Source organism: Microbacterium neimengense (genome assembly GCF_054782995.1).
Genome location: NZ_BAAGRK010000015.1, coordinates 1,008,629 through 1,066,299 on the forward strand (window position 1 = coordinate 1,008,629; position 57,671 = coordinate 1,066,299).

General features: G+C 70.1%; 41 protein-coding genes (2 of these 41 running past the window's edge). 24 read left to right on the forward strand and 17 right to left on the reverse strand.

Annotated features, from left to right (window positions below; translation table 11 throughout):
- Positions 1-640: the 5' portion of a LacI family DNA-binding transcriptional regulator gene (locus ACYVJS_RS15520; protein ID WP_460740750.1), read on the reverse strand. 377 nt of this gene lie to the left of the window's left edge; 640 of the gene's 1,017 nt are visible here — the first part of the coding sequence; its start codon is at positions 638-640; the stop codon falls past the left edge of the window.
- Positions 641-821: 181 nt separating this feature from the next.
- Between ACYVJS_RS15520 and ACYVJS_RS15525 the strand changes: the two genes are divergently transcribed.
- The 5 genes from ACYVJS_RS15525 (at position 822) to ACYVJS_RS15545 (ending at position 9,110) form a co-directional block, all read left to right on the forward strand.
- The gene (locus ACYVJS_RS15525; RefSeq protein ID WP_460740751.1) at positions 822-2,843 is read left to right on the forward strand and encodes a beta-galactosidase; all 2,022 of its coding nucleotides are present in this window, start codon (positions 822-824) and stop codon (positions 2,841-2,843) included.
- 121 nt (positions 2,844-2,964) lie between these two features.
- Complete coding sequence (locus ACYVJS_RS15530; protein ID WP_460740752.1) at positions 2,965-4,182, forward strand: sugar ABC transporter substrate-binding protein; 1,218 nt, start codon at positions 2,965-2,967, stop codon at positions 4,180-4,182.
- Between the two features lie 61 nt (positions 4,183-4,243).
- Positions 4,244-5,848: an ABC transporter permease subunit gene (locus tag ACYVJS_RS15535; protein ID WP_460740753.1), complete on the forward strand. Its 1,605-nt coding sequence runs from the start codon at positions 4,244-4,246 to the stop codon at positions 5,846-5,848.
- Positions 5,848-6,717, forward strand: coding sequence for a sugar ABC transporter permease (locus ACYVJS_RS15540; protein WP_460740755.1), 870 nt, complete (start codon positions 5,848-5,850; stop codon positions 6,715-6,717). Before ACYVJS_RS15535 ends, ACYVJS_RS15540 begins: the two co-directional genes overlap by 1 nt.
- 23 nt (positions 6,718-6,740) lie before the next feature.
- Positions 6,741-9,110, forward strand: a complete 2,370-nt coding sequence (locus ACYVJS_RS15545; protein WP_460740756.1) for a glycosyl hydrolase 53 family protein — start codon at positions 6,741-6,743, stop codon at positions 9,108-9,110.
- Positions 9,111-9,168: 58 nt separating this feature from the next.
- On the opposite strand, the gene rsmI is transcribed toward ACYVJS_RS15545, so the two are convergent.
- On the reverse strand, positions 9,169-9,987 hold the full coding sequence (gene rsmI / locus ACYVJS_RS15550) for a 16S rRNA (cytidine(1402)-2'-O)-methyltransferase (protein ID WP_460740757.1): 819 nt from the start codon (positions 9,985-9,987) through the stop codon (positions 9,169-9,171).
- 23 nt (positions 9,988-10,010) lie between these two features.
- Here rsmI and ACYVJS_RS15555 point away from each other — a divergent pair, with 23 nt between their 5' ends.
- The gene (locus tag ACYVJS_RS15555) at positions 10,011-11,540 is read left to right on the forward strand and encodes a dolichyl-phosphate-mannose--protein mannosyltransferase (protein WP_460740758.1); all 1,530 of its coding nucleotides are present in this window, start codon (positions 10,011-10,013) and stop codon (positions 11,538-11,540) included.
- A 2-nt stretch (positions 11,541-11,542) separates the two neighbouring features.
- Here the strand turns inward: ACYVJS_RS15555 and ACYVJS_RS15560 are convergent, their stop codons facing one another.
- The 3 genes from ACYVJS_RS15560 to ACYVJS_RS15570 all read right to left on the reverse strand — a co-directional run bounded on the left by ACYVJS_RS15560 (position 11,543) and on the right by ACYVJS_RS15570 (position 14,278).
- Entirely contained in the window at positions 11,543-11,797 is a 255-nt protein-coding gene (locus ACYVJS_RS15560) for a three-helix bundle dimerization domain-containing protein (RefSeq protein ID WP_460740759.1), read from the reverse strand.
- 93 nt (positions 11,798-11,890) lie between these two features.
- Positions 11,891-12,409 carry a MarR family winged helix-turn-helix transcriptional regulator gene (locus ACYVJS_RS15565; RefSeq protein WP_274285824.1) on the reverse strand — a complete coding sequence of 173 codons (519 nt, stop codon included), beginning with the start codon at positions 12,407-12,409 and terminating at the stop codon, positions 11,891-11,893.
- A gap of 21 nt (positions 12,410-12,430) precedes the next feature.
- The gene (locus ACYVJS_RS15570; RefSeq protein ID WP_460740760.1) at positions 12,431-14,278 is read right to left on the reverse strand and encodes a thioredoxin domain-containing protein; all 1,848 of its coding nucleotides are present in this window, start codon (positions 14,276-14,278) and stop codon (positions 12,431-12,433) included.
- 114 nt (positions 14,279-14,392) lie between these two features.
- Here ACYVJS_RS15570 and ACYVJS_RS15575 point away from each other — a divergent pair, with 114 nt between their 5' ends.
- From ACYVJS_RS15575 to ACYVJS_RS15630, 12 genes are all read left to right on the forward strand, one after another.
- Positions 14,393-15,532: a serine/threonine-protein kinase gene (locus tag ACYVJS_RS15575; RefSeq protein ID WP_460740761.1), complete on the forward strand. Its 1,140-nt coding sequence runs from the start codon at positions 14,393-14,395 to the stop codon at positions 15,530-15,532.
- 1 nt (position 15,533) lies between these two features.
- On the forward strand, positions 15,534-21,542 hold the full coding sequence (locus ACYVJS_RS15580; RefSeq protein ID WP_460740763.1) for an Ig-like domain-containing protein: 6,009 nt from the start codon (positions 15,534-15,536) through the stop codon (positions 21,540-21,542).
- Between the two features lie 4 nt (positions 21,543-21,546).
- Entirely contained in the window at positions 21,547-22,512 is a 966-nt protein-coding gene (locus ACYVJS_RS15585) for an AAA family ATPase (RefSeq protein WP_460740764.1), read from the forward strand.
- A complete protein-coding gene (locus tag ACYVJS_RS15590; RefSeq protein ID WP_460740765.1) occupies positions 22,509-23,873 on the forward strand; it encodes a DUF58 domain-containing protein in 1,365 nt (454 codons plus the stop codon). Before ACYVJS_RS15585 ends, ACYVJS_RS15590 begins: the two co-directional genes overlap by 4 nt.
- On the forward strand, positions 23,870-26,371 hold the full coding sequence (locus ACYVJS_RS15595; protein WP_460740766.1) for a transglutaminase domain-containing protein: 2,502 nt from the start codon (positions 23,870-23,872) through the stop codon (positions 26,369-26,371). Before ACYVJS_RS15590 ends, ACYVJS_RS15595 begins: the two co-directional genes overlap by 4 nt.
- Positions 26,368-27,207, forward strand: a complete 840-nt coding sequence (locus tag ACYVJS_RS15600) for a PP2C family protein-serine/threonine phosphatase (protein WP_460740767.1) — start codon at positions 26,368-26,370, stop codon at positions 27,205-27,207. The genes ACYVJS_RS15595 and ACYVJS_RS15600 overlap by 4 nt, the downstream gene beginning before the upstream one ends.
- The gene (locus ACYVJS_RS15605) at positions 27,200-28,147 is read left to right on the forward strand and encodes an FHA domain-containing protein (RefSeq protein ID WP_460740768.1); all 948 of its coding nucleotides are present in this window, start codon (positions 27,200-27,202) and stop codon (positions 28,145-28,147) included. Before ACYVJS_RS15600 ends, ACYVJS_RS15605 begins: the two co-directional genes overlap by 8 nt.
- Entirely contained in the window at positions 28,144-29,091 is a 948-nt protein-coding gene (locus ACYVJS_RS15610; protein WP_460740769.1) for a hypothetical protein, read from the forward strand. Before ACYVJS_RS15605 ends, ACYVJS_RS15610 begins: the two co-directional genes overlap by 4 nt.
- 28 nt (positions 29,092-29,119) lie before the next feature.
- Entirely contained in the window at positions 29,120-33,019 is a 3,900-nt protein-coding gene (gene hrpA, locus ACYVJS_RS15615) for an ATP-dependent RNA helicase HrpA (RefSeq protein ID WP_460740770.1), read from the forward strand.
- A gap of 269 nt (positions 33,020-33,288) precedes the next feature.
- Positions 33,289-36,189, forward strand: coding sequence for an immunoglobulin-like domain-containing protein (locus ACYVJS_RS15620; RefSeq protein WP_460740771.1), 2,901 nt, complete (start codon positions 33,289-33,291; stop codon positions 36,187-36,189).
- Positions 36,190-36,288: 99 nt separating this feature from the next.
- Positions 36,289-37,230 (forward strand): quinone oxidoreductase family protein, encoded by a 942-nt coding sequence (locus ACYVJS_RS15625; RefSeq protein ID WP_460740772.1) that lies wholly within the window; start codon positions 36,289-36,291, stop codon positions 37,228-37,230.
- A 70-nt stretch (positions 37,231-37,300) separates the two neighbouring features.
- A complete protein-coding gene (locus tag ACYVJS_RS15630) occupies positions 37,301-38,737 on the forward strand; it encodes an LLM class flavin-dependent oxidoreductase (protein ID WP_460740773.1) in 1,437 nt (478 codons plus the stop codon).
- Positions 38,738-38,797: 60 nt separating this feature from the next.
- On the opposite strand, the gene mmsB is transcribed toward ACYVJS_RS15630, so the two are convergent.
- The 5 genes from mmsB to ACYVJS_RS15655 all read right to left on the reverse strand — a co-directional run bounded on the left by mmsB (position 38,798) and on the right by ACYVJS_RS15655 (position 44,749).
- Positions 38,798-40,015 (reverse strand): multiple monosaccharide ABC transporter permease, encoded by a 1,218-nt coding sequence (gene mmsB / locus ACYVJS_RS15635; protein WP_243227333.1) that lies wholly within the window; start codon positions 40,013-40,015, stop codon positions 38,798-38,800.
- Between the two features lie 23 nt (positions 40,016-40,038).
- Positions 40,039-41,568, reverse strand: coding sequence for a multiple monosaccharide ABC transporter ATP-binding protein (mmsA, locus tag ACYVJS_RS15640; protein ID WP_137417569.1), 1,530 nt, complete (start codon positions 41,566-41,568; stop codon positions 40,039-40,041).
- A 74-nt stretch (positions 41,569-41,642) separates the two neighbouring features.
- The gene (gene chvE / locus ACYVJS_RS15645; RefSeq protein WP_460740774.1) at positions 41,643-42,770 is read right to left on the reverse strand and encodes a multiple monosaccharide ABC transporter substrate-binding protein; all 1,128 of its coding nucleotides are present in this window, start codon (positions 42,768-42,770) and stop codon (positions 41,643-41,645) included.
- A 61-nt stretch (positions 42,771-42,831) separates the two neighbouring features.
- Positions 42,832-43,557 carry an L-ribulose-5-phosphate 4-epimerase gene (locus tag ACYVJS_RS15650; RefSeq protein WP_460740837.1) on the reverse strand — a complete coding sequence of 242 codons (726 nt, stop codon included), beginning with the start codon at positions 43,555-43,557 and terminating at the stop codon, positions 42,832-42,834.
- 175 nt (positions 43,558-43,732) lie between these two features.
- The gene (locus ACYVJS_RS15655; protein ID WP_460740775.1) at positions 43,733-44,749 is read right to left on the reverse strand and encodes a LacI family DNA-binding transcriptional regulator; all 1,017 of its coding nucleotides are present in this window, start codon (positions 44,747-44,749) and stop codon (positions 43,733-43,735) included.
- 153 nt (positions 44,750-44,902) lie between these two features.
- Between ACYVJS_RS15655 and ACYVJS_RS15660 the strand changes: the two genes are divergently transcribed.
- A complete protein-coding gene (locus tag ACYVJS_RS15660; RefSeq protein ID WP_460740776.1) occupies positions 44,903-45,451 on the forward strand; it encodes a hypothetical protein in 549 nt (182 codons plus the stop codon).
- On the opposite strand, the gene ACYVJS_RS15665 is transcribed toward ACYVJS_RS15660, so the two are convergent.
- Positions 45,438-46,766 (reverse strand): M20/M25/M40 family metallo-hydrolase, encoded by a 1,329-nt coding sequence (locus tag ACYVJS_RS15665; protein ID WP_460740777.1) that lies wholly within the window; start codon positions 46,764-46,766, stop codon positions 45,438-45,440. The genes ACYVJS_RS15660 and ACYVJS_RS15665 overlap by 14 nt on opposite strands.
- Before the next feature lie 41 nt (positions 46,767-46,807).
- On the opposite strand from ACYVJS_RS15665, the gene ACYVJS_RS15670 reads away from it, so the two are divergent.
- On the forward strand, positions 46,808-47,806 hold the full coding sequence (locus ACYVJS_RS15670) for a Gfo/Idh/MocA family protein (protein WP_460740778.1): 999 nt from the start codon (positions 46,808-46,810) through the stop codon (positions 47,804-47,806).
- 1 nt (position 47,807) lies between these two features.
- On the forward strand, positions 47,808-48,671 hold the full coding sequence (locus ACYVJS_RS15675; protein ID WP_460740779.1) for an NYN domain-containing protein: 864 nt from the start codon (positions 47,808-47,810) through the stop codon (positions 48,669-48,671).
- A 21-nt stretch (positions 48,672-48,692) separates the two neighbouring features.
- On the opposite strand, the gene ACYVJS_RS15680 is transcribed toward ACYVJS_RS15675, so the two are convergent.
- From ACYVJS_RS15680 to ACYVJS_RS15690, 3 genes are all read right to left on the reverse strand, one after another.
- Positions 48,693-49,082: a DoxX family protein gene (locus ACYVJS_RS15680; protein ID WP_460740780.1), complete on the reverse strand. Its 390-nt coding sequence runs from the start codon at positions 49,080-49,082 to the stop codon at positions 48,693-48,695.
- A gap of 77 nt (positions 49,083-49,159) precedes the next feature.
- Positions 49,160-49,933 (reverse strand): LLM class flavin-dependent oxidoreductase, encoded by a 774-nt coding sequence (locus ACYVJS_RS15685; protein WP_460740781.1) that lies wholly within the window; start codon positions 49,931-49,933, stop codon positions 49,160-49,162.
- A gap of 72 nt (positions 49,934-50,005) precedes the next feature.
- A complete protein-coding gene (locus tag ACYVJS_RS15690; protein WP_460740782.1) occupies positions 50,006-52,546 on the reverse strand; it encodes an ATP-dependent Clp protease ATP-binding subunit in 2,541 nt (846 codons plus the stop codon).
- A gap of 139 nt (positions 52,547-52,685) precedes the next feature.
- Between ACYVJS_RS15690 and ACYVJS_RS15695 the strand changes: the two genes are divergently transcribed.
- Together ACYVJS_RS15695 and ACYVJS_RS15700 are read left to right on the forward strand one after the other, a co-directional pair.
- Positions 52,686-53,408: an EI24 domain-containing protein gene (locus ACYVJS_RS15695; RefSeq protein WP_460740838.1), complete on the forward strand. Its 723-nt coding sequence runs from the start codon at positions 52,686-52,688 to the stop codon at positions 53,406-53,408.
- 79 nt (positions 53,409-53,487) lie between these two features.
- Positions 53,488-53,646, forward strand: coding sequence for a hypothetical protein (locus ACYVJS_RS15700; protein WP_243227324.1), 159 nt, complete (start codon positions 53,488-53,490; stop codon positions 53,644-53,646).
- A gap of 6 nt (positions 53,647-53,652) precedes the next feature.
- On the opposite strand, the gene ACYVJS_RS15705 is transcribed toward ACYVJS_RS15700, so the two are convergent.
- Both ACYVJS_RS15705 and ACYVJS_RS15710 read right to left on the reverse strand, forming a co-directional pair.
- Positions 53,653-54,117, reverse strand: a complete 465-nt coding sequence (locus ACYVJS_RS15705) for a DUF3817 domain-containing protein (protein ID WP_460740783.1) — start codon at positions 54,115-54,117, stop codon at positions 53,653-53,655.
- A 65-nt stretch (positions 54,118-54,182) separates the two neighbouring features.
- Positions 54,183-54,644 (reverse strand): MarR family winged helix-turn-helix transcriptional regulator, encoded by a 462-nt coding sequence (locus ACYVJS_RS15710; RefSeq protein WP_460740784.1) that lies wholly within the window; start codon positions 54,642-54,644, stop codon positions 54,183-54,185.
- A 49-nt stretch (positions 54,645-54,693) separates the two neighbouring features.
- Here ACYVJS_RS15710 and ACYVJS_RS15715 point away from each other — a divergent pair, with 49 nt between their 5' ends.
- Positions 54,694-55,803, forward strand: a complete 1,110-nt coding sequence (locus ACYVJS_RS15715; protein ID WP_460740785.1) for a class I SAM-dependent methyltransferase — start codon at positions 54,694-54,696, stop codon at positions 55,801-55,803.
- A gap of 216 nt (positions 55,804-56,019) precedes the next feature.
- Here ACYVJS_RS15715 and acs read toward each other — a convergent pair whose 3' ends face one another.
- Positions 56,020-57,671, reverse strand: the 3' portion of a protein-coding gene (acs, locus tag ACYVJS_RS15720; protein ID WP_460740786.1) for an acetate--CoA ligase. It continues 343 nt past the right edge of the window; only the last 1,652 of its 1,995 coding nucleotides appear in the window; its start codon lies off the right edge, out of view — the gene reads right to left on this strand; the stop codon is at positions 56,020-56,022.

The window sequence follows — 57,671 nt, forward strand, 5'->3', positions numbered from 1 at the left end:
CCCGGAATCCGACGAGCCGGTAGCGTCCGCCCGGGGTGTCGTCGGGCCCGGCGATCATGGCGATGCGCCGGTGTCCGCGATCGAGGAGGTGCCGGGTCATCACGCGCGCCGAGCCCTCCTCGTCGACCGCGACCGCGGCGAGGTCGCCCTGGTGGCCGAGCGGAAGTCCGCACGAGACGGTGGGAACACCCGCATCCAGGAGGGAGTCGAGCAACGGGTCGGCCTCGTGCGACGAGATGAGCAGCACGCCGTCCACGTGGCCCGCACTGACGAAGTGCGCCACGTTGGCACGCTCCTCCGCGGTGCCGGCCACGAGCAGCACGAGGGTCATCGACCGCTGGGACAGGGCCTCCGCGGCGCCGCGCAGCAGCAGCGAGAAGTTGGGGTCGGCGAACAGCAGATGCTGCGGTTCGGTCAGCAGGAACGCCAGGGAGCCGGCGCGTCCGGTCGCGAGCGAGCGGGCCGCGTGGTTGGCCGTGTACCCGGTGCGCCGGATCGCCTCCTCGACCGCCGTGCGGGCGTCGGGCGACACCCAGTGGCCACCGTTGATCACGCGGGAGACCGTGCCGCGCGAGACGCCGGCGGCGGCGGCGACGTCCCGGATGGTCGGGCGGCGCCGGGCGATGGTCGTCTCTTCCACGCGAGGACTCTATCGCCTGCTCTCCGCGGCGGTGATGCGGCGTGCCGAGAATACTGGGACCGGTCACAGTTTGATAACGAACGGGTCACGGGCTTGATCGTCCCGATCGTCGCTGCGCAGACTGTGACCGGTCCCAGTCCTCCCTGACTGAGACCGACCACCCTCGACCCGACGGAGCGTCATGACCCAGAGCTCACCCTGGCCGCAGCTGGACGGAATCGCGTACGGCGGCGATTACAACCCGGAGCAATGGCCCGTCGAGATCTGGCACGAGGATGTCGCGCTCATGCGCGAAGCGGGGGTCAACCTCGTCAGCGTCGGCATCTTCTCGTGGGGCCTGATCGAGACCGCCGAGGGCGTCTTCGACTTCTCCTGGATGGACGAGCTCCTCGACCTCCTGCACACGAACGGGATCCGTGTCGACCTCGGCACTCCCACTGCCTCCCCTCCGGCATGGTTCTTCGCGAACCACCCGGACGCCCGCGTCGTGACCCGCGACGGCACCACGATGGGCTTCGGCTCGCGCGGGATGGCGTCGCACTCCGCCCCCGCCTACCGCGAGGCCTCGGTGCGCATCGCGACCGAGCTCGCCCGCAGGTACGCCGCACACCCCGCCGTCGTCATGTGGCACGTCCACAACGAGTACGGCGTGCCCGTCGGCGAGGACTATTCGGATCACGCCGTCGCCGCCTGGCGGCTCTGGCTGCGCGAGCGCTACGGCAGCCTCGATACGCTCAACGCCGCGTGGGGAACCGCCTTCTGGGGGCAGCACTACGGCGATTGGGAGCACGTGGGGGCTCCCGCCGCGGCGCCCTCCGTCGTGAACCCCGCGCAGCGGCTCGACTTCGCCCGCTTCACCGACCACCAGCTGCGCGCCTGCTTCATCGCCGAGCGCGACGCCATCCGTCAGTACGCCGACCAACCGATCACGACGAACTTCATGGCGAACCAGAGCCAGACGACGGACCTGTGGGCGTGGGGCCGCGAGGTCGACATCGTCTCGGACGACCACTACCTCTGGGCGCCCGATCGCGAGGGCGAGATCGGCCTCGCGATCGCGGCGGACCTCAGCCGCTCCGTCGGCGGCGGCAAGCCGTGGATCCTCATGGAGCACTCGACGTCCGCCGTGAACTGGCAGCCGCAGAACGTCGCGAAGCGGCCGGGCGAGCTGGCCCGCAACTCCCTCACGCACCTCGGACGCGGTGCGGACGCGATCCTCTTCTTCCAGTGGCGGGCCTCGCGCTCCGGCGCCGAGAAGTTCCACTCCGCGATGCTGCCGCACGCCGGCACCGACTCCCGCGTGTTCCGCGAGGTCACCGCCCTCGGCTCCGACCTCGCCGCCCTCTCCGAGGTACGCGGATCCCGCGTGAGCGGCGACGTCGCCATCCTCTGGGACTTCGAGTCGTTCTGGGCGCAGGATCTCGAATGGCGCCCGTCGGATCTCCTCGATCACGACGAGCGGGTGCGCGCGTACTACACGCAGCTCTGGCGGGACGGCATCACGGTGGACTTCGCCCTGCCCGGCCAGGATCTCTCCTCGTACTCGCTCGTCCTCGCCCCCGCGCAGTACCTGCTCACGACGAAGGATGCGGCGAACCTCACCGCCTACGTCGCCGCCGGCGGGACGCTCGTCGTCTCCTACTTCTCCGCGGTCGTCGACGAGAACGACGCGGTCCACGAGGGCGGGTACCTCGCACCGCTGGCCGAGGCGCTCGGCGTGCGGGTCGAGGAGTTCCTGCCGCTGCGCGAGGGAGACGTCGCTGCGATCGATCTCGACGGCGAACGGCTGACGATCGATCAGTGGGCCGAAGACCTCCGCGTCGACGGCGCCGAGGTGCGGGCGCGCTACGTCGGCGGACCCGCCGACGACGCCCCCGCCGTCACGCGGAACCCGCACGGCGCGGGCGTCGGCTGGTATGTCAGCACGAGGCCGGATGCGGCGGGCCTCGCCGCGATCCTCACGCAGGTGTACGCCGATGCCGGTCTCACCCCCGCCGGTCTGCCGTCAGGCCTGGAGACCGTGACCCGTCACGGCGACGACGCGGACTACGTCGTACTCGTCAACCATTCCGACGCAGCCCTCACCGCCCCGGTCGCCGGTACGGACCTGCTCACGGGGAACGCCTCGGACCACGAGACGGTCGTCGCCGCCGGCGGCGTCGCCGTCGTTCGCACCCCTCCGACCCGCGGGGGTGGTCGCTGACCGGCGACTCCCCCGAACCTCGGCGTCCGTCAACGGACGGACGCTTCCCCATCCGGTCGTGACGATGCGACGTCGACGAAGGCGCGCATCCTCGACCACCGTTCTGAAAGGAACACGTCACATGCGCAAGATCATCGGAATCGGCGTCGCTGCCGCCGCATCCGCGCTGCTGCTGGCCGGCTGCTCCGGCGGCGGAACCGCCGAGCAGACCGCCGACTCGTCGGCCGAGCTCGTCATCTGGACCGACCAGGAACGCGAGGCCGCCATCACGGCGGCAGCGAAGGCGTTCGAGGAGGAGACGGGCGCGAAGGTCACCCTCGTGCAGAAGAACTTCGAGGACCTCCGCAACGACTTCATCTCGCAGGTGCCTACCGGCGAAGGCCCCGACATCACCGTCGGCTCCCACGACTGGCTCGGCGCGCTCGTCGCGGCGGGCGTCGTCGACACGATCGACCTGGGCGACAAGGCGTCCGAGTTCGAGCCGGTCGCGATCGAGGCGATGACCTACGACGGCCAGCTCTACGCGCTTCCCTACTCGCTCGAGACGGTCGCGCTCGTGCAGAACGTCGACCTCGTCGGCGCCGACGCCCCCGCCACCTGGGACGAGATGATCCAGAAGGGGCTGGCCGCGGGCACCGAGCGTCCCTTCGTCATCAACACGGCCGGCGAGACCGGCGACGGCTACACGATGTACGGGTTCCAGACCTCGTTCGGTGCGCCCGTGTTCGTACAGGACTCGAGCGGCTCGTACACGAACGAGGTCGGCATGGGCGGGGCGTCCGGCGAGGCATTCGCCCAGTGGCTGCACGCCAACGGCTCCGCCGGCACCGGCTACCTGTCGACCACGATCGACTACGACATCAACAACGAACTGTTCGCCTCCGGCAAGGCGCCGTACACGGTGCAGGGCCCCTGGGCGATCAGCTCCTTCCCCGACGTCAACGTCGCCGTGAACCCCATCCCCTCCGCGGGCGGCCAGCCCGCCGCGCCCTTCGTGGGCGTGCAGGGCTTCTACCTGAGCTCGCAGAGCAAGAACGCGCTGCTCGCCCAGGAGTTCCTCGTGAACTACCTCGGCACCGAGGACGCGCAGCGCGCGCTCTACGAGGCCGACCCCCGCATCCCGGCCTGGAGCAGCCTCGCCGAGGAGGTCGCGAGCGACCCGATCATCGCGGGCTTTCTCGCATCGTCGCAGAACGGCGTGCCGATGCCCTCGATCCCCGAGATGGGCTCCGTCTGGGACTTCTGGAACGCGGCAGAGTCGCAGATCATCAGCGGCGCCGACCCGTCCGGCACCTGGAACAAGATGATCACCGACCTTCAGGGCACCCTCGCGGGTTGACCGCGACGGGGCGGGCCCTGTGGCCCGCCCCGCTCGTGGCGTCGAACAGGAGACGACACACATGGCGCAGCCGCAGGTTCTCACCCCGCCCTCGAGACCCCCGAGGGAGTCGCACGCCCGCTCGTGGCGCGGCATCGGGTGGGGGTTCATCGTCAAGCTCATCGTGATGGGCCTGATCAACGCCCTCGGGATCATGGCGATCCTCTCGGCCTTCTCGGCCCAGTCGTGGATCCTGCTCGGCGTCACCGCGGCGCTCGTGATCGCCGCGGACATCGTCTACTTCACCAAGCGTGCGCTGCCGCTGAAGTACCTGATGCCGGGACTCGTGTTCCTGCTCGTCTTCCAGGTGTTCGTCTTCGGCTACACGGCCTACATCGCTTTCACCAACTACGGCACCGGTCACGCAGGGTCCCAGGAGCAGGCCGTGGACGCCGCCCTCATCCAGGGTGAGCGGCGCATCGAGGGATCCGAAACCTATCCGCTGTCGGTCGTCGAACGCTTCGGCGAGTACGGCCTGGCCATCAACGACGACGGCGACGTCCGGGTCGGCAGCGCCGAGTCGCCGCTGGCGGATGCCGGGACCGCCCCCGCGGGCCAGGCGCCCGCATCCGTGGACGGGTGGACGGTGATCCCCCGCACCCAGGTCATCACCGACCAGGAGCTTCAGAGCACGATCGAGGCGCTGCGGGTCCCGTTCTCCGACGACCCCAACGACGGCTCGATCCGCACCCGCGACGGCTCCACCGGGGTGCTCTACACCCCGACGATGGTGTGGGACGCGGATGCGGGCACCATCACCGACACGGTGAACGGCACGGTCTACACCGCGGACGACACGATCGGGAGCTTCATCGCCGACGACGGCACGCGGCTTCCCGCGGGCTGGTACGTCAACGTGGGCTTCGACAACTTCCTGAGGGTGTTCACCGACCCCTCGCTCGCCGGCCCACTGCTGTCGGTGACCGGGTGGACGTTCGCCTTCGCGGCCGGCTCGGTCGTCATCAGCTTCGGCCTCGGGCTCGTCTTCGCGCTCGTCTTCAACGACCCGCGCGTGCGAGCCCGCAAGTACCTGCGCACGCTCATCATCCTCCCCTACGCCTTCCCCGCCTTCATGTCCGCTCTGCTGTTCCGCGGCATGTTCAACGCCGAATTCGGCGTCATCAACGACCTGTTCTTCTTCGGCAGCCAGATCAACTGGCTGGGAGATCCCTGGCTGGCCAAAGCGGCGGTGCTGTGGGTGAACGTGTGGCTCAGCTTCCCGTACTGGTTCCTCGTGTGCACCGGCGCGCTCCAGGCGCTGCCCTCCGACACCTTGGAGGCCGCCTCTATCGACGGCGCCGGCCGGTGGCGCCAGTTCCGCTCGATCGTGCTGCCGCTGCTGCTCGTGTCGACCGCGCCGCTGGCGATCTCCTCCTTCGCGTTCAGCTTCAACAACTTCACCGTCATCTACATGTTCAACGCGGGCGGACCCGCGATACCCGGTGCGCCCTACACGCTCGGATCGACCGACATCCTCATCTCGGCCATCTACCGCGTCTCCGGCGTCGCCGGCGGTGCCGCCGACTACGGCCTGGCCAGCGCCCTCTCGATCATCGTCTTCATCGTCGTGGGGATCATCTCCGCCATCGCCTTCCGCCAGACCCGCAAGCTCGAGGAGTTCCAGTGATGTCCACGGCACGCACCCGCATCCGTCGCCGCCGCTGGTGGCTCGAGGTCGGCTGGAAGTACTTCTTCGCCGCGATCGTCGTCTTCTACGCGGTCTTCCCGCTGGTGTACGTGCTGTCCGCGGCGCTCAACCCGCGCGGAACGCTCTCCGGTTCCAACAACCTGTTCAGCGCCTTCGACCTGTCGAACTTCGCGGCTCTGGGTGCGACCAGCTACTGGACGTGGGTCGGCAACACGCTCCTCGTGGGCGGCGTGTCGGCCGTGGGCGCCGTGATCATGGGCGCGTCGGCCGCCTACGCGTTCTCGCGGTTCCGTTTCCGCGGCCGGCGCGTGAGCCTCACGTCGCTGCTGATCGTGCAGATGTTCCCGCAGGCTCTCGCGTTCGTCGCGATCTTCCTGATGCTCCTCGCCATCGGCGAGATCGTGCCGGCGCTGGGGCTGAACTCGAAGCTCGCCCTCATCTGCGTCTATCTCGGCGGCGCGCTGGGCGCGAACACGTTCCTCATGTACGGCTTCTTCAACACCATCCCGATCGAGATCGACGAGTCGGCGAAGATCGACGGCGCGACGCACGCCCAGATCTTCTGGCGCCTCATCATCCCGCTCGTCACCCCGATCCTGGCGGTCGTCGCGCTCCTCGCGTTCATCACCGCGTTCGGCGACTACATCCTCGCGAAGATCGTGCTCACCAGCGAAGACAACTGGACGCTCGCCGTCGGCATGTACCAGTGGGTCTCCAATCAGCTCGCCTCCAGATGGGGTCTGTTCGCCGCCGGCGCCGTCATCGCCGCCATCCCCGTGCTCGCCCTGTTCCTCTCGCTGCAGCGATTCATCGTGGGCGGGCTGACCCAGGGCTCCGTCAAGGGCTGACCCGCCCGCAAGAAAGGACACTCATGCAGCGCCGCATCCGTCGTTCCCTCCTCCGATCCGCCGCCGCGGCGACCGCGCTCGGCGTCGCCGCGGCGGGCGCGCTCGGCGTCGCCGCGGCGGGCGTGCTCGTCGCGACCCCCGCCGTCGCGGCGGACCAACCGGTCGCGGCGGGCATCACCGTGCCCCGAGTCGACGACCTTTCACCCGACTTCATCAACGGCGTCGACGTGTCCTCCGTCATCGCCCTGGAGGAATCGGGCGTCGTCTTCCGCGACACGGCGGGTCAGCCCGCCGACCTGTTCGATGTGCTCGCCGATGCCGACGTCACCGACGTGCGCGTGCGTGTCTGGAACGACCCCTTCGACGCCGCCGGCAACGGCTACGGCGGCGGCACCGTCGACGTCGCGCGCGCGATCGAGATCGGTGAGCGGGCGACCGATGCGGGACTCCGGGTCCTCGTGGACTTCCACTACTCCGACTTCTGGGCGGACCCCGCGAAGCAGAAGGCCCCGAAGGCATGGGCGGCGTTGAACGTCGCCGACAAGGCAGCGGCGACCCGGGCGTTCACCGCCGACGCACTCACGGCCTTCGAAGCGGCCGAGGTGGACGTGCGGATGGTGCAGATCGGCAACGAGACCACGAGCGGTGTCGCCGGCGTCAGCGGGTGGGACGACATGGCGCAGATCTTCTCCGCCGGCTCCGCCGCCGTGCGAGAGGTCCTCCCCGACGCCCTCGTCGCACTGCACTTCACCAATCCGGAGCGGCCCGGCAGCTATGCGAACATCGCGAAGCAGCTCGACGACCGCGACGTCGACTACGACGTCTTCGCCTCGTCCTACTACCCGTTCTGGCACGGCACCCTGCAGAACCTGACGAGCGTGCTGACGCAGGTCGCCGACACCTACGGCAAGGACGTCATCGTCGCGGAGACCAGCTGGGCGTACACGCTGGAGGACGGCGACGGTCACACCAACGTGATCGACCTTCCCGGCGAGGCGACGAACTACCCGGTGAGCGTGCAGGGACAGGCGCTCGCGGTGCGCGACGTCATCCAGGCCGTCTCGGATGTGGGTGCGGCCGGGCTCGGCGTGTACTACTGGGAGCCCGCCTGGCTGCCGGTCGGCCCGCCGGAGGCGGCGGCGCAGAACGCCACCCTCTGGGAAAGAGACGGCTCCGGCTGGGCGGCAAGCTACGCCGGAGAGTACGACCCGAACGACGCGGGTGTCCACTACGGAGGCTCCGCCTGGGACAACCAGGCCCTGTTCGCCCACGACGGCACACCGCTGGAGTCGCTGAACGTGTTCTCGTACGCCCGTACCGGCGCCGTCGCCCCTCGCGAGGTCACCGCCGTCGCCTCCCCCGCGCTGACGGTGGCCGGCGGTGAAGAGATCACGTTGCCCGCCACGGTCACGGTCTCGTACAACGACCTGAGCACCGAGGAACAGCTCGTCACGTGGACGCCCGGCACCGAGTGGGTGTCGGGGCCGGGGACGTACGTGTTCCGCGGCACGACCTCCGCGGGTCTGTCGACGCGGGCAACGGTCACGGTGACCTCGGCGAACCTGCTCGCGAACCCCGGCTTCGAGGACGACGACACGTCTATGTGGCGAGCGGCGGGCACCGGTCTCACGGTGGGCGCGTGGGACGACCCGCGGACCGGATCACGATCCGCGCACTTCTACTCGGCGGATCGCTTCGCCTTCACGCTCGAGCAGTCCGTGGGCCCGGTGCCTGCCGGCACCTACCGCGCCACCGGGGCCCTTCAGGGCGGCGGCCAGCTCAGCGACACGGTGCGTCTCGTGGTCTCGTCGGGAGCGCAGGAGGAGTCCGCTCCGTTCGTGCTCGGCGGATGGCGCAACTGGTCGACCCCGACGACGGACACCCTCACGGTGACCGAGGGGGCGACGATCACCGTGCGGGTCGCCGGAGACCTCGCGCAGGGGTCCTGGGGAACCATCGACGACCTGCAGCTGGAGCGCGTGCTCGACGCGGCCGCGGATCTCACGCCGCTCACGACGTTGATTGCCCGCGCCGAGGCACTGGACCGGCCCCGGTACACACCCGCATCCCTCGCCGCGGTCGACGAGGCCATGGAGATCGCGCGATTCCTCGGCGGCGCGCAGTCCCCCTCCCAGGAGCGCGTCGATGCGGCGACTGCTCTGCTCTCCGCGGCGCTCGACGCCTTGACGTTGCTCGAGACACCGGGGACGAACCCCACGCCAGGCCCCGCCGACCCAGCGACGGCCGCCCCGCAGAGCGACACGACCTCCGCTCCCGGCGCACTCGCCCACACCGGCCGGGAGGCGCCGGTCGCGCTCTTCGTCGCGGCGACACTCGTGTTCGCGGTCGGCCTCGCGCTGCTCACCCGGCATCGGCGCCCGCGGCGACGGTGAGCCGAGGCGCCGGCTCCCACCCCGCGGTGCGGAGTCGGCGTCCGGCCGGGCGGGCGCGTCAGCCGCGAACGGCGAGCGCCGCCTGGTAGAGCTCGCGCGAAGAGTGACCCGTCGCCTCGGCGACCTCACCGGCCGCATCCTTGAGGCGAACTCCGGTGCGGACGATCTCCAGCACCTGCGTGACGGCGTCGGGGAAGGCGACGCGGGCGCGCTCCGCTCCGCCGACGACGATGACGAGCTCGCCGCGCACGCCGTCGGCGGCCCAGGTCACGAGCTCCGAGAGCGGGCCGCGCACGGTCTGCTCGTAGAGCTTGGTCAGCTCTCGCGAGACGGATGCGGGGCGGTCGGCGCCGAACGCGTCGGCCAGATCCGCGAGGGTGTCGGCGAGGCGGGTGGGCGCTTCGAAGAAGACCAGCGTGCGTTCCTCGGCCGCCAACCGGGCGAACATCGCCCGCCGCTCGCCCTGCTTGCGCGGCACGAAGCCCTCGAAGGCGAAGCGGTCGGTGGGAAGACCCGAGACCGCGAGAGCGGTCAGCACGGCGGACGGCCCGGGCAGCGCGATCACCTCGACGCCCTGTGCCACGGCTTCCGCCACGAGCCCGTACCCCGGGTCGCTGACCGTGGGCATGCCGGCGTCGCTGAGCACGAGCACGTCCTCGGTCGCCGCGCGTCGCGCCAGCTCCGCGGCACGCTGCTTCTCGTTGTGGTCGTGCAGGGCGATCAGTTGCGGGCGGTTGGCGACGCCGAGACCCGCGAGCAGCCGCTGCGTCGTTCGAGTGTCCTCGGCCGCGATCACGGTGGCGGCTTCCAGTGCCTCGACGAGCCGGCGGGTGGCGTCCCCGAGGTTTCCGATCGGAGTCGCCGCAAGGATGATCACGGCCCCAGCATAAGGTGGAGGGCGTGACCTCGACCGCCCCGCCGACTGCGCCCGCGCCGCGCCGCTCGGCGTTCGACGCGTTCTCCGACCGCATCCGCGGCTCCCGCGTCCTCGACCGCCGCGTGCAGGTGTGGACACCCGTCCTGCTGACGCTGGTCGCCGGGATCCTGCGCTTCGCGAACCTCGGGACGCCGTCGTCGTTGGTCTTCGACGAGACGTACTACGTGAAGGATGCGTGGTCGCAGTGGCTGCTGGGCTACACGGCCAATTGGCCCGAGGGTACCGACGCCCTTTTCGCCCAGGGCGACGTCCCCGCCCCGCTGGTGACGGGCAGCTTCTCCGTACATCCGCCGCTGGCCAAATGGCTCATCGGGCTGGGGATGTGGCTCTTCGGCCCCGGCGATTCGGTCGGGTGGCGGGTGGCGGTGGCCACGGCGGGGACCCTCACCGTGCTCGTCGTCTACGTGATCGCCCGCACTCTGACCGGTTCGACGGCCGTCGCCGCGATCGCCGGCGGCCTGATGGCCATCGACGGCCTCGCCATCGTGCTCAGCCGCATCGCGCTCCTGGACGGCATCCTCGCGCTGTTCGTGGCGCTGGGCTTCTGGTTCGTCCTTCTCGATCGCCGCACGCACCTGGAGCGTCTGCAGCGGGCACTCCCGGCGCGCGAGGAGGGTGCGGCCGGCCCGGGGTGGGGGCCGGTGTTCTGGAGCCGGCCGTGGCTCGTCGCCGCGGGAGCGGCCGTCGGTGCCGCGACGGCCGTCAAGTGGTCGGGCCTGTACGTCCTCGCAGCCCTCGGGCTGTACGTCCTCGTCACCGACGCGCTCGCCCGGCGCCGACTCGGCATCGTGCAGTGGCCGCTGGATGCGGTGCGCCAGGGCGCGGCGGCGTTCGTGCTGCTGGTGCCGGTCGCGGCGATCGTGTATCTGGCCTCGTGGACAGGCTGGCTGGCCAGCGCGGGCGGATACGGGCGCGCGGCCGCATCCGAGGGTCTCGGCGGAGCGCTCGCGAGCCTCTGGCGCTACCACGAGGCGATCTACGCGTTCCACGTGGGGCTCACGACGCCTCACGGCTACCAGAGCCCCGCCTGGCAGTGGCCGCTGCTCGTGCGCCCGACGTCGATGTACTGGCACCAGAGCGGCGACACCGTCCAAGCCGTCTCCAGCATCCCGAACCCGCTGATCTGGTGGGCGGGGATCGCCGCAGCGCTCTATCTGCTCTACCGGTTCGTCCGCACCCGCGACGCCCAGGCGGCATTCGTGCTCATGGCCCTCGCCGCGACCTACGTGCCGTGGCTGCTCTACCCCGAGCGCACGATCTTCCAGTTCTACACGGTTGTGATGCTGCCGTTCCTCGTGATCGCCATCGCTCTCGCGGCTCGACGCATCGCGGGCTCGGCGGATGCCGATCGCCGTATCGCTGGCCAGCGGGTGGTCACCGTGTTCCTCGTGGCCTGCATCGTGCTGTCCGCGTTCTGGTACCCGGTGTGGACGGCGATGCCGGTGCCCTACGAGTTCTGGCGGCTGCACAACTGGCTGCCGACCTGGATCTGAGGTCAGGCGCCCTGTTCTTCGGAGTACATCTGCAGGATCTCCTCGGCACCGGACTCCACATCGACGGGGACCGCGATCGGCCGCCCGCCCGTGAAGGCGTCGTACTCCCTCGCGACGATCGCCTCGATCTCCGCGAGGCGAAGCAGCGGATAGCGGGCCTGCAGCCGCGCGACCACACCGGCGTACGAAGTGAGCAGCCAGCCATCGACCATATGGGTCGTGTCGCGCTCACCGACGGCGTCGGATGAAAGGGTCATGGTCCCCATGCTGTCACCGGCGGGCGTATCACGGGCCGTCCGAGCGGGTAGCTAGCCTGACGAGCAAGACTCGCGGCGAGCCATATGGGTCGCTCAGCCGACGGTGGAATGGGCGTCGACCTGGTCGACCGCGGCCTGCAGCCGGCCCAGGCACTCCATGACGATCCGCATATCATCCGCAGACATGTCGATGACGGCATCCATCATCCGCTCGTGCATGTCACCGAGAGTGCGGCGCACTTCCTCGTCGCTATCGACCGTCGGAACGACCCAGATGCTGCGGCGATCGGTCTCGTGCCGCTCGCGCCGCACGTGCCCGGACTTCTCCAGCCGGTCGACCATCGCCGTCATGGAGGCGGTGGAGACCCCGAGGTAGCGGGCCAACTCACCCGGCGAGACGCGCTCGCCGCGCTGCTGCGCGCGCAGCAGGTAGCGCAGCACGAGGAGATCGTTCTCGCCCATCGACATCGCCTCGCGCGTGCGCCGTCTCATGGCGACCTCCGCGGCGCGGTACACCCGGAACGCCTGCAGCAGATCGACCGCTCGGCGCTTGCGCGACTCGTCGTCGTCGGCGTACCAGTAGCCGCTGTGCGGCTCCTCCAGCTCTGGCATGCTCTCGATGATAGGACGACTTCACGCCACCGGCGCGGCAAAGCCGCTCGCGTCGTGGATGGGCAGGCCGCACACGAACTCGCGGCAGTCGTACGCCGTGGCCCGTCCGTCGGCGGCCGTGCGAGCGGTGAACAGCGAAAAGCCCGCCTCGGACCACCCCGCCGCATCCGCCTCACTCACCCGAACGACGACATCGGCCCCTGTCGCGTGGGCGGCACGGGCCAGCGGATGGTCGTCGCTGTCGGCGACCACCACGATCTGGCGACCGGCGCTCTCCAGGAGCGCTGCGACGCGCAGCACGGCGGCGTGCGAGAACGGATCCTCGACGGCGCGTGTCGCGCGCGCCGCCACGATCGTGCCGGCCCGGCGCCGGTACCGCTCCCCCGCCCCCAGACGCCACAGCGTGAGGGAGGCTTCGGCGAGCGATGCCGCCCCCGACGGCCGGTCGGTGTCGGCGTCGTCGACCGCAGGCGCTCCGAGAGCCGCCAGCACCGTGTCGCGTCCGCCGGGCACGACCGCCGCCTCCTCCGTGGGCCAGCACAGGTCGACGAGCCGGCGCGCCTCTACGGCATAGGCGACACGCCCTGTCGCCATCGCGAGCACCGCGAGCCCTTGGGCGACAGCGCCGTAGTCCTCGAGCGTCGCCGGCGCGCCCGAGACGATCTCGTCGAGCGAGGCGCGGCGCAGAGTCCCGTCGTCGGCGAGGTTCGACTCCTCGACGGCCAGGGCGGCGCGCACGGCTGCGCTCACGAACTCCTCGCGGCCCAGGCGGGCCCCCGTCGCGGCGAGCGCCGCGACGGCCAGACCGTTCCAGCCGCTGACGAGCTTGTCGTCGATGCGCGGCGGCTCCAGCGTGCTCCGTTGGTCGAGGGGGCGCAGATAGAACCCTCCTTCGCTGCGCTCGCCGTCGATCCATGACTCGGAGTCCTGCGCGGCGGCGAAGCCGCCGGAGGGCAGCTGAAGGGTGTCGACGAGGAATCCCGCCGCGGCGGATGCGATGTCGGCGCGCCCCGCGGCGAGGGCGACCTGGATGAGGCCGGCGTTGTCCGTCAGCATGCGCTCGTAGTGGGGCACGCTCCAGTCGCGTCGTGTGGCATACCGGAAGAACCCGCCGTCCGCGTCGCGCAGCGGCGAGCGGGCCATACGGTCGAGGGTTCGCGCGGCGAGCTGCGCCGCTGTCTCATCGGGCTCCGTCTGCAGGAAACGCAGCACCGGCCACACCGGGAACTTCGGAGTCGCCGCGTCCGCTCCCGCCGGAGCGAACCCACCGAACTCGGGGTCCTCGCGCGCCGCGATGCGCGCGGCGAGCTGTGCGCGGACCTCGGCGGTGGGCCATGCGGGGTCGAGTGCCTCGTCGCCGCGCTCGCGCGCCGCCGCATCGAGCGCCCGTTGCAGTGCGTCCGAGGTCTCGGCCACCGCCTCCCGGCGTTCGCGCCACGCCTGGTCGACGGCGTCGATGACGTCGACGAATCCGGGAAGCGCGCCCCGCGCCGTCGGCGGCCAGTACGTGCCGGCGAAGAAGGGCTTGCCCTCCGGCGTCGTGAACACGGTCAGCGGCCAGCCGAGATGCGGGGTGAATGCCGCCGCCGCGGCGAGGAACACCGCATCCACCTCGGGATGCTCCTCGCGGTCCACCTTGACCGAGACCACGCTCCGGTTCAGACGCGCCGCGATGTCGGGGTCGGAGAAGGACTCCGCCGCCATGACGTGGCACCAGTGGCACGTGGCGTAGCCGATCGAGACCATGACCGGAACGTCGCGCCGGCGCGCTTCGGCGAACGCGCTCTCACCCCACGCGTGCCACGCCACCGGCTGCTCCGCGTGTTGACGGAGGTAGGGGCTCGCCGCGCGCGACAGTTCGGAGGACATGTGTCAAGCGTAGGTTTCCGAGTCGGATGCGCTACCGACGCTGTGATAGGAAGGTTCGGCAGAGTCCCGCGCGTACGTCGGGTGTGCACGTCGTACGCGGAGAGGGGGACCCCGGTGGCGCAGAGATTGCCCGCGGCACCGCCCGTTCTTCCCGGCTTCACCTACGTCCGCCCTCTCGGCACGGGTGGTTTCGCCGACGTCTTCCTGTTCGAGCAGGACATGCCGCGCCGTCCGGTCGCCGTCAAAGTCCTCCTCGAGGACATCGTCGACGAAGGTCTGCTGCGCATGTTCAACGCAGAAGCCGACGTCATGGCGCGCTTGAGCGCGCATCCGTCGATCCTCACGATCTACCAGGCGAGCATCTCGTCCGACGGGCGCCCCTACCTGGTCATGGAGTACTGTCCCGGATCCCTCGGCTCGCGCTACCGGCGGGAGGAGATCCCGCTGGCAGAGGTGCTCCAGGCCGGCATCCGGATCGGCTCCGCGTTGGAGACGGCGCACCGCTCGGGGCTGCTCCACCGCGACATCAAGCCCTCGAACCTTCTGGTGACGGCCTTCGGCGCTCCCGTCCTCGCCGACTTCGGCATCGCGACCGCCGTGGGCGGACGCGGCGATGACGAAGTGTTCGCCATGTCCGTGCCGTGGAGCGCGCCCGAGATCATCGACGAGCGCATCGCCGGCTCCGTACCCGCCGAGGTGTGGGCGCTGGGCGCCACCGTGTACTCGCTGCTGGCAGGACGCAGCCCCTTCGAGCGCCCCGGCAGCGGCCAGAACGGTCGCGACCAGCTCAAGTCCCGCATCCGCCGCGCCGCCTACACCCCCATCGGCCGGGCCGACGTCCCGGCGAGCCTCGAGGCCGTGCTGTCGCGCTCGATGAACCGCGACCCCGCCGGCCGTCACTCCTCGGCCGCTCAGTTCGCGTATGAACTTCAGCTCATCCAGCACGAGCTCGGCCTGCCGCACACTCCGATGGAGGTGGCCGTGGATGAATGGGCCTCCGCCGGCACCCCCGTGAACTTCGCCGATGATCGCGCTCGCGGCCCGGTGCGCCCGCGCGTGCAGTACGAATCGCGCAGGCCGGAGCGCGCACGCGAGCGCGGTAGCCGTCGTCCCGACGAGGGCACGGTCCTCGCCGGAGCATCGCCGCGCGGTCGCGGACTATCCGGCGGGATGATCGCACTGCTCGTGGGCGGCGCTGCCCTGGTCGCTGCGGCAGCCGTGCTCGTGACCGTCCTCGTTCTCGGAGGAGCCTGAGATGGCAGAGGCCCCACGCACCCCCCTCGCCGACCGCCGCGGTTGGATCATCGGCGGTTCTGTCGCCGCCGTGCTCGCCATCGTGACGACGCTCGCCGTCGTGTGGCCGGGCTTCGACGCACAGCAGACCCCGCCCGACGACGGCACGATCTGGGCTATGCAGTCCGGCGAGGGTCGGCGCTATGCCCGGGTGAACACGACCGTCGGCGAGATCGACACCGTCAAGCAGGTCGAGAACCCCAGCGCACTCGTGCAGAACGCGAACCGTCTGCTCGTCTACGCCGAGGGCGACACCCGCTTCGCGGACGTCGACATGGCGATGCCCGCCGATCTCAACGCCGACGCGGAGGACGCGTTCCAGAACACCCCGCCCGGCACGGTCGATGTCGTCTCCACCGGTGACACCATCGCCTACCGCACCGACAACGGCGCTGTCTTCGCCGGCTCGCTCGCCTCTCCGAGCAGCACTGTGCCCATCGACCCGTACGCCCAGACGCAGGTCGCCGAGGGCGAGGAACGGCCCGTGTTCGTCTCCGACAGCGTTGCTGTCGGGGTCGACGGCATCGTCTACGCGTACTCGTCCGAGGAGGAACGCGTGCTGCGTGCCGATGCGCGCACCGGCAAGATCGAGGGCTCGGATGCGGTGTCCGACGCCCCCGCATCCGCGACGCTGAGCGCCGTCGGCACGACCTGGGCTCTGCTCGAGCCGGACTCGGGACGCCTGTGGCTGCGCGGACGCGATCAGCCCCTCGACACCGGGACGATCGGCGGTGTCCTCCAGAAGTCGGGCTCGGCGCGCGACGAGGTCTACGTCGCCGACACCACCGGACTCGTCTCCGTCCCGCTCGACGGCTCGGGACCCGAGCGCGTCATGGACGCCGCGCAGGGCACCCCGGCGGCTCCGGCGGAGGCGAAGGGCGTGATGTACGCGGCCTGGCTGCCCAACAGCCAGCCCCAGGGCACGCTGTGGACCTCGGATGCGGGACAGAGCGACCTGGACTATGCCGGAGGTTCGCTCGGCGACGAAGTCGCGCCGGAGTTCCTGAGCAACGGATCGCGCATGATCTTGAACGAGACGCGCTCGGGCTGGGTGTGGACGCTTCCGAACGGCGCTCTCGTGCCGTCCTCGCAGCAGTGGGACTCCGACCAGGACGTGCCCACCCAGCAGCAGGAGGACATCCAGGCCGAGCGCGTGATCGATCCGAAGCCCCCCGTCGCCGTCGACGACGCATTCGGTGTGCGCGCCGGCCGCAGCGCCGTGCTGCCCGTCCTGCTCAACGACCACGATCCGAACGAGGACGTGCTGAGCATCGTCGCCGCATCCGTCGAGGGCCTCGACCCCGCGTTCGGAACCGTCTCGATCTCGAACCAGGAGCAGGAGCTCGTCGTTCGGATCTCCCCCGAGGCGACTGGATCGGCGACCTTCCGGTACCGCATCACGGACGGGACGACCACCGACGGTCTCACCTCCCAACCGGCGACCGTCACCCTCACCGTGTCGGACCCCGGCCAGAACTCCGCCCCCGTCTGGTGCGGCGTGGAGGCGTGTCTGGCCACCTGGCCGACCCCGCAGGTGGTGCCGGGCGGAACCGTCTCGGTCAACGTCCTCGAGGGATGGGTCGACCCCGACGGCGACCCGATCTACATCTCCTCCGCGGTGAATCAGAGCGGCATCGGCTCTGTGGCACTCGACCCGCAGGGCACCATCACCTTCCAGCACCCCAATCCGAACCAGACCGACGCCCAGTCGGTCACGATTCTCGTGACCGTCACCGACGCCAGGGGCTCCTCGACCGAGAAGCCGCTCGAGATCGCGATCACCCCGAGCCCGCAACTGACTGCCGCGTCGTTCGCGGCGGTGGGAACCATCGGTGCGCCGACCACGATCGACGTGCGCCCGCACGTGACCGGCGTCAACGGCGCCATCACGATGCGCAGCGCGAACTCCATCACGGATGCGGCGGCGCAGATCTCGGTGAACGGCGTCGCGGGCACCTTCGTGTTCACCGCCGCGAATCCGGGCTCGTACCTCGTGCAGTACACCGTCGCCGACGCGCTGGCCGAGGCGACCGGCACCGTCAGGGTGACGATCGTCGATCCCGCCGCCACGCAGATCTCCACTCCTCCCCTGACGGCCTTCGTCCGTCCCGGCGAGGACGCGACGATCGACGTCATCTCGCCCGTGTCGAACCCCGCCGGGCTCGTGCTGCTGGCCAGCGACGTCGTGGTCGCCCCCGACCCGAGCGCATCGCTGAGCGTCGATCTGGTCGGTCAGAGCATGCTCCGTGTCGCCGGTTCCACCGACAACGCGCAGCCGGGAACGCTCGGCGTGGTGACCTACACGGTCTCCGACGGGACCGGGAACGGCGCCACCACCACGACCGGCGAGACGACCGTCGTCCTGCTTCCCTCGCCGACGGCGGAGCCGCCCATCGCCGTCGACGACGCCGTCACCGTGCGCGCCGGCGCGCAGATCGACATCCCCGTCCTGGACAACGACACGGCACCGGCGGGCGCCCAGTTCGCCATCGACCCCTCGACCATCACGAACGAGTCGAACACAGGTCTCGCGTTCGCGACGGGGCGCCTGCTGCGCTACCTCGCGCCCGGCGAGCCTGGCACCTACACGCTCGGCTACACGATCTACCGCATGGGCTTCCCCGACATGACCGACACCGCCAAGGTGACCGTCACGGTCCTGCCCGAGGACTCGAACGCAGCGCCGGTTCCCCGCACCCTCGTCGGGCGCGTGCTCAGCGGCGCGACCGTCTCGATCCCGTTCGACCGGTACGCGATCGACCCCGACGGCGACGCGGTGACGCTGGATCGCATCACGGCGCAACCGGATCGCGGCTCGGCCGCGATCTCGCCCGAGGGCGATGCCATCCTCTACACGAGCTCACCCGGCGACAAGGGCCAGGTCTCCTTCACCTACCAGGTCAGGGACACTCTCGGCGCGGTGGGCGTGGGCGAGGTACGCGTCGGCGTGCTGGATGCCGAATCGAACCCGGCCCCTGTGACCTACAGCGACTATGTGCAGGTGCAGGCAGGCGCCGACTCCGAAGCCGTCGTCCGTCCCGCCGACAACGATCTCGATCCCTCTGGCACGACCCTCGAGGTGATCGATGTGCGTCCGAACGCGGATGTGGGCTCCGAGGAGTACCGCGCGATGGACGCCATGATGCAGGGGGTGAAGGACAGCGAGGTGCGGCTGAAGGCCGGCACGCAGCTCGGCACCTACTCGTTCGCGTACACGGTGCGCAACGCACAGGGCGACACCGCGATCGGCCTCATCGTGCTCAAGGTCGTCCGCGACCCCGTGCCCGACTACCCCTCGGTGCGCGACACGACTCTCACCGTCGAGACGCGCGAGGACTTTCCCGACGGCGTCGACGTGCTCAGCGGCAAGGTGTCCTGGAACGCGGGCGACGTCGGGACGCTGAAGCTGTCCCTGTGGGGCGAACCCGACGGCGTCTCGGTCGACGGCCGCAAGATCTCGGGCCGCCTGCCCGACAAGACCGAGCTCATCCCGTTCCAGGTGACCGGCACGGCCTTCGACGGCAGCGAGGTGACCTCGTACGGCTTCCTCAAGGTCCCAGGTACCAAGGATCTGCAGTTGAGCCTGCGTTCGTCCGCGACGTCGGTGCAGGTCGACGAGCGCGGCACGGTCGACGTCGACCTCAGCCGCGCCGTCGCGTTGCCGCCGAACGCCGAGATCGAGATCGACGGGTCCCGCGTGGCCGCCGGCGGCGGGCGCGCGGAAGCCACGTGCGCACTCGTGTCCGGTACGACCGTGCGTTACTCCGCCGGCGCCGGCGCGCCCTGGACCGACAGCTGCGTCGTCCCGGTGCGCCTGGTCGGACAAGACACCTACACCTACCTGACGATTCGCGTCGACGTCATCGCGGAGGACCCGCAGCCCGAGCTGCGCGCCGCCTCCCTCACCGTGAGCCCCGGCTCCTCCGCGACGTTCGAGCTGCGTGACATGACGACCTGGGCGGGAACCGAGGACTGGGGGGCGCTGCGCTACGCCGTCTCCTACGCAGGTGATCAGTTCACGGTCGAGACCTCCGGCTCGCAGGTGACCGTCACGGCCCGTGACGCCGCGCGCCCGGGCCGTCAGGAGCCGGTCACCGTCACCCTGCCCAGCCACCGCGACGTGCGCCCCGCCACCCTCGCCCTTCAGGTGGGCCCGGCTCCCTCGACGCTGCCGAAGGGCGCGACGCTCACCCAGTCGTGCTTGCAGTCCTCGGGCAACGGCTGCACGATCAACGTGATCGGTCAGGGCGGAGAGATCAACCCGCTTCCCGGCACACCGCTCAAGCTCGTCGCCGTCGGCGGCGCCGCGGGCGGCAGCTGCGCCGGCGTCTCGTTCGGCGTCGCCAGCTCCACAGCCATCCAGGCGAACTGGTCGCCGGATGCCGACGGCACGCGCTGCACGGTGAGCTTCACGGTCGAGGACGCGCAAGGACGCCAGTCCGCGGGCGACCGCAACGGCCAGGTGACGCTCGACCTGCAGGGATATCCCAAGGCGCCCAACAGCGTCACGCAGGTCGGTTTCGGCGATCGCACGATCACGCTGCGCGTCGATCCCGGCGCCGCGGGCAACGCCTACCCCGCACTCCAGGGGTTCCACATCCTGCAGGGCGGCCAGCAGGTGACGACGTGCTCCGCCGCCGGGGCGTGCGAACCGTTCCAGGTCTCCAGCAACGGCGACCGCCGCACGTACGAGGCTCGCGCGTTCAACACGGTCGGCGAGTCCCGCACGGGCGTGACCGTGCAGGCCTGGGCGTATCGCCAGCCCGCCGTCGGCAACGTCACCGCGGATCCGATCTTCGACCGGCAGCGCACCACCAGCGACGCGGGCGCGGTGAAGATCCGCATCCAGAACGTCGATCCCGAGGTGCGCACCTACTCCGTCACGGGAGCGAACAGCGATGTGCCGCGCTCGGGCGGCGACACGACCGAGCTGACGGTCACGCTGCCGGTCGGGCAGGCGACCATCACCGTCACCGCCAACAGCGCGAACTCGGCGCCGGACGGCAGCGGATCGGTCGGACAGACCAAGAACGTGGGCGTGCAGGTCGCGGGATCGCCCCGTGCGGGCGGGATCAGCGTCACCGCCGAGGCGAAGGACGCGCTCACGGTGTCCGCCGTCGACGTGGACCGCAACAGCAGCGCGCTCCCGACAAAGGTCATCTACGTCGCCTATCAGGACTGGGGCGGCTTCGACTGCAACGTCGACGGCGACGGCGTGCTCACGGGAGCCTCGGTCCGCGGCGGCGAGTCCTCCACAAGCACACGCATCGACGGCCTCGCGCAGAATCAGCACTACACGGTGTCCGCGTGCGTGGGCAACGGGTACGGCGCAGTCACGGCGGGCACGGCCTCGGGCTGGGCCTGGGAGCAGCCGAGCGCCGGCCCGGAGTCGGTGACCTATTCAATCTCCAAGGACGCGTCCTCCAGCGCCGTGCGCTACTTCATCCCGCAGAACGGCCTCTCGGTCTCGCCGCGTCCCAGCAATGACTACGACTCCACGCCGGTCATCTCCGGCTTCCCGGCGGACCCGGGCAAGGAGGGCGACATCACGGCCAAGTACTGCCTGCGCGGATCCAACAACGAGCGCTGCACGCCCGCGACATCCGCGAAGCCGGCGGACGCGACCCGCGCGGTCCAGACCTCGGTCTCGGACCCCCAGATCCGCTCCTGCAAGGTCGGCTCGGAGCTCAGCTTCGGATTCGGGCAGTCCCCCAGCTCGCTCGGGTCGGCAACGATCGACAACATCAAGTACAGCAAGCGCGGCGCCCTCGGGATCGGGTGGACGACGGTGGAGTCCAACCCCGACAACCCGCGCCTCGTCCCCGCGGGCGCCGAGCGCGTGGAGGCGAGAATCAACTTCGTCTGGAACACCTCGGGCGGCGCGCAGTACGGCACCGATTCGTTCTCTGTCACCGCCGAGTGCACCGACCCGAACCCGCCCGCCAACAACAACCCCGGCTCCGGAGGCTGAACCGATGACCGTCACCCCAGAACAGACCGCCTGGTTCCAGGAGACCTTCTCCGCGCTCGTGGAGAACGTCGAGCAGGTGGTGCTCGGCAAGCGGCACGTCATCGAGCTCGCCTTCACCGCACTCGTCTCGCGGGGGCATCTGCTGCTGGAGGACTTCCCCGGCACGGGCAAGACCTCGCTCGCGCGCGCGATGGGCGAGAGCGTGCAGGGCACGAGCTCCCGCATCCAGTTCACGCCCGACTTGCTCCCGGGCGACGTCACGGGTATCACCGTGTACGACCAGAAGCGCGGTGAGTTCGAGTTCCACTCGGGCCCGATCTTCGCCAACATCGTCCTCGCGGACGAGATCAACCGTGCCAGCCCCAAGACCCAGTCGGCGCTGCTGGAGGTCATGGAGGAGGGGCAGGTCACGGTCGACGGCGTTTCGAGGCGGGTGGGCAGCCCGTTCCTCGTTGTGGCAACCCAGAACCCCGTCGAGCAGGCGGGCACGTACCGTCTGCCGGAAGCCCAGCTCGACCGGTTCCTCATGAAGACGTCGCTCGGCTACCCCGATCACGCCGCCACCGTGCGGATCCTGGAGGGCAGCGCCGCCGGGAAGCGCGAGGTGGGCGCGGTCATCACGCCCGAGGCCGTGCAGACCCTCAGCCAGATCGCCCAGGACGCGTACCTCAACCCGCTCGTGCTCGACTACATCGCGCGCGTGATCGAGGCGACGCGCCAGGCCGCGCAGGTACGTCTGGGTGTCAGCGTGCGCGGTGCGCTCGCGCTCACCCGCGCTTCCCGCACCTGGGCTCTCGCCCACGGCCGCGGCTACGTGACCCCCGACGACGTCAAGGCCCTCGCCGAGCCCGTGCTGGCCCACCGCCTCATCCTCGACCCCGAGGCGGAGTTCGACGGCGTGACCGCCGGCGCGGTGATCGGTCAGGTCATGCTCGACGTCGCTCCCCCGACGCAGCGCGAGTCGGCGTGACCGACTCCTCCTCCCGCATCACCCGGATCGGCTCGACATCCACCTCGACGTCGACCGCCGGGAGCACCCGCACGCGCTACGACACCTCGCGTTCTACGACCGTCATCGTCGTCGGCGGCATCCGCTTCTGGCGGCGCGTGCGACGAGCCGCGGCCCGCAGCGCCGGCGCCGTCGGCGACACCGTCACCGCGGGAGGATGGCTGCTCATCGGAGCGGCCGCGATCGGTCTGAGCCTCGGCATCGTGTTCGGCTGGATCGAGTTCGTCCTAGCCGGCGCCGTCGCCGCCGTTCTCGTGCTGTGCGCGGCACCGTTCCTGTTCGGTGCGCGCGCCTACCGTGTGAGTCTGGGTCTTGCCCACGATCGTGTCGTCGCCGGCAGCGAGGTGGCCCTGTCCCTGCGCGTCGTCAACGTCGGGAAGGGAGTCGCCCTCCCCGGCCGCGTCGACGTGCCCGTCGGCGAGGGTCTCGTCGACGTCGCGATCCCGCTGCTGCGCCACGAGGCCGCGCACGACGAGCAACTCACGATCCCTGGACTGCGCCGCGGCGTGCTGGACATCGGCCCCGCCCGCGCGGTCCGCGGCGACCCGCTCGGCATCCTCCGCCGCGAAGTCGTCTGGGAGGACATACACACGCTCTACGTCCACCCCGTGACGACCGCGATCCCGAGTACGGCGACCGGCTTCATCAAGGATCTCGAGGGCAACCCCTCCTCGCTCGTCGTCGATGCCGACATCTCGTTCCACGCGATCCGCGAGTACGCCCCCGGCGACTCGCAGCGACAGATCCACTGGAAGTCCACGGCGAAGACCGGGACGCTCATGGTGCGACAGTACGAGGAGTCCCGCCGCTCGCGGATGGTGATCGTGCTGGCGACGGGGGAAGAGGATTACGCGGACGACGAGGAGTTCGAGCTCGCCGTCAGCGCCGCCGCATCGCTCGGTGTGCGCGGCATCCGTGACGGACGCGACGTCTCCGTCGTGGTGGGCGGCGAGGTGCCCGAGTTCGCGCGCCGTGCCGTGCGCTCCTCCCGCGACCTCGTGACCATCACCGCCAGGACGCTTCTCGACGAGCTCGCTGGCGTCGAGAAGGGCGAGCGCATCACGGGGCTCCGCGACGTGGCGAGCCTGGCGGTGGAGGCGCACCGCGACGTCTCGGTCGGATTCCTCATCTGCGGATCCACCCCGACGCTGCGGATGCTGCAGCACGCCGCTCTCGCCTTTCCCGCCGACACCGGCGTCGCCGCCATCGTCTGCGACCCTGCGGCGGAGCCCGGCTTCCGCACGATCGGCGGTGCCTCGGTCGTGACGGTGGGTCTGCTCGAAGACCTGCGCCACATCCTCGCGCGGAGCGCACAGTCATGAGCGCCCCCGCCGCACGCACGCGGACGCGCCGACCGCGCCGCGCCGACCGCGACATCGCGTTCCTCATCGGCAACATCGCCTTCATCGACGCCCTCCTGGCGATCGGCGCGGCATCCGCGTGGGCGATCTACCGCAGCGGCTGGTTCGTCCTCGCCGCCGCGGTGGCGATCGTGATCGCCACCGGCATCGCTCTGCTCGCCGTCTGGCGGCCACTGCGCTGGTGGCAGCTCACGCTCATCACCGCGGGCGCCTACGTCGTCGTGGGTGTTCCCGTGGCCGCGCCGACGATGATCACCGACCCCGCGACGATCCTGCCGGGCGTCTGGGGCGTCGTGAGCGCACCGGTAACGGGGTGGAAGAACCTGCTGACGCTCGAGCTGCCGCTCGGGGTGTACCAGGCGACCCTCGCACTCCCCTTCTTCCTGATGCTCGCTCTCGGCACGCTGGCGCTGCTCCTGGCGCTGCGCGCGAGCAGATTCTGGGTGCTCGCGGCGCCGCTCGCGCTTATGATCACCGCGTTCGGCGTGCTGTTCGGATCGAGCGCCGTCGACGGCTCCTGGCGCATCGGGTTCTGGGAGCTGGACGGGGTCTGGGAAGCAGCGATCGGACTCGGCGCTCTGCTCACCGGCTTCGCGTGGTACGTCTGGCGCAACGTCCACACGCGCCGAGTCGCCCTGCGCGTCGCCCGAACGGCGAGCGGCGTGCGCTCCTCCGTCCGTGTGACGCGCACGCTCGGCAGCCGCATCGCCCTCGCCGCCGGAATGCTGGTCATCGCCCTGACTCTGGGTCTGGCGCTCGCGCCCTGGGCGGTGGCGGGCTCCTCCCGCGACGTGCTGCGTACCGCGGTCGACCCCGTGCTGAAGGTGCGTCAGACGCTGAGCCCGCTCGCCGACTACCGTGCCGCGTTCTCCGACGAGAGGTTCGACGACGTGCTGTTCACGGTCGCCGCCGACTCGGGGGTCGATCGCGTGCGTCTCGCGACCCTGAGCTACTACGACGGCCGGGTCATGCGCGCGACCGACCCGCAGACGGGAAGCCGCTCCGACAGCACGGAGTTCCGTCGGGTGCCGGCCTCGTTGCCGGCCGACACGGGCAACCGGGCCTCCGCCACCTTCACGATCGGCGACTACACGGGCATCTGGGTGCCGGCGGTGGGAGATCTCACCTCGATCGACTTCTCGGGATCGACACGGGCGGCCCTGTCGGACGGCTTCTTCTACAACCCGGACTCCGCCACGGGCGTCGAGCTGTCGGACCCGGGGCTCGCCTCCGGCGTCAGCTACACCCAGACCGGCGTGGTCTCGGACGCCCCGCGCGACCCCGGGACGCTGACGCCGTCCCGTTCCGGCACCTTCGACCCGGCCTTCGTCCCCGAATCCCTCGAGGAGTGGGTGACCGCGCAGGACGCGCCCTCGGGCGGCGCGGGTCTGGTCGAGCTGATCTCGCGCCTGCGGGCTCGGGGACTCCTCTCGCACGCGCTCACGCTCGATCCCGGAACAGTCCCGGCGTGGGCGCAGAAGCTCGGCGACTACACGTTCGAGCCCAGCCGCAGCGGGCACTCCACCGACCGCATCGGTGACCTGTTCAGCGAGCTGCTGAAGAAGCAGAACGAGACGGGCGGCACCGATGACTCGCTGCTCGTGTCCGCAGCCGGCGACGACGAGCAGTTCGCCGTAGCCGGTGCCCTCATCGCGGATCACCTGGGCTTTCCCGCGCGGGTGGTGCTCGGCACGCGTCTGAGCAGCGACGACGCGGATCTGCCGGTCTGCGAGGACGGCACGTGCACGAGCGGCGACCTGGCCGCGTGGATCGAGGTCCGCGACGCGGACGGCACCTGGACGGCGATCGACACGACCCCGCAGCACCGCGTGCCGCTCTCGCCCGACGTCCAGCAGCGTCGCGACCCGCAGAACATGACCCCGGTCGAGCCGGAGCAGGCGGACACGGTCCTCCCTCCCGAAGCCGACCCGGCCGACGCCAGCCCCCCGCAGAGCGACGAGCCGACCGACCCGGTCGACCTCGCCTGGCTGTGGGCCACACTGCGAATCTCCGGCATCGCGATCTTCGCGCTCCTCATCCTCCTGATGCCCGCGATCGCGGTGCTCTGGGCGAAGGTCATGCGTCGGCGGGCCCGGCGCTCCTCCGCCGATCCCGTCGACCGCGTCGTCGGCGGCTGGGAGGAGTACCTCGACACCGCCGTCGATCACGGCCACCGCATCCCGCCCGCCGCCACTCGATCGGAGACCGCGGCCTCCGTCAGCGACGCGGAGACGGCCGACCCGGCCACGCTGGCGGCACTCGCCGACCGCGCCGTGTTCGCCCCGGGGACCACCACCGAAGAAGAGTCGGCCCGGTTCTGGGAGCTCATCGACCAGGAACGGCGACGTTTCGCGTCCACAGGCGGCCTGTGGGCGCGCTGGAAGGCTCGGCTATCGCTACGCTCGTTCGCACGCGGATTGCGCGAGGCTGCGTCGCGAGATGGAAGGGGACGACCATGAGCGGGATCGTCGTCATGGCCGGAGCGCGCTCCGACGTCGGCCGCGTACGCAAGCTGAACGAGGATTCGGTGCTCGCGCAGTACCCCGTGTTCCTCGTCGCCGACGGCATGGGGGGCCACGCCGCGGGAGACCTCGCCAGCGCTGCGGTCGTAGACGCCTTCCGTCACCTCGTCGGTCGCGATGACGTGCAGCCGGAGGAAGTCGTCACCGCTGTCGAGTCGGCCCACGCCGCCGTGTCACAGGTCGCGGGCCGTCATGCTCGCGGCGCCGGCTCCACACTCGCGGCCCTGGTCGCCGTGGTGCAGAACGGATCGCACGCGTGGCTCGTCGTGAACATCGGCGACTCCCGGGTGTACCGGCTCGTGGGCAGCTCGCTCGAACAGCTCACGGTCGATCACTCGGTCGTGCAAGAGCTCGTGGATGCGGGCAAGATCAGCCGCTCCGAGATGTCCACCTATCCCGGTCGCAACGTCATCACGCGCGCCGTGGGCGACAGCCAGAGCCCCGCCGACTACTGGCTCTCGCCCATCGTTACCGGCGAGCGCATGCTCCTGTGCTCGGACGGACTGTCGAACGATCTGAGCGACGAGGCGGTGCTGGCCGGGCTCAGCCTCGGCGGCTCCGCCGAGCAGACCGCGTATGCGCTGGTGGATCAGGCGCTCGCCCGCGGCGGCCGCGACAACATCAGCGCTGTCGTGGTGGATGTGCGATCCGGAGGGCTCGCTCCCCGTGCCGATGAGGTGACGGGCGGCTTCGCGACGAGCGAGCAGGCGGCGGTGCAGCCCATCGAGGTGGACACCATCACCTCGCGAAGAGAGCGGCCGATCCGTGGCTGAGCGGACCTGGTTCGAGGGGCCCCTGCCCGCCATCGCCACCGATACGCTCGCCGTGATCGTCGCGGGCGAGGCCGCGGTGGCGGCTGCGCGACGCGTGCTGTCGACGGGCACGATGCCCGGGACACCCGAGATCCTGGACGCCCTGCTCGCCGACGGCATCGCCGCAGTGCCGGCCTTCGCCGTGGTCGCGCTGGACGACGACCGTCTGACCGCGTTCGTTCGCGGCGAGTTCGTGCTCCGCTTCGAGGACCGCTCCCGCCGCGTGTGGCGCGTCGACGGCGTCGGTGCCCACACCTGGCGCGAGGTGGAGGCGGCATCGGTGGTGCGGGCTTGGGCGGGTGCCCCCGACGCGGAGCCGAAGCTGTTCGATCTGGGCCCGACGCCGGAGCGCCCCGTGCGCGTCGGACCGACGAGCGCTGCGGGCGTCATGCTCCGCGGACGGCCTGCCGTGTCGCGCCCTCCGGTTCCTGCCGCCGCCCCACCTGCCGCGGCCGCGGCCCCTGCACCGCGGCCCGCCGCATCCGAGCCCGCCGATGACGAGACCGTCGTGACGAGTTCGAGCGCACTCGCTCCCAAGCCCGCTCCTCGCACCCCGCGGGCCCCACGCGCCATCCAGCTGCCTGGAGGGGACATAGTGCCGATCCACGGCACGCTGCTGGTCGGGCGCGGGCCGCGCAGCTCCCGCGTGGAGGGCGACGGCCTGCCGACACTGGTGGCACTCGGCGACGTCTCGCGCGACGTCTCGCGTGCGCACGTGAAGATCTGGACCGACGGCACGCGGGTGCAGATCGAGGACCTCGCAACGCCGGGTGGGACGGCTGTCATCGACGCCGACGGTGTCGCCAGACTGCTCGTCCCCGACCGCGCGGTAGAGGTGCGTGAGGGGGCGAGTGCGGAGCTCGCCGGCGGCGCCCGCATCCGCTTCGTGGGGGACGCATGACCGACGCAGACGACAGCACCCGCCTCTCGCGCCGAGGGCCGGATCAGAGCGAGCAGCCCGAGGACAGCACCCAGCTCGTGAGTCGGCGCGATCGACGCAACGCGTCCGCCTCGGCGGCGACCGACGCGACGGCCATCGTGTCCCGCGAGACGCCGGCTGCGCCCGCCGACGAGACCGTGATCGTCGACCGCGCGCCCGCCGCACCGACCGTGGCGCCGGAAGACGTGGACGACCGCACCGCGCTGGTACGGCGTCCGGTCGAGGCTCCGTCGCCGGAGAAGGCGCCGCCCCCTGACGAAGCGGAGGACGGCACCCTGCTGGTGCGCAGGGCTGCTCCGACGACGGATGCGACGGTGGTCGTCCCCCGTACCACGCCGGTCTCCGCGGTGGACGACGATGACGAGGACGAGCACACGATCCTCACGCCGCGCTCGCCCTCGGCGATCGATGCGCTCGACACGGACGACACCGTCCTGCGTCCCCGGGACGAGCCTCAGGACGCGACGCTGCTGCGCCGCCGCGACCGCCCGGCGAACGCGGATGCGGATGCGGATGCGGATGCGGACGACACGGTGCTGCGTCCGCGCGACGCCGTGGCCGACGACGCGACGAGCCTGTCGCCCCGGGGGACGAAGGCGGGTGCATCGCCGCGCCTCACGCGTGCACGCCGAGGCGGCGCGGCTCAGACCGCATCGTTCGCACCCGATGCCCAGACCGACCGGACGCCCGCACGTGAGCGGTACGCGATCCGCACGCCCACGATCACGGCCGCGCCGGCATCCACCGCCTCCGCGTCCCAGGTCGTCGACATCGGCGACGGCGGGCTCGCCGCGCGGATCGCCCGGCGACGTGCCACACGGACCCGCCTGACGGTGCTCGCGAGCGTGTCCGCGGTCGTGTTCCTCGGATCGATCGTGGGTCTTGCGACGCTGCTGAGCATCTGAGCGCCTGCTCGGGTTAGCATCGAAGGCTGTGTCAACGCCGGAACCCGTCATCTCCTTCCCGCCCGAGCTGCCCGTCAGCGCGGCCCGGGAGGAGATCGCGCGCGCCATCGAGGATCACCAGGTCGTGATCGTCGCGGGTGCGACGGGATCCGGCAAGACGACGCAGCTGCCGAAGATCTGCCTGGAGCTGGGGCGCACCCGCATCGCGCATACGCAGCCGCGCCGCATCGCCGCACGGACGATCGCCGAGCGCATCGCCGAAGAGCTGCAGGTCCCCCTCGGTTCGACCGTCGGCTACAAGGTGCGATTCACCGACAAGGTCTCCGCCGACACCCGCGTCGCCCTGGTGACCGACGGCATCCTGCTCAACGAGATCCACCGCGACCGGCTCCTGCGCCGCTACGACACGATCATCATCGACGAGGCCCACGAGCGCTCCCTCAACATCGACTTCCTGCTGGGGTACCTGCGCCGGATCCTCCCCGAGCGCCCGGATCTGAAGATCATCGTGACCTCCGCCACGATCGATCCCGAGAGCTTCGCACGCCACTTCGCCGACGCCGACGGGGTCCCTGCCCCCGTCATCGAAGTCTCGGGACGCACCTATCCCGTCGAGATCCGCTACCGACCGCTCGTCCCGGAGACGGACGACGAGGCCGAGGATGCCGCCGCCCCCGAGGCCGAGGACGAGGTGACCGCCATCGTTCAGGCGCTCCGGGAACTCGACGCCGAGGCGCCGGGCGACGTCCTCGTCTTCCTGCCCGGCGAGGCGGAGATCCGTGATGCGGCGGATGCGGTGCGCGCCGCCTACGCCTCGGCCACAGCGCCCACGGAGGTGCTCCCCCTCTACGGCCGGCTGTCTGCGGCGGAACAGCATCGGGTGTTCGAGCGGTCGCGCATCCCGGGCGTGCGGCGCCGGGTGATCCTCGCGACCAACGTCGCCGAGACGAGTCTGACGGTTCCGGGCATCCGCTACGTGATCGACACCGGAACCGCCCGCATCTCCCGCTACAGCAACCGCTCGAAGGTGCAGCGGCTGCCGATCGAGGCCATCTCGCAAGCCTCCGCGCAGCAGCGCTCGGGCCGTGCCGGGCGCACGGCGCCGGGCATCGCGATACGCCTGTACGGGGAGGGCGACTTCGAGCGGCGCCCCGTCTTCACGGAGCCGGAGATCCTGCGGACCTCTCTCGCCGCCGTCATCCTGCAGATGCTCGCGCTCGGATTCGGCGACATCTCCGCCTTCCCGTTCCTCACCCCTCCCGACTCCCGAGGCGTCCAGTCGGCGTTCGACCTGCTCGTCGAGCTGCAGGCCGTCCGCCAGAGTCGGCAGGGGTCCTCGCTCACGCAGCTCGGACGGGAGATCTCCCGACTGCCGATCGACCCGCGCTTCGCACGCATGCTCGTCGAGGCGCGACGCACCGACGTGCTCCCCGACGTGCTCGCGATCGTCGCCGGCATGTCGATCCAGGACGTGCGCGAGCGTCCCGAGGAGCGCCGCGAGGAAGCGGATCGGCTGCACGCGCGCTTCGTCGACCCCACGAGTGACTTCCTCACTCTCCTGAACCTCTGGAACCACCTGCGCCAGCAACAGGACGAGCTCGGTTCGAGCGCGTTTCGTCGGCTGTGCCGGGCGGAGATGCTCAACTACGTGCGCGTGCGCGAGTGGTTCGACGTGCACCGGCAGCTCTCGCAGCTGCTGGGTCTTCGTCGCGACGGCGAGCGCACAGGAGGTGAGTCGGACCCTGCCGCGGTGCATCGCGCGCTGCTGTCCGGGCTGCTCTCGCACATCGGCATCCTCGACGAGCGCGAGAGGAGCCGAGAGGGCAAGGGCGCGCGCGCGGAGTACCGCGGCGCCCGCGGCACCCGCTTCTCACTGTTTCCCGGCTCCGGCCTGCGAAAGAAGCGGCCGACCGCGGTGATGGCCGCGGAACTCGTCGAGACGAGCCGCCTCTTCGCACGCACCGTCGCGGCGATCGATCCCGCCTGGGCCGAGCCGCTCGCGGGCGAGCTCGCAAAACGGCAACTGAGCGAGCCGCACTGGTCGAAGGATGCCGGGGCCGCCACCGCCTACGAGAAGGTGACCCTGTTCGGCGTCGAGATCATCCCGCGACGGCGCGTGCAGCTGGCCCGATTCGATCGTCCTCTCGCGCGCGAGATGTTCGTGCGCCACGCCCTCGTCGACGAGGAGTGGGATCCTTCGCGCCTGGCGAAGCCGCTCACCGCCTTCGCCAGGCGCAACCTCGAGTTGCGCCGACGCCTGGAGAAGCTCGAGGAGCGCGAGCGCCGCCGCGACATCCTGGCCGGAGACGAGGCCGTCTACGCCTTCTACGACTCCCGCATCCCTGCGGACGTGTTCGATGCCCGCTCGTTCGAGGCCTGGTGGAAGGACACGGTCGGGCGCACTCCGCGCCTGCTCGATCTGAGCGAGGCGGATCTGTTGGAGGGCGCCGAACGCGCCGACGAACGCGCCTTCCCGACCCGCTGGAGGCAGGGCGATCAGGTGCTCTCACTCGCGTACCGGTTCGAACCGGGGGCCGCGGATGACGGTGTGACCGCCGTCGTCCCGCTCGCGCTCCTGGCGCAGCTGTCGCCGCGCGGGTTCGACTGGCAGGTCCCGGGCATGCGCGACGAGCTCGTCACGGCACTCCTGCGGGCACTGCCGAAGGCCATCCGACGCCACGTCGTGCCGGCTGCGGACTGGGCGGCGCGCTTCGCCGAGGAGCTGGCCGGCTCCGGCCCCGAGGATCATGCCGGGCTTCCGCCGCTTGCCCTGCGCGACGCCCTCGCATCCCGCATCCAGCGCGTCGCGAACCAGCCCGTGAGCGCGTCCGACTTCGAGATGGAGCGGGTGCCCGACCATCTGCTGATCTCGTTCCGCGCGGTCGACGAGCGTGGCCGCGCGGCCGGTTCCGGACGCGACCTGGTCGCCCTGCAGGAGCGTTTCGCCGATCGCGCGCGCTCTTCCGTCGCGCGCTCGCTGCGCCGAGGCCCGGCCGCATCCAGCGCCACCGCCGCGCCCGGCACCCCCGGGCCGCGCGTCCCGGCGAGCGCCGAGGGCTTCACTGAGCGCACGGGGGTGAGCGACTGGGATTTCGGGCCCCTCCCCGAGCAGGTCGACACGCGTGTGGCGGGCGGTGTGGTGCGCGGCTACCCCGCGATCGTCGACGACGGGGCGAGCGTATCGCTGCGCATCGAGGCGACGCCGGAGGCGGCAGCGCGCGCGACGCGCGCGGGCATCCGTCGTCTCGTGCTCCACGCGGTGCCGTCCCCCGTCTCCTACGTGCTCGATCACCTGACCTCGAACGAGAAGCTCGCCCTCGCGGCCTCGCCCTACCCCTCCGCGAAGGCCCTCGTCGAGGACGCTCGCGTCGCCGTCGCGGATGCGGTCATCACCCGCACGGCCGCGGACGGCATCGTGCGGGACCGCGCCGGCTTCGAGGCCCTCCGGGACGCGTTCAGCGCGGCTGTCACGGACGAGCTGTTCGCCGCCACGAGCCTCGTCGCCCGGATCCTGCTGTCGCTGCGGGAGATCGAACGCGCCATGAAGCGGCAGAACTCGCTGACCCTGCTCGGCGCCCTCGGCGACATCCGAGCCCAGCTGGCCGGCCTCGTCTATCCCGGTTTCATCTCGCGGACCGGGCCGGCTCGCCTCGCCCACCTGCCGCGCTACCTCGCGGCGGTCGCCGAGCGGCTGGCTCAGCTGGCCGATCAGCCCGGGCGGGATCGGCAACGCCTCACCGAATATGAGCGCTCGGCCGCGGCGTACACGGATGCCGGCGGCACCATCCCGCTCACCGAGGGCGCGCCCGCTCCCCTCGTGCATGCCCGTTGGCTGCTGGAGGAGTACCGGGTGAGCCTGTTCGCGCAACGGTTGGGCACGGCCGAGCCGGTGTCCGCCCAGCGCATCCTCAAGACGCTGCGCGGCTGATCTTCGTCCGGGCGCGGCTGCGCGCACGCGAGGCTGCCGGTGCGCCGCACGACGTTGACAACGTCTCCGTGCAGCCAATACGGTGATCGGAGGCCGAGAATGTTCTCGGTAACAATGACTGCCTGACTGCCGCATCCGCGGCACACGATTGCGCGAAGACGCTCAACCGATCGCCGCGGGGACCGTGACGTCCCCGCGCACGCTCCGACGCGTCTCGCCCGTCGATGAGAGCGAGGAGCCTCCGCGTGAGCACGCGCCACAGATCCCGAATGCTGACCAGGGGCGGAGCGGTATGGACCGCACTCGCACTCGCCGCCGCCGCCGGAGCGGTCGTCCCATCCGCCGCCCAGGCCGCGACTCCTGCACCTCTCTTGCACTACACCTTCGACAGCGCCGCGGGCACGACGATCCCGGACACGAGCGGCAACGGGTTCGACGCGACACTGCAGCAGAGCGGGGGTGCCGTCGCCGACGGCAGCCTCTCGCTGCCCGGAGGAGCCCGCGGCACGGCCGCCTACCTCGATATCCCCACGACGGGCCTCGTCGGCAAGAAGGACCTGACCATCTCCACCTGGCTCTCGCCGCGCACGGGTGCAGGCAACACCGCTGCCGCCTTCATCGGGGCTCCCGTCGCGTCTGGCAACTCGTATTCGTCGGGGTACTGGCTGCTGAACCCCGCCAACCCCAACGGCTACGTCAAGTCGGTCGTCACCAACGCGGTCTCCCCCGGCTCGCCATGGACGACCGAGGTCGGCCCGGGCGCCACCAATGCCGCGACCTCCGGCATCCGCACGCCCGCCGGCCTCAGCCTCTACACGACGGTCATCGACGGAACGACGGGCCAGTTGCGCATCTACGTGAACGGCGCCCGCATCTCGCAGAACGCGATCGCCCGCGACGTCGCCGCGTTCGGCTCGAACCTCGTGGCGGCCCTCGGCCGCTCGACGTACAACGACGCGAGCTGGAGCGGACTGGTCGACGACTTCGCGATCTACGGACAGGCGCTCAGTGACGCCGACGTGCTGGCGCTCTACAACGCCGAGGCCCTCGATCGCGCCGTCGCCGCCGTCTCGGTCCCTGCGACCGCGGACACCGACTTCGCCGTACCCACCACGAGCGCGGGCGTCGGCGTGAGTTGGGGATCGAACAACCCGGCGATCGCCGTCACCGGGGGTACCGCGACCGTCACCCGCCCCGCCGCGGGCTCGGGCGACGCCGACGTCACTCTGACCGCCACCTTCACCGTCGGCGGAGCGACCCGCGTCCACACCTACTCGGTGCGGGTACCGCAACTGCTCTCGGACGCCGGCCGCGTTGCAGCAGACCTTGCGGCGATCCAGATCGCGAATCTCGACGACATCCGCACCAACTTCTCCGTGCCCGCCATCGGCGCGCAGGGATCCACGATCACGTGGACGGTGGATGCGGCACACGCGGCGTCCGCGGCACTGCGGGCAGGCGTGCGCGACGACTCGCGCACGGTCGAGGTGAAACGGCCCGCTACCGGGTCCCCCGAGATCGTGGTCGAGCTGACCGCCGTGGCCGCCCACGGCCCGTCGACCGCCAGCCGGACCTTCTCCGCCCGCCTCCAGCCGCTGCCGGCGGGCGACGAGGAGACCGAGGCGTACTTCTGGACGTTCTTCACGGGCGAGGGCCAGGGCGCTGAACGCGTGAGCATCGCCGCATCCAAGGGCAACGACGCGCTGAGCTGGAACACCCTGAACGACGGGCAGCCGGTGTTCACCTCCACCGTCGGCACCGAGGGACTGCGCGATCCGTTCATCATCCGCGCGCCCGAGGGCGACAAGTTCTACATGATCGCCACAGATCTGAAGATCGACGGCCTGGCCGGCGGATTCACAACCGCGCAGATCTCCGGCTCGCGCTACATCGAGGTCTGGGAGTCGAATGACCTGGTGAACTGGTCCGAGCAGCGTCACGTGAAGGTGTCGAGCGACTACGCCGGAAACACGTGGGCGCCCGAAGCCTACTGGGACGAGGAACTGGACACGTTCGTCGTCTTCTGGGCGTCCAACCTCTACCCGACCACGAACGCCGCCGATCGCACAGCCGTCACCTACAACCGGATGATGTACGCGACGACCGACGACTTCGTGACCTTCTCCGAACCGCAGATCTGGAGCGACGTGCGCCGGGGCGCGGGACTCGGCCTCATCGACTCCACCGTCGCGAAGGTCGACGGCGTCTACCACCGCTTCACCAAGGACGAGGCGAGCATGACGATCCGCCACGAGAAGTCGACCGATCTGCTCGCGACGATCGCGGGCACCCTCCCGAGCGCCACCGGGCCGGCGGACGAGTGGACGCTCGTGAAGGAGCGGGTCGCCAGCGGTCTGCCCAACGGCGAACCCGGGGGTACCTTCACCAGCGGCGAGGGCGCCAATATCTTCCCCGCCAACGCGGATGATGTGAACGGCCTGGACTGGTTCCTGTTCATCGACCAGCCCAACTACCACGGCGGGCCCAACCACTACGTCCCGTTCGGAACGACGAACCTCGAGGACGGGAACGCGTGGCAGCCGCTCGGCGCGAAGCTGCGCCAGTCACTCCCCCAGAACGCCGACGGCGGCAAGCCGCGCCACGGCACGGTCATCCCGATCACGCGCTCCGAGTACCAGCGCGTACTCGAGGCCTACGCGGCGGACATCGCCGTTGCGTCGGTCGACGAGATCGCGGTGACGACGCGGGCGGGAGTCGCGCCAACCCTGCCGCAGGCGCACCTGACGAAGGCGGACGGTTCCCAGCAGAGCGTCGACGTCGCCTGGGACGCCGTCCCTCCCACCGCCTACGCCGCGGCGGGAGAGTTCACGGTGGCCGGCATCGCGCAGGACGACTCGCGCATGCCGGTGGAAGCCACCGTCACCGTCACCCCCGCGGTGTCCGTGCAGGCCGCGACCAGCGCGCGGTGCCTGGCGGGCAAGGCCGTGCTCTCGGTCGCCCTCAGCAACACCGGCGACAGCACGGCGGCGGCCACGATCACGACGGTGTACGGCGTGAAGACCGTCACGGTCGCGGCGGGCAAGAGCGCGTCGACCGCCTTCACGACGCGGCTCGGCGCGATGCCCGCGGGAACGGCCACGGTCTCGGTCACCCAGGCGGGTGCGAGCTCGAACCTCACCGCACCGTACGTGTCGCTCGCCTGCGGCTGAGTTCTGGCGTCCCGCCCCGTGGCGGATCGGCGAGTGGATCGCCGGTCCGCCACGGGCGCATTGCGTCCGGCCTCGACACCGGGCAGAGTGGCGAGCACCATGACACACGCGATCGTCTACTCCGAACACGGCGGCCCCCACGTCCTCACGCTCACCGACATCGATGTCGCCTCCCCGGAGGCGGGCCAGGTGGCGGTGCGGATCGAAGCCGCCGGCGTCAACCCGATCGATGCGAAGCTGCGAGCGGGTCTGCGCGGCCCCGTCCCGATGACCCATCCGCGCCGCATCGGCAGCGACGGTGCCGGCGTGGTGACGGGCGTCGGAGAAGGCGTCGACGGGTTCCGCATCGGCGACCCCGTCGTGATCTTCTCCGCCGGCGGCCTCTACGCCGAGCAGGCGATCGTCAAGGTCGGCTCGATCCAGCCGCGACCGCCGCAGGTGGACGCGGCGACGGGAGCCGCCCTCGGTATCCCGGTCGGCACGGCGTACCAGGTGCTGCGCTCACTCGACGTGCGCAGCGGTGACACCCTCGTCGTGCACGCGGGTTCGGGCGCCGTCGGCCAGGCCGCCGTGCAGTTCGCCGTGCTGTGGGGCGCCACGGTCATCGCCACCTCGTCGCCGTCGCGTTTCGACCGCCTGCGCGAACTCGGCGCGATCCCTGTCGCCTATGGCGACGGACTCGAACAGCGCCTGCACGAGGCCGCTCCCCAGGGCTACACGGCCGCGTTCGACGCGGCGGGCACGGACGAGGCGATCGGCGCCTCGCTCGCTCTCGTCGACGATCGATCGCGCATCGCCACGATCGTGCGCGGCGCGGATGCGGCGGGATTCGGCATCCGGGCTTTCTCCGGCGGCTCCCCCGATCCGCTCACCGACCAGCAGCTCGCGTGGCGGGCCGAAGCCGTGCCGGTTGTTCTGGCGTTGCTCTCGGCGGGGCGGTTCTCGGTCGAGCTCGGGGAGCAGCTGCCGCTGGCCGAAGCACCGCAGGCGCACCGTCTCATCGAGGCCCATTCGCCGGGCAAGATCACACTGGTGCCCTGACGTCCCCGCGTCCATGACGCCGAATGTCGGCGTACTGGATGCGGGCGGACCGCGGTGTGAGACTCGCCGCATGGCAAAGCGCATCATCCTGAACGCCTTCGACATGACGTGCGTCAGTCACCAATCCGCGGGCACCTGGCGTCACCCCGACAGCCGGGCCACGACCTACAAGGACCTCGAATACTGGACCGAGCTCGCGAAGCTGCTCGAACGCGGCCGGTTCGACTCGCTGTTCATCGCGGACGTGCTGGGCACCTACGACGTGTACCGGGGCTCCGCGGCGACGGCGCTCGGCGATGCCGACCAGGTGCCGGTGAACGACCCGTTCCTCCAGGTGCCGGCGATGGCGCTCGTCACCGAGCACCTCGGCTTCGGCGTCACCGCGGCGCTGACGTACGAGCAGCCGTACGCGCTCGCGCGCAAGTTCTCGACGCTCGACCACCTGACCAAGGGGCGCGTCGCCTGGAACGTCGTGACGAGCTACCTGAACAGCGCCGCGATCAACCTCGGTCTGAGCAAGCAGATTGCCCACGACGACCGATACGAGATCGCGGAGGAGTTCGTCGACGTCACCTACAAGCTCTGGGAGGGTTCCTGGGAGGAGGACGCCGTCATCGCCGACCGCGAACGCGGTGTGTACACCGACGCCGCGAAGGTGCATCCGATCGGTCACCGGGGCACCTACTACTCCGTCCCCGGCATCCACCTGAGCGAGCCGTCGCCGCAGCGCACTCCGGTGATCTTCCAGGCCGGCGCCTCCGCGCGCGGGCGCGCCTTCGCCGCCCGGCACGGCGAGGGTGTCTTCATCAGCCCCGCGAATCCCGCACAAGCTCGCGAGATCGTTCGCGACATCCGCTCTCGCGCTGCGGCGGAGGGGCGCGACCCCGGCGACGTGAAGACCTTCGCGCTGGTGACCGTCATCACGGCCGAGTCGGATGAGGCGGCTGCCGCCAAGTACGAGGACTATCTGTCCTACGCCTCGGGTGAGGGGATGCTCGCGTTCTACGGCGGCTGGACCGGCATCGATTTCGGGCAGTGGGACCCGGATCAGCCCCTCGAAGAGGTGGAGAACGACAGCCTGCGCTCGGTGCTCTCCTCCCTCGCGAAGATCGACCCCGAACGCCGGTGGACTCCCGCCGACATCGTCGCGCAGCGCTCGATCGGCGGGATGGGGCCGGTCATCGTCGGCGGCCCCACGACGGTCGCCGACGAGCTGGAGCGATGGGTCGACGACGGCGAGATCGACGGCTTCAACTTCGCCTACGCGATCACGCCGGGCTCCTTCGAGGATCTGGTGGAGTTCGTCGTGCCCGAGCTCCAGCGCCGCGGGCGGGCGCAGACCGAGTACGCGGGCTCGACGCTGCGCGAGTCGCTCTACGGCGCCGGCCACGCGCGGGTCGCCGACACGCATCCGGCCGCCCGCTACCGCGGGGCGTTCGCCGAGGGCGCGAGCGCGGCAGACGGCACACTGCCCTCGCGCATCGCTGAGCGGCTCGCCGTTCGCTGACACGCAGAAGAGAGGGGCCCCGCCGATCGGCGGGGCCCCTCTCTTCGATGGTGACGGCGCTCAGTTGCCGGAGCGTCGCTTGTTGTACACGTCGAAGGCGACGGCGAGAAGGAGCACGAGGCCCTTCACCGCCTGCTGCCACTCGATGCCGATACCCATGATCGACATACCGTTGTTCAGGACGCCGATGATCAGACCACCGATGATCGCGCCGCCGATGGTTCCGACGCCACCCTGCACCGCCGCTCCGCCGATGAAGGCGGCGGAGATGGCCTCGAGCTCGAAGCCGTCACCGGCCTTGGGCCCGGCGAGGTTCAGGCGAGCGGTGAAGATGAGACCTGCCAGCGCTGCGAGCAGGCCCATGTTGACGAACAGCCAGAAGTCGACCCGGCGCGTCTTGATGCCCGACAGCTCCGCCGCGTGGCGATTGCCGCCGATCGCATAGATGTGACGGCCGAAGACGGAACGGTTCATGACGATGCCGTAGACCAGCACGAGCACGGCGAGCACGATGAGCGTGACCGGGATGCCCTTGTACGCCGCGAGGGAGTACGTGAAGAACGCGATCGCGGCGGAGATCAGCACGAGCTTGGCGATGAACCAGACGATCGGCTCGACATCCTGTCCGTACTTGCGACGTCCGGCACGGGTGCGCCACTGCTGCACGACGAGGGCGATGATGCCGACCGCGCCGATCAGCAGCGTGAACACGTCGGGGTCGCCCCCGAAGATGCCGTCGAGGAAGCCGTTGCCGAGCGCACGGTACTCGTCGGGGAAGGAACCGATGTTCGCGTTGCCCAGCACGACGAGCGCGAGCCCGCGGAAGATGAGCATGCCCGCCAGGGTCACGATGAAGGCGGGGATGCCGACGAACGCGACCCAGAAGCCCTGCCACGCCCCCACGAGCGCGCCGATCGCGAGCGACAGGACGATCGCAAGCCACCAGGGAAGTCCCCACTGCACCGCGAAGACGCCCGAGACCGCGCCGATGAAGGCGGCCACGGATCCGACGGACAGGTCGATGTGGCCGGCGATGATGACCATCACCATGCCGATCGCGAGGACGAGGATGTAGCCGTTCTGCACGACCAGGTTCGAGATGTTCTGCGGACGAAGCAGGATGCCGTCGGTCAGGACGGCGAACAGCACCACGACCGCGAGCAGCGCGATGAAGATGCCGTTCTTGCCCAGATCCGTGAGCACGTGCGTGATCCAGCGGGTGGCCTTGTTGTCGACCGGGTTGATCGTCGCCCCGGCGGCGGTGTCGTTGTTCGACATGTCGTTGTCTCCTGCGAGCCCCGTCAGCGGGGCTTCTCCATGGTCATGAGCTTGAGGACGGATTCGGGGCTCGCCTCGGCGATCGGCAGCTCTCCCGTGATGCGACCCTCCGACAGCGCGTAGACGCGGTCGGAGATGCCGAGCAGCTCGGGCAGCTCGGACGAGATGACGATGATGCCCTTCCCGGATGCGGCGAGCTTGTTGATGATCGTGTAGATCTCGTACTTCGCCCCCACGTCGATGCCGCGGGTCGGCTCGTCGAGGATCAGCACGTCGGGATCCGAGTAGATCCACTTCGACAGCACGACCTTCTGCTGGTTGCCGCCGGAGAGCTTCCCGGTCTTGACCAGCACGCTCGGCGCCTTGATGTTCATGTCGCGGCGGTACTCGTTCGCGACCCGGTACTCCTCGTTGTCGTTGACGAGGCCGGCCTTCTCGAGCTTCTTGAGCGACGCCATGGAGACGTTGCGCTTGATGTCCTCGATGAGGTTCAGGCCGTACGTCTTACGATCCTCGGTCGCGTAGGCGAGACCGTTGTCGATGGCCTCCGAGACGGTGCGCGTCTTGATCTCCTTGCCGCGCATGAACACCCGGCCCGAGATCCGCGTCCCGTAGCTGTGGCCGAACAGGCTCATCGCGAACTCGGTGCGACCGGCCCCCATGAGGCCCGCGATTCCGACGATCTCGCCCGCCCGCACCGTGATCGACACGTCATCGACGACGACGCGAGAGGTGTCGACGGGATGGTGAGCCGTCCAGTTCTCGACCCGCAGCAGCTCTTCGCCGATGTGGGGCTCGTGGTCCGGGTAGCGGTGCTCGAGGTCGCGACCCACCATGTCCTTGATGATGCGATCTTCGGTGACGTCGTTCTTCGCGATCGTCTCGATCGTCTTCCCGTCGCGGATGACAGTGACCGTGTCGGCGACCTTCTTGATCTCGTTGAGCTTGTGGCTGATGATGATCGACGTGATCCCCTGACCTTTCAGATGAAGGATCAGATCGAGCAGGTGCGCCGAATCCTCGTCGTTCAGTGCGGCGGTCGGCTCGTCGAGGATGAGCAGCTTGACCTCTTTCGAGAGCGCCTTCGCGATCTCGACGAGCTGCTGCTTGCCGACGCCGATCTGGTTGATCTTCGTCGTGGGGTTCTCCCGCAGACCGACCCGGGCGAGGAGCTTGCCCGCCTCGAAGTTCGTCGCGTTCCAGTCGATGAGACCGAGCGGGCCGCGCTGCTCGTTGTTGAGGAAGATGTTCTCGGCGATCGACAGGTACGGGCTGAGAGCCAGCTCCTGGTGGATGATCACGATGCCCTTGGCCTCGCTGTCGCGAAGGTTGCGGAACGCGACCTCCTCGCCGTTGTAGACGATCTGTCCGTCGTATGTGCCGTGGGGGTACACACCCGACAGCACCTTCATGAGCGTCGACTTACCGGCGCCGTTCTCACCGCAGATGGCGTGCACCTCGCCGCGCTGAACGGCGAGATTCACGTTCGAGAGTGCCTTGACTCCCGGGAATGTCTTGGTGATCCCACGCATCTCGAGGATGTTCTGGGACATCGTTGCTCCTCTTTCCTGTCGCCGACGGGAGTGTGCCGGGCGGCACGGGGCCGCCCGGCACGGATCCTCGGGTGTCAGCCGTTGATCTCGTCTTCGGTCCAGTAGCCGCTGTCGACCAGGACCTCCTTGATGTTGTCCTTGACCACGATCTGCGACTCGAGCAGGTAGGACGGGACGACCTTCTTGCCGTTGTCGTAGTCCTCGGTGTTGTTCACCTCGGGCTCCTCGCCCTTCAGCAGAGCGGAGGCCATGTCGACCGCGACCTCGGCCAGCTTGCGGGTGTCCTTGAAGATGGTCGCGTACTGCTCACCGGCGACGATGGCCTTCACGGAGTCGATCTCGGCGTCCTGACCCGAGATGATCGGCCACTCGGCACCGACCGAGTAGCCGGCGTCGGTGAGAGCCGAGATGATGCCGCGCGAGATGCCGTCGTAGGGCGAGAGCACCGCGTTGACCTTCGAGCCGTCGGAGTACGTCGAGGTGAGGATGTTCTCCATGCGCTTCTGCGCCGTCTCGCCGTCCCAGCGCAGCGTCGCCGCCTGCTGGAAGTCGGTCTGACCGCTCTTGACGACCAGGACCTTCTTGTCGATGTAGGGCTGGAGCGTGTCGATCGCGCCGTTCCAGAAGAACGTCGCGTTGTTGTCGTCGGGCGAACCGGCGAACAGCTCGATGTTGAACGGGCCGGCCGGAGCCGATGCCGCGGCCTTGCCGTCGAGGTCGGTGAGACCCAGACCGTTCAGCAGCGAGTTGGCCTGCTGCACGCCGACCTTGTAGTTGTCGAACGACGCGTAGTAGTTGACGTTCTCGCTGTCGCGGATGAGGCGGTCGTACGCGATGACGGGGATGTCGCCGTCGGCGGCTTCCTGCAGGACGCTGGTGAGCGTCGTGCCGTCGATCGAGGCGATGATCAGGGCCTTGGCACCCTTGGTGATCATGTTCTCGATCTGCGAGACCTGCGTGGGGATGTCGTCCTCTGCGTACTGCAGATCGACGGTGTAGCCCTGGTCCTCGAGCTGCTTCTTGACGGCGTTGCCGTCCTGAATCCAGCGCTCGGAGCTCTTGGTGGGCATGGCGACGCCGATGAGTCCGCCGTCTCCGCCGCTGTCCCCGCCGCTGCCGCCCGCGCTGCTGCCGCAGCCCGAGAGCATGAGCGCGCCGGCGGCAACGGTTGCCGCGGCGAACAGGAACTTGGTGCTCTTCACAGTGTGTCCTTTCGTAAGACGTCTCTGTCTGCTGTGTTCAGTTGTACGTAGGGGGAAGTCTTCAGGCGGCCGAGCGAGGCGTCCGGTGGGCGTCGCCGTGCTGGCCGTACACGTGCTGGCCGTACACGTGCTGGTAGCGCTCGTAGAGACGATCGATCGCCTGTTGCGGCAGCGGCGTGAGCGGACCGCGCTGGCCGGCGATGTGCACGGTGCGGGCCACGTCTTCGAGCATGACGGCGGCCTTGACCGCATCCCGCGCCGTCGCTCCGATCGTGAACGGGCCGTGCCCGGCCATCAGCACCGCCGGTGAGCGGTGGTCGGTGAGGGTGTCCACGATGCCCCGGCCGATCGAGTCGTCGCCGATGATCGCGAACGGCCCGACCGGGATCGGACCGCCGAACTCGTCGGCCATCGCCGTGATGACGCACGGGATCTCTTCGCCGCGTGCGGCCCACGCCGTCGCGTAGTCGGAGTGCGTGTGCACGATGCCGCCGACGGCCGGCATGTTCCGGTAGACGTATGCGTGCGCGGCGGTGTCGCTGGAGGGCTGACGGTCGCTGCCGGGGGTGTCGGCGACGACCGTGCCGTCGAGGTGGCAGAGGATCATGTTCTCGGGAGCCAGATCGTCGTAGGAGACCCCCGACGGCTTGATGACGAACAGGTCCGCTCCCGGCACACGCTCCGAGATGTTGCCGCCGGTCCACACGACCAGCCCGTTGCGCACGAGCTCGCCGTGCAGGGCCGCGACCTCGGCGCGCACCCGTGCGATCACGACCTCGGTCTTCACCCCCGTGGCATAGCCCTCGCCTCGAGCGGCATCTATTGCGGACACGCCTCGACTCCTTCGTCTTTCGAAACCCCGTTGTGACGATCGATGTGACCGTTCACATTGCTGCGCAAGTGTAACGCCACCGATCGGCTTCCTGTCAACCCGCTGAGAGATCTCGGGTTGGTAACGCCCGTCAGATCGGGCTGACCGCCCCCGAGGAATCCCGAACGATGAGCTCGGGCACAATGGGCGCGACGACCGCATCCGAGCCGTCTGCCGGACCCAGCAGGATGTCGACGCAGCGCCGTCCGAGATCGGCGAAGTCCTGGCGAACCGTGGTCAAGGGGGGCCAGAAGTGCGCGGATTCCGGGATGTCGTCGAAGCCGACCACGCTGATGTCGCCCGGGACGTCCAGACCCTCGTCGCGGATCGCGTGCATCAGGCCCAGAGCCATCTGATCGTTGGAGGCGAAGACCGCGGTGAAGTCGCGCACCCGCAGCAGCTCCCGACCCGCGTAGTAGCCGAACTCCGCCGTCCAATCCCCCAGGATGGGGGCGGTGGTGGGCACGTCGTTCGCACTCATCTCCTCGAGGAAGCCCCGCATCCGCGCCTCCGCCTCGATCCAGTCCTGCGGACCCGCGAGGTGGTAGATCCAGCGATGGCCGAGCTGGATGAGATGGCGCGTGGCGAGGCGGGCGCCCGCGATCTGGTCGACGGACAGCGCGTGCTGCGGGTCGAGCTCGGTGGACTGCAGTGTGACGTAGGGCACGTCGAGCTGCTGTTCGGCGAGCGCGCGGAACACGCGGACCTGCGGCGCGATGACGACCAGCCCCTCGACGGACTGCGCCATCAGGTGCGCGATGCCGTCGGGGATCGAATCGGGGTCGTGGGGTGAGATGTTCGCGGTGCTCACCCAGTAGCCGCGCTCACGGGCGGCGGATTCGATGGCCGCGATGGAAGAGGCAGGCCCGTACTGCGTACTGGAGGCAGACAGGATGCCGATGGTCTGCGAGCGGCTGGTCACCAGTGCCCGCGCCGCTCGATTGGGCCGGTACTGCACCTGCGCCATGACGGAGAGCACGCGTTCGCGCGTCTCCGGTCGGATGCTGGGGTGGTTGTTGATCACCCGGGAGACGGTCTGATGAGAGACCTCTGCCAAGCGCGCCACATCGCGGATACTGGGCCGTCGCCCTGTCGCATCGTCGCTCATCGGATCTCCTGGGCCGTGCGCACGGTCACACGCCCGTTGCCATTATGCACGCCACGCCCGGTTCACTCCGATTTCCGCGGCCGTGTGACAGTCACATCGCCCCATCGGACGACCCACCGACACGAGCCGAGGAGCACGGTCTACTGTGGACGCATGGCGGATTTCCTCGGACGTCTCCCCCTGAGCAACAGGGAGCGCCGGGACGAGTCCGCCGTGACCGGTGACCGACGTGCGGCCATCGGCGCTGCGCTCGACGAGGCCGCGCGTCTGTTGGGCGAGGCCGCGGCCGACGACGCGGAGCACAGTGCCAGAGCGCGCCGGTTCCTGGAGGAAGCAGGGCTCGGCACCGGGGCCGCGGGCGGAAATCCCGACGAGCTCCGAGCTCTCGCGGCCGCGGTCCGCCAGGGACGCAAGCGCAGCATACGGATGCTGACCCGCGTCACCCGGGCCCTGCTCGTGCTCGGAGACTCGCTGTCTGTCGCGCCCCGTCTGGATGCAAGAACGTCCGGCGCCGTCGCGCTCTACGCCGCGACGACCGCGCCGTTCGATCGGCGCGCAGCGCTCCGCGGCCACACCGTGCGCGCCAGCGATGAGGAATGGGAGTTCGGCCGCGGCCCCGTGATCACGGACACCGGTCGCGCCATCTTGCGGTTCGTGCTCGCGCTCGACGACGTGGCGCCCCGCCCCGTCAGCTCCCGGTGATCAGGTCCCGGTAGAACCCGATCCCTCGCAGCCAGACCTCGACGCGGATGCGTTCGTTGTGCGCGTGCAACGCCTCGCGCTCGGCGCGGGTGAGATGGAAGGGCGTGAAACGGTAGACGTTGTCGCAGATGCCGGTGAACCATCGACTGTCGCTCGCCCCCAGCTGGATGTACGGCGTCGCCACGATCTCGCTGCCGAGCGACGAATCGATCGCGCGCGCGATCCGACGCCACGGCTCGCCCCGCCACGGTGAGATGGGTGAGGGCTCGCTGGCGGCGCGCACCTCGATCTCGATCGTCTCGTCGGCGATGACACGGCGGATCCGCGCGACGGCGGATGCGGCCGTGTCGCCGGTGAGCAGGCGCACATTGATCGCCGCCCGCGCGGTCGCAGCCAGCACGTTCTCCCCCGGCGCTCCCTCGAGCTCGGTCGCCACCGCGGTCGTGCGCACCAGCGCATTCGTCTCGGGCCCGAGCCGCGCGAGGACGCCGGCGACGAGCGGGCCCGTGACCGCGAGGGAGCGCAGCGCTGTGCCGAGAGGCTTCGGCGCGTGCGGTGCGAGTGTGCGCAGCATCGCACGTACCGGCGGGACGAGCCGCACCGGGAAGGGACGCCGCGCGAGCCTGTCGACGGCGCGGGCCAGCCGGGCCGTCGCCGGACGCGCCGGCGGTGTGGATGCGTGGCCGCCCTGCTCGCGCGCCGTCAACCAGACGGTCATCGTGCCGCGCTCGGCGACACCGATCATCGCGGTCGAGCGCGCGATCCCCGGGAGCACTCCATCGACGACGGCACCGCCCTCGTCGACCACGAGCGCCGGCCGGACGCCGCGGGCGCGCAGCGCCTCCGCGATCGCACGTGCACCGTCGCCGGCGGTCTCCTCGTTGTGTCCTAAGGCGAGGTACACGTCGTTCTCGGGCACGACCTCACGCATCAGCAGTTCTTCGACGGCCTCCAAAATGGCCACCAGCGCGCCCTTGTCGTCGATCGCGCCCCGCGCGTAGACGGCCTGATCGGCGCCTTGGCCGACGAGTTCCGCGCCGAAGGGATCGTGATCCCAGTCCTCCTCGACCACGGGGACCACGTCCTGATGCGCCATGAGGACGAGCGGTCGCTCCGGCGTACGCCCCGGCCATCGGAGAAGGAGCGCGTGACCGACGACGATCTCCCGCTCCAACCGGGCGTGGACAAGCGGGTACAGGCGCTCGAGTGCCGCGTGGAACTCGTCGAACGCCGCCGTGTCCACCCGTGACTCGTCCGCGTAGGAGACCGTCGCGATCCTCAGGAGTTCCCGCAGTCTGTCCAATGCCGTCGCCACGCCCCGAGCCTAGTGCGGCACCCCTTGGGTACGGTGGTCGCATGACCACTGTCTCGAGTTCTCGCCTGCGTTGGGGCATCCTCGCCACGGGCGGCATCGCCCACATGTTCACGAGCGACCTGCGCACCGCCGGCCTCGACGTCCGCGCAGTCGGATCGCGCTCACTCGAAAGCGCCCAGCGATTCGCGACGCAGTTCGACATCCCGCGCGCGCACGGCGACTACGCCTCGCTGCTCGCCGACGACGACATCGACATCGTCTACATTGCGACGCCGCATCCGATGCACGCCGAGAACGCGCTCGACGCGCTCGCCGCGGGAAAGCACGTCCTCGTCGAGAAGCCGTTCACCCTGACAGGCGAGGAGGCCGAGCGCGTGCGCGTCGCGGCGGAGGAAGCGGGGCTTCTGGCCATGGAGGCCATGTGGACCCGGTATCTGCCGCACATGATGCGCACCCACGAGCTCCTCGCCGAGGGCGTCCTCGGCGAGGTGCGCGCCGTGACCGCGGATCACACTCAGTTCATCTCGACGGATCCCACGCACCGTCTGAACGCGCTCGAGCTGGGCGGCGGCGCCCTGCTCGATCTCGGCATCTACCCGCTGTCGTTCGCGTGGGATGTGCTGGGCGCGCCCGTCTCGCTCACGGCGAGCGCGCGGCTGGGTGAGACCGGTGCCGACATCGATGTCGCCACCGTCGCCTCGTATGCGAACGGCGCGCTGGCGACCACAGTGTCGTCCGCCCAGGGGGTCGGTCCGAACCGTGCGGCGATCATCGGCACGGACGCCCGCATCGAGATCGACCCCACCTGGTACAACGCGACCGGGTTCACCCTGACCGACCGTTCCGGCGATGTCGTCGAGACGTTCCATTGCCCGGATGTCGGTCGCGGCATGCAATACCAGGCACTGGCCGCCGAGCAGATCATCGCGGAGGGTCGTCGCGACAGCGACCGCCTGCCCATCGCCGAGACGGTCGCGATCATGCGCCAGCTCGACGACATCCGCGCGCAGATCGGCGTGCGCTACCCGAGCGAGCACTGACATGGCTGATCTGTCCACGAGCCGTGTGGCCGTCTATCTGGACTTCGACAACATCGTCATGAGCTGGTACGACCGCGTGCACGGCCGCAACGCCTATTCGCGCGATCGGACGCGCATCGCGGAGCAGCCGCACGATGCGGAGATCACAGAGAAGCTGGCGCGTGCCACGGTCGACGTGGGCGCGATCATCGACTACGCCGCGTCTTTCGGCACTCTCGTGCTCACACGGGCCTACGCCGACTGGTCGTCGCCGGTCAACGCCGAGTACCGGTCGCAGCTGGTGGCGCGGGCGGTCGACCTCGTGCAGCTCTTCCCCGCCGCCGCCTACGCCAAGAACGGCGCCGACATCCGCCTCGCCGTCGACACCGTGGAGGACATGTTCCGGCTGCCGGATCTGACGCACGTCGTGATCGTCGCGGGAGATTCGGACTACGTCCCCCTCGCGCAACGATGCAAGCGCCTGGGGCGCTTCGTCGTCGGCGTGGGTGTGGCCGGCTCCACCGCCAAATCGCTCGCGGCCGCCTGCGACCGTTTCGACGCCTACGACTCGCTTCCCGGCGTGCAGGTGCCGGAGCCCGCGAAGAAGGATGCGGCCTCGAACGCGCCCCGCTCCCGCAAGCGGTCCGTGGACCCCGCGGCAGACCTGCTCGAGCGCGCCCTGCGCCTGGAGAACGACAAGGATCCGTCGCAGTGGCAGCATGCGTCTGCCGTGAAGAGCCTGATCACGCGCTTGGACTCCTCGTTCAGCGAGAAGGCGCTGGGGCACCGCAGCTTCACCGAGTTCGTCGCCGCGCACCCCGACATCGCCGAGATGGACGAGACCGACAACATCGTCCGGATGCGGCTGGTCGAAGCCAAGCGCTGACCGGCCGCATCCGGCTCGCGTTCAGTCGCGCGGGGTGCGCGTGCTCCACAGCGCCCAGGCGACGAGCGCCGGCTGGAAGAAGAGGCGGACCAGCCTCTTGACGTCGGTGTCGAGACCGAAGCCGGCGCGACGATGGGTGAACTGGGCCCAGTTGCCCGGGAAGACCGCGAGGAAGAACGCGGCCAAGAGGGCACCCATGCGCCGGCGCTGGGACGGCAGTGCCACCAGTGCAGTACCGAGGGCGATCTCGACAGCGCCCGATGCGAGCACGACCGCATCCTCGTCGAGGGGCGTAGCGTCCACGACCCAGTCGGGCACCTGCGCGCGGAACTCCTTGCGCGCCCAGAACAGGTGGCTGATACCGGCGAACACCATGGCGGCGCCCAGCGCCCAGCGTGCGAAAGTCCTCATGCTCTGATTCCACCTCGCATCGAGCCGCCTGTCGAGCCCCCAGCCGGTCGGTGCGCTTGCACGCTCGGACACCGCGCTCATGACGCATCCGCGTCGATCAGCGTCGCCGCATTCCGGATGAAGTCGAGATAGTGCCCAGGGTCGTCCCGTTCGACGATCACCCGAAGCACGACCTCGTCGACCGCGGCGCGGTACGCCGTCACGCGCGCCGCGTCGTCGAGGGAGCTGATCACCGTGTCGCGCGCGCTGAAACCGAGGCGGGCGAAGTTGGCGGCGTAGGCGGGGTAGCCGGCATACGCATCGGCCTCGGCGAGCAGCCGCGGCGACGCCGCCGCATCGAGCGCCGTTCTCACGTAGAGGATGGTGCGACTGTCCGGCTCGCGCTGCGCGGCGGCGGCATCGGGGGTCAACCAGTTGAGCAGCTGGCCGTCGGCGACCGATGTCGCGAGCCGGCGCATCCGGGGGCCGAGGGCGCCGACGACGACCTGCGCTCCGGGCACGCCCGCGCGCAGGGCCTCAATCCCCTGCTCCACGAGTGCCAGCTGATGCGTGGGCGCGGACCCCGAGCCGATGCCCACGGTGAGCCTGCCGGCCGGAAGATCCGCGGCCTGCAGCGCGAATACGAGTGAGTCCGGCTCCCGGCGATCCAGCGGCACGACCCCGGTGGCAAGCACGATCCGATCCGTGACCGTCGCCGCGGCGGCGAGCGCCGCCACCGCGTCGCCGCCCGGAGTGTCGTTCACCCAGAGCGTCGCAAAGCCGGCCTGCTCTGCAGCGGGGGCCAGTCGAGCGATGAGATCGGGACCGAGGGCCCCTGCAAGTCCGAGAGAGAGCCGCGCGGGAAGCACCATCCTCTCAGCCTGCCCCGCGCATACGACGACCGCCACCCCTTGCGCACGGCAAGGGGTGGCGGTCCGGTCGAATCAGGCGGCGACGGCGGTGCGGGTCAGGGCAGCGGCGACCGGCCGACCGTCGACGACATCGATGCGCACGGCACCCTGGTCGGTCAGTTCGCCGGAGACGAGCAGGTCGGCGATGCGGTCATCGATCTCCCGCTGGATGAGCCGGCGCAGCGGGCGGGCTCCGTACTCGGGCTCGTACCCGTGCTCTGCCAGCCAGTCCACGACGGCGTCGGTCGCCTCGAACGCGATCTCGCGCCGCGCCAGGCGGGATGCGCTCTGCTCGAGCAGGAGCGACACGATGCTGCGCAGCTGCGCCTTCTCGAGCTTGCGGAACAGCACGATCTCGTCGATGCGGTTCAAGAACTCGGGACGCATCGCCTCACGGAGCTTGCCCATGACGCGGGCGCGCAGCTCGCTCTCGTCGCCGAAGCCGGTGACCCCTCCGCCGTCGGCGATGAACCCGATCGCACCGGAGCGCGATGCGAGGAACTCGCTGCCGATGTTCGAGGTCATGATGACGACGGTGTTGCGGAAGTCGACCGTACGGCCCTGACCGTCGGTCAGGCGTCCGTCGTCGAGCACCTGCAGGAGCAGGTTGAACACGTCGGGGTGCGCCTTCTCGATCTCGTCGAACAGCACCACGGAGTACGGTGCGCGGCGCACCCGCTCGGTCAGCTGCCCCGCCTCGTCGTATCCGACGTACCCGGGAGGGGCCCCCACGAGACGCGAGACGGTGTGGCGCTCGCCGAACTCGCTCATGTCGAAGCGGATCACGGCGTTCTCGTCCTCGAAGAGAGAGGATGCGAGAGTCTTCGCGAGCTCGGTCTTACCGACGCCCGTGGGGCCGAGGAACAGGAACGAGCCCACCGGTCGGCGGCTGTCGCCCATGCCGGTGCGGTTGCGACGGACGGCCGTCGCGACGGCGGTGACCGCCGCATCCTGACCGATCACCCGGGCGTGCAGCTCGGACTCGAGTCCCGCCAGGCGTCCACGTTCGCTCTCGGTCAGACGCGACACCGGAATGCCGGTGCTGCGGCTGATGACGGCGGCGATGTGCTCGACGTCCACGACCTGCTCGCCGCGTACGGCGTCACGTCGCGTCGCGTCGTCGATACGACGCTGCACGTCGGCGATCTCGTCGCGCAGACGCATCGCGTCCTCATAGCGCTCGGCCGCCACGGCGGAGTTCTTGTCCGCCTCGAGCGTGGCCAGCTGAGCCATCAGGTCGGACACGTCGACCGCGACACCCAAGCGCAGGCGAAGGCGTGCTCCGGCCTGATCGATGAGATCGATCGCCTTGTCCGGCAGGACGCGGTCGCTCAGGTAGCGGTCGCTCAGTTCGACGGCGGCGCGCAGCGCGTCGTCGGTGTAAGTGATGGCGTGGTGCTGCTCGTAGGCGGGACGCAGCCCATGCAGGATGCGCACCGCATCCTCGACCGACGGCTCCCCCACCTTCACAGGCTGGAACCGGCGCTCCAGCGCCGGGTCCTTCTCGATGGTGCGGTACTCGGCGAGGGTGGTCGCACCCACCAGGTGCAGGTCGCCGCGAGCCAGGCGGGGCTTCAGAATGTTGCCGGCGTCCATGGCGCCGTCGCTACCGGCGCCCGCGCCGACAACGGTGTGCACCTCGTCGATGAAGACGATCAGCTCGCCCTTGCGCTCGGCGATCTCGCTCATCGTCGCGGTCAGGCGCTCCTCGAAGTCGCCGCGGTAACGCGCGCCCGCCAGCATCGCCGGAAGATCCAGCGACACCACGCGGCTGCCGCGCAGCTGCTCGGGCACCTCACCCGACACGATCGCCTGGGCGAGCCCCTCGACGATGGCGGTCTTTCCGACGCCGGCTTCACCGATCAACACGGGGTTGTTCTTCGTGCGGCGGCTGAGGATCTCGATGGTCTGCTCGATCTCGTCCGCTCGGCCGATCACCGGGTCCAGCTCCCCCGCCTCGGCGAGGGAGGTGAGATCGCGCCCGTACCGCTCCAGCATGGTCGCGGGCTCGGATGCGGCTGCCTGCTCCGGGGATCGCTCGGCGCCGGTGACGGTCTCCCGCACGCTCTGCGTGAGCGCCTCCGCCGTGACTCCGGCGCGGGCGAGGATCTGCCCGGCGGGCGTGTCCTGTGCGAGCACGAGCGCGAAGAAGAGGTGCTCGGGGTCGATGTAGGTCGATCCGGAGGAACGCGCCACCTGGAACGCGTGGAACAGCGCGCGCTGCACGGATGTGGTCACCACCGCGCTGTCGACGTCGGCGACATCGGCGCTGGCGGGCAGGCGCTGCTCGGACTCGCGCACGATGCTCTCCGGGTCGACGCCGAGGCGGGCGATCGCATCTCGCACCTGGTCGACGCGAACGATCTCGCGGAGCACGTGCAACGCATCGAGTTCGTGCTGTCCACGCGCGAGCGCGAAGCGCCCGGCATCCTGCAGCGTCTCCTGCGTGCGTGCGCTGAGGTAGCGCGACAGGTCGATCGACCGTGCCGCACGTCCGCGCTCACCTGCGAGGTAGCGCGAGAGGAAGTCGTCGAAGGCGTCACGGCCCTCGTCGGGGGTGAGATCTTCAGGCATCTGTTCTCCTGATCGGGTTCGGGGTGCCGCTCTGCAAAACGGAGTTGAGCGACGACACATCAAGTTCAACACGCGGAGGGTGAGGGTATTCCCACTACGCTCGTCCCAGCGCGAGCCGGAAGGGGATCGAGTGAACGAGATGCTGCGCGGCGCGCGTCTGCTGCTCGGTGGATTCGGGTGGTTCACAAGGCGCCCGGGACTGATGCTCCTCGGTCTCGTGCCCGCGCTCATCGTGAGCGCCGTGCTCACGGTGGCCCTCGTGGCACTGGCATCGGCCTTGGCCCCGCTCACGGATGCCGTCACGCCGTTCGCCGACGATTGGCCCGCCATCTGGGCCATCGCGTTGCGCGTCGCGCTCGGCGTCGCGGTCTTCGCCGGCGCGCTCCTGCTGGCGGCGACGACGTTCACCGCGCTGACCTTGATCGTCGGCGAACCGTTCTACGACAGGATCTGGCGCAGCGTCGAGATCGCCGACACCGGCACCGCGCCCGAACACGACCCGGGCTGGCGCGCGGCCCTTGCGGATGCGACGAGTCTCATCGTGCGCGGTGCGCTCGCGGCCGCGCTCGCTTTCGCGCTCGGCTTCATCCCTCTCATCGGCGGCGTTATCGGCACAGCGACCGGCGTCCTGCTGTCGGGCTGGATCCTCGCGGACGAGCTCTCGGGCCGTGCGCTGACCGCGCGCGGCATCGATCGCCGCAGCCGGCGCCGCCTGCTGCGAGCAGCCCGCGGCCGAGCACTGGGCTTCGGCATCATGACGCAGCTGTGCTTCCTGGTCCCCCTCGGCGCGGTGTTCACGATGCCCGCGGCGGTCGTGGGCGCGACCCGCCTCGCCGCGAGCGTGCGGGAGACCGAGGCGTAGCTCCGTTCAGCGACGCGGATGCGGTCGGTCCGCGCGCAGGCGAGCCGGTACTCTGGAGGGAGTCTTCCGAAGGAGTGCCATGTACATCGTGTCCCTGCTGCTGTTCCTGCTCGGGATGTTCGCGTTCGGCATCTCGTTCTCGGTGCCCGGTTTCCAAGCCGTCATCTTCGTCGCCGGCATCCTGCTGATCTCGGCCGCGATGGCGCTGCCGATCCACCTGCGGGCTCGCGCGAAGTAAGTCCGCTCAGGCCCGACCACCGGGAGGGCCGATCACGAGCAGCGCCGCGAAGGTCACCACCACGGCGGCGGCGATCACCACGGCCGACAACACCGGCCGACGCAGCACGGAGCGCAGCACACGGTCGTGCCATGCCGCATCACGCGGGTCGGAGCCGGCCTGCAATCGCCATGCGCCGAGCAGTCGACCGGTCCTCGACAGCCACAGCTCGACGGGCAGCGTCGCGTAGGGCACGACCGCACTGACCAGCGCCACGATCGTCACCCCGCCACTCCATCGCTGGTTCTTGGCGACCAGGATCACCGTCGCGCCGTACGACAGGAAGATGAACCCGTGGATGCCGCCGCCGACCGTCACGGCGGGCGCGAAGCCCGTCACTGCGCGCACGATGAGCCCTCCGATCAGCAGGGTCCACGAGACCATCTCGGCGATGGCGAGAGTGCGGAACAGGGCGTAGGGCGTGCGGAACACGGGCGACTCCGGAGGTGGATCTGAGCGCTCGAGTCGGCGCTCTCCGCAGCCTAGACCGATAATCTTCAGTCTTGCTGAAGGATCTCTCCGAACGGCTGCTCGTGCAGTCCGTGCAGGGCGGATGAGAGCGCGGGGACACCGGCGCCGAACACCTCATCGAGCGCCGCGAGACGCGCATCCGCCTCGGCGAGCGCGGCCGCGCCCTTCGTCGTCACACGCAGATCGGATGCGGCGCCCGCGTGCGCGGTGGCGTCCTCGACCAGCCCCTCGCCGGCGAGCGTCTTGACGGCGGTGTGCGCCGTCTGCACCGTGATCTGGGAGCGGCGGGCGAGTTCGGAGAACGAGATGCCCGGCGTCGCCTGCACGTGGGCGAGAAGACCGTACTTGCGGGTCGTGAGTCCGAGGTCCTTCAGGGCTGCGTTCAAGCGCGCGTCCCACACGGCGGAGACCGTCAGAAGGGCGATGACCGGACTGAACGGCGGGCGCTGCCCGGAGGGCTGCGGCGCCCCATGCGTCTTATCGGCCATCTGACCATCGTATCCGTCGGCACCCCGCGGCGGCCGGTAGCGTGAGGGGGTGGAGTTCCGGTTCGACGCGATGCGACGCTGGCCCGACGTCGAGGCACCCGATCTCGTCGCGGTCGACGCTGCCGATCGGCTCCTGCTCGACGAGTCCGCCGCCTGGCGCGCGGGAATGAGCGCGGATGACATCGCCGTCATCGGCGACGAGTACGGCGCGCTCGCACTCGGCGCAGCGGCCACAACCGCCGGCGTCGTGCGAGTGCACCAAGACGCGCTCACCGGCGAGCAGGCGCTGGCGGCCAACGCGCAACGGGCGGGCCTCACCGATCGCTACCGGTCGATGGAGCTGACAGGCGCGCTCGTCGCGGGCGCGCGGGCGGTCCTTCTTCGACTCCCCCGCTCGCTCGACGCGTTGGAGGATGCAGCGGCCCTGATCGCCGCGCACGCGGCACGGGATGTCGTCGTGTTCGCCGGTGGACGCATCAAGCACATGTCGACGGCGATGAACGAGGTCCTCCGCCGCTTCTTCGGCACGCTCGATGTCACACACGCCCGCCAGAAGTCGCGTGTCCTGATCGCCCGCGACCCTCTCCACGGCCACGATCCCGAGCCGCGACGCGCCGCGCACGACGGCATCACCGTGTGCGCCTACGGAGGCGTGTTCGCCGGAACGGCGATCGACATCGGCACCCGGTTCCTGCTGACGCACCTTCCCGCGCGCGTCCCCGAGGGCGGCCCGCTCGTCGACCTCGCGTGCGGAACGGGCGTGGTCGCCGCATTCCTCGCGCTGCGGCATCCCGATCGCGCGGTCTACGCGTCCGATCGCTCCGCGGCCGCCGTCGCCTCGGCGCGGGCGACCGCCGAGGCGAACGACGTGGCGGACCGCATCCGCGTCGTGCGGGATGACCGTCTCGGCGCCCTCCCGGACGCCAGCGTCCCCTTCATCGCCCTGAACCCGCCGTTCCACTCGGGCGCCGCTGTCACGACGGACCTCGCGGCGCCCCTGTTCCAGGATGCGGCGCGGGCGCTCCGCTCCGGCGGTGAGCTGTGGACCGTGTGGAACTCGGCGCTGCGCTACCGTCCGGCGCTCGAGCGACTCGTCGGCCCGACGCGGCAGGTCGCACGCAACACGAAGTTCACCGTCACGGTCTCCACCCGCCGCTGACGCCTGCCTCCCGCGGCCTCCGGGCTTCGTCGCCTGCTCGGGCTCGCCTGTCGCAGATCGCAGCGCGAGCGCCGATCTGTGACAGGCGAGCAGTTGCCTTCTCGGTTCCCCTGTCGCAGATCGCAGCGCGAGCGCCGATCTGTGACAGGGGAACCGGGGATCTGGCACGCTCAGCGACCCGACAGGATGCTGCGGAAGACCGAGACCGGAAGCCGGTCAGCGGCCGAGTGCCTCGCGGACGATCGCCTCGATCCGCGGCGGAACCGTCTCGTCCTGCAGCGACGTCGTGTCGCCCAGTGGCCGTCCGTCGACGAGGTCCACGAGCAGGCGACGCATGATCTTTCCGCTGCGCGTCTTCGGAAGATCGGGCACGGTGAAGACGTAGGTCGGCTGCGCCACCGGTCCGATCGCGGTGCGCACGTGCTGGCGGAGCGCCGCCGCATCCTGCGCATTCGTGACGAAGGCGGCGATGGCCTGCCCCGTGACGTCGTCGGCGACGCCCACGACCGCGGCCTCCCCTACGGCGGGATGCGCGACGAGCGCGGACTCGATCTCGATCGTCGAGAGCCGGTGGCCCGACACATTGATCACGTCATCCACCCGCCCCAGCACCCACAGATCGCCGTCGCCGTCGAGCTTCGCGCCGTCTCCCGCGAGGAAGTACCCGTGCGCGGCGAAACGCTTCCAGTAGGAATCGCGGTACCGCTCGGGGTTTCCCCACACGGTGCGCGACATCCCCGGCCAGGTTCCGTCGACGACGAGCAGCCCGCCGCCGCCCGGACCCACATCCACCCCGTCGGCGTCGACCACGCGCACACGCAACCCCGGAAGCGCCGTGAGGGCCGAACCCGGCTTGAGCGTGGAGACGCCCGGCAGCGGTGCGGCGATCGCACCACCCGTCTCCGACTGCCACCAGGTGTCGACGACGGGCGTCTCGCCGCGACCGAGGTGTCGATGGAACCAGACCCACGCCTCCGGGTTGATCGCCTCGCCCACCGTGCCCAGCAGCCGCAGCGAGGAGAGCTCGTAACGCGCGGGCGGGCCGTCGGGGAATCTGCTCATGAGCGAGCGGATGAGAGTCGGCGCCGTGTAGTAGGTCGTCACCGCATAACGTTCCAGGATCCGGAAGTGCCGCTCCCAGTCGGGGGTGTTCGGTGTGCCCTCGTAGAGGATGCTCGTGACCCCGTTGAGCAGGGGGCCGTACGTCTCGTAGCTGTGCGCGGTGACCCACGCGAGGTCGGCGGTGCACCAGTAGACGTCGGTCTCGGGCTTCGCGTCGAACACCGCCCAGAACGTCCACGCCACATGCGTCAGCCAGCCGCCGGTCGTGTGCACCAGCCCCTTGGGTTTGCCGGTGGTTCCGCTCGTGTAGATGATGAACAGCGGCGTTTCCGCGTCGAAGAACTCGGGCTCGTGCGTGTCCGGGGCGGCATCGACCGTCTCGTGCCACCACAGGTCGCGCCCCTCGGTCCAGGCGACCTCGTCGCCGGTGCGGCGGATGACGAGCACGTGCTCGATCGAGGCGACGCCGGCGACCGCCGCATCCGCCTGGTGTTTGACGGGCACGGCGGCGCCGCGGCGATACTGTCCGTCGGTCGTGACGAGGAGCTTTGCACCCGTGTCCTCGACGCGGAAACGGACGGCCTCCGCGGAGAAGCCGCCGAACACGAGCGAATGGATGGCGCCGATGCGCGCGACGGCGAGCTGGATGATCACCGTCTCCACCAGCACCGGGAGATAGACCACGACCCGGTCGCCCTTGCCGATACCCATCGCGGTCAGCGCGTTCGCCGCCTTCGCGACCTCGCGCTGCAGTTCGGCATACGTGATCGTCCGCCGATCGCCGGGCTCACCCTCGAAGTGGAAGG

What these genes read in the sequence shown, in the direction of transcription:
- ACYVJS_RS15600 (WP_460740767.1), top strand. Translation starts at nt 26,368, where the DNA reads ATGAGCGGGATCGTCGTCATGGCCGGAGCGCGCTCCGACGTCGGCCGC.
- ACYVJS_RS15525 (WP_460740751.1), top strand. Translation starts at nt 822, where the DNA reads ATGACCCAGAGCTCACCCTGGCCGCAGCTGGACGGAATCGCGTACGGC.
- ACYVJS_RS15710 (WP_460740784.1), bottom strand. Translation starts at nt 54,644, where the DNA reads ATGGCCGATAAGACGCATGGGGCGCCGCAGCCCTCCGGGCAGCGCCCG.
- ACYVJS_RS15545 (WP_460740756.1), top strand. Translation starts at nt 6,741, where the DNA reads ATGCAGCGCCGCATCCGTCGTTCCCTCCTCCGATCCGCCGCCGCGGCG.
- ACYVJS_RS15625 (WP_460740772.1), top strand. Translation starts at nt 36,289, where the DNA reads ATGACACACGCGATCGTCTACTCCGAACACGGCGGCCCCCACGTCCTC.
- ACYVJS_RS15630 (WP_460740773.1), top strand. Translation starts at nt 37,301, where the DNA reads ATGGCAAAGCGCATCATCCTGAACGCCTTCGACATGACGTGCGTCAGT.
- ACYVJS_RS15690 (WP_460740782.1), bottom strand. Translation starts at nt 52,546, where the DNA reads ATGCCTGAAGATCTCACCCCCGACGAGGGCCGTGACGCCTTCGACGAC.
- ACYVJS_RS15620 (WP_460740771.1), top strand. Translation starts at nt 33,289, where the DNA reads ATGCTGACCAGGGGCGGAGCGGTATGGACCGCACTCGCACTCGCCGCC.
- ACYVJS_RS15565 (WP_274285824.1), bottom strand. Translation starts at nt 12,409, where the DNA reads ATGCCAGAGCTGGAGGAGCCGCACAGCGGCTACTGGTACGCCGACGAC.
- ACYVJS_RS15560 (WP_460740759.1), bottom strand. Translation starts at nt 11,797, where the DNA reads ATGACCCTTTCATCCGACGCCGTCGGTGAGCGCGACACGACCCATATG.
- ACYVJS_RS15660 (WP_460740776.1), top strand. Translation starts at nt 44,903, where the DNA reads ATGGCGGATTTCCTCGGACGTCTCCCCCTGAGCAACAGGGAGCGCCGG.
- ACYVJS_RS15570 (WP_460740760.1), bottom strand. Translation starts at nt 14,278, where the DNA reads ATGTCCTCCGAACTGTCGCGCGCGGCGAGCCCCTACCTCCGTCAACAC.
- ACYVJS_RS15670 (WP_460740778.1), top strand. Translation starts at nt 46,808, where the DNA reads ATGACCACTGTCTCGAGTTCTCGCCTGCGTTGGGGCATCCTCGCCACG.
- ACYVJS_RS15585 (WP_460740764.1), top strand. Translation starts at nt 21,547, where the DNA reads ATGACCGTCACCCCAGAACAGACCGCCTGGTTCCAGGAGACCTTCTCC.
- ACYVJS_RS15530 (WP_460740752.1), top strand. Translation starts at nt 2,965, where the DNA reads ATGCGCAAGATCATCGGAATCGGCGTCGCTGCCGCCGCATCCGCGCTG.
- ACYVJS_RS15535 (WP_460740753.1), top strand. Translation starts at nt 4,244, where the DNA reads ATGGCGCAGCCGCAGGTTCTCACCCCGCCCTCGAGACCCCCGAGGGAG.
- mmsB (WP_243227333.1), bottom strand. Translation starts at nt 40,015, where the DNA reads ATGTCGAACAACGACACCGCCGCCGGGGCGACGATCAACCCGGTCGAC.
- ACYVJS_RS15540 (WP_460740755.1), top strand. Translation starts at nt 5,848, where the DNA reads ATGTCCACGGCACGCACCCGCATCCGTCGCCGCCGCTGGTGGCTCGAG.
- ACYVJS_RS15595 (WP_460740766.1), top strand. Translation starts at nt 23,870, where the DNA reads ATGAGCGCCCCCGCCGCACGCACGCGGACGCGCCGACCGCGCCGCGCC.
- ACYVJS_RS15655 (WP_460740775.1), bottom strand. Translation starts at nt 44,749, where the DNA reads ATGAGCGACGATGCGACAGGGCGACGGCCCAGTATCCGCGATGTGGCG.
- ACYVJS_RS15700 (WP_243227324.1), top strand. Translation starts at nt 53,488, where the DNA reads ATGTACATCGTGTCCCTGCTGCTGTTCCTGCTCGGGATGTTCGCGTTC.
- ACYVJS_RS15610 (WP_460740769.1), top strand. Translation starts at nt 28,144, where the DNA reads ATGACCGACGCAGACGACAGCACCCGCCTCTCGCGCCGAGGGCCGGAT.
- mmsA (WP_137417569.1), bottom strand. Translation starts at nt 41,568, where the DNA reads ATGTCCCAGAACATCCTCGAGATGCGTGGGATCACCAAGACATTCCCG.
- ACYVJS_RS15580 (WP_460740763.1), top strand. Translation starts at nt 15,534, where the DNA reads ATGGCAGAGGCCCCACGCACCCCCCTCGCCGACCGCCGCGGTTGGATC.
- ACYVJS_RS15680 (WP_460740780.1), bottom strand. Translation starts at nt 49,082, where the DNA reads ATGAGGACTTTCGCACGCTGGGCGCTGGGCGCCGCCATGGTGTTCGCC.
- ACYVJS_RS15675 (WP_460740779.1), top strand. Translation starts at nt 47,808, where the DNA reads ATGGCTGATCTGTCCACGAGCCGTGTGGCCGTCTATCTGGACTTCGAC.
- ACYVJS_RS15685 (WP_460740781.1), bottom strand. Translation starts at nt 49,933, where the DNA reads ATGGTGCTTCCCGCGCGGCTCTCTCTCGGACTTGCAGGGGCCCTCGGT.
- ACYVJS_RS15695 (WP_460740838.1), top strand. Translation starts at nt 52,686, where the DNA reads ATGCTGCGCGGCGCGCGTCTGCTGCTCGGTGGATTCGGGTGGTTCACA.